Here is a 54781-nt window from a genome sequence, read left to right on the forward strand (position 1 = left end):
GACGAAGCCCGCGAACGCCACGTCTCACGCGGCAAGCTGTTGCCGCGCGAGCGGCTGGCGCAACTGCTCGACACCGGCTCGCCCTTCCTCGAGGTCGGGCAGTTCGCGGCATGGTCGATGTATGGCGAGGACATCGCGTCGGCCGGCATCATCACCGGCGTCGGCCGCGTCGAGGGCACGGAGGTGATGGTCGTCGTCAACGACGCCACGGTGAAGGGCGGCACTTACTATCCGCTGACGGTGAAGAAGCATCTCAGGGCGCAGGAGATCGCGCTGCAGAACAACTTGCCTTGCGTCTATCTGGTCGACAGCGGCGGCGCCAACCTGCCCAACCAGGACGAGGTGTTTCCCGACCGCGAGCATTTCGGCCGCATCTTTTATAACCAAGCCAATATGTCGGCCGCCGGCATCCCGCAGATCGCCTGCGTCATGGGTTCCTGCACGGCGGGCGGCGCCTATGTGCCGGCGATGTCGGACGAGACGATCATGGTGCGCAACCAGGCGACCATTTTTCTCGGCGGCCCGCCGCTGGTGAAGGCCGCCACCGGAGAAGATGTCAGCGCCGAGGAGCTCGGCGGCGCCGATGTCCACACCAGGCTCTCGGGGGTCGCCGACCACTATGCGATGGACGACGAGCACGCCTTGGCTATTTGCCGGCGCATCGTCAAGAATCTGAATCGGAACAAGGCTCTAAACCTCAATCTGCAGAAACCGGTGCCGCCGCTTCATGATCCGAGCGAACTTTACGGCATCGTGCCGACGGACCTGCGCCAGCCTTATGACGTGCGCGAGGTGATTGCCCGGCTGGTCGACGGCTCGGAGTTCGACGAGTTCAAGCAGAACTACGGCGCGACGTTGGTTACCGGCTTTGCCCATCTGCACGGCATGCCGGTCGGCATCCTCGGCAACAACGGCGTGCTGTTTTCCGAAAGCGCGCTGAAGGGGGCGCATTTCATCGAGCTCTGTTGCCAGCGCGGCATTCCGTTGGTCTTCCTGCAGAACATCACCGGCTTCATGGTCGGCCGAAAATACGAGGCCGGCGGCATCGCCAAGGACGGCGCCAAGCTGGTGATGGCGGTCGCCACCGCAAGGGTGCCGAAGCTCACGGTGATCATCGGCGGCTCGTTCGGCGCCGGCAATTACGGCATGTGCGGCCGCGCCTATTCGCCCCGCTTCCTGTGGATGTGGCCGAACGCGCGCATCTCGGTGATGGGTGGCGAGCAGGCGGCCACGGTGCTCGCCATGGTCAAGCGCGAGGGCATCGAGCGTAAGGGCGGTGAATGGAGCGCCGAGGAGGAGGCGAAATTCAGGAAGCCGATCCTGATGAAATACGAGCATGAGGGTCACCCGCTCTATTCCTCGGCCAGGCTCTGGGACGACGGCATCATCGATCCGGCCAGGACCCGCGACGTGCTGGCGCTCAGCCTTTCGGCGGCGCTCAATGCCGGAATAGAGGCGACGAAATTCGGCGTGTTCAGGATGTGACGATGAGTGCTCTCGGCGACAGGATCCGTGTCCACACCGGCGATATAACCAGGCTCGCGGTCGACGCCATCGTCAATGCCGCCAATTCCTCGCTGCTGGGCGGCGGCGGCGTCGACGGCGCCATCCATCGCGCGGCTGGGCCGGAGCTGCTCGCCGAGTGCCGCACGCTTCACGGCTGCAAGACCGGCGACGCCAAGCTGACCAAGGGCTATCGGCTGCCGGCGCGCTATGTCATCCACACGGTCGGTCCGGTCTGGCGAGGCGGCGGCCAGGGCGAAGCCGAGCTGCTCGCCTCCTGCTACCGGCGCTCGCTCGAACTCGCGCTCGGCCATGATTGTCGAACCATCGCTTTCCCGGCGATCTCGACCGGCATCTACGGCTATCCGAAAGACCAGGCGACGGAGATCGCTGTTGGTGCCGTAAGCGCCTTCCTGGGGCAAAATGCGCTGCCGGATACGGTTACTTTCTGCTGCTTCGACGAGCAGACGGCGGAGCTATATCGGCAGGCCGTTGCGGCCATTGGGGAGAGCTGATCTTGGAGCAAAAGGCTCAGTACAGGCAAATTCAGATGATCAGCTGGAGAGGCTGGCGGGACAGCGCCCCCCTCTGTCCTGCCGGACATCTCCCCCTCTTGGGGGGAGATCGGACGTCACGACGGCTTTCGCCAATCACTATCGTTGAAAAGAGAGCGGCTGCGCCAAAGCTGCCAATCTCCCCCCTAGTGGGGGAGATGTCCGGCAGGACAGAGGGGGGCGCGAAGGTATGCCGTCGTCGCCCGAGACACACCCCGGCTGCGGAGGCTCCATGTTCGGCAAGATCCTGATCGCCAATCGCGGCGAGATCGCCTGTCGCGTCATCCGAACCGCCCGCAGGCTCGGTGTGCGCACCGTCGCCGTCTATTCGGACGCGGATGCCCGCGCGCTCCATGTCGAGATGGCCGACGAGGCGGTGCATATCGGCCCCTCGCCCGTCGGCCAAAGCTATCTGCGCGGCGACAGGATCGTGGCGGCGGCGCTCGCCACCGGCGCCGAGGCCATCCATCCCGGCTACGGCTTCCTGTCGGAAAACCCCGATTTCGTCGATCAGGCGACGGCGGCAGGCCTTGTCTTCATCGGTCCTTCCGCCGCCTCGATCCGCGCCATGGGATTAAAGGACGCCGCCAAGCGGCTGATGGAAAAGGCCGGCGTGCCGGTGGTGCCGGGTTATCACGGCGAAGCGCAGGAAATCGTGCTGCTTGCGTCCAAGGCGCGCGAGATCGGCTACCCGGTGCTGATCAAGGCGCGCGCCGGCGGCGGCGGCAAGGGCATGCGGCGCGTCGACCATCCCGACGATTTCTCGGAGGCGCTTTCCAGCGCGCGTCGCGAGGCAAAGGCGGCTTTCGGCGACGATCGCGTGCTGGTGGAAAAATATGTCGACAAGCCGCGTCACATCGAAGTGCAGGTGTTCGGCGATAATTTCGGCAACGTCGTGCATCTTTTCGAACGCGACTGCTCGGCGCAACGCCGCCACCAGAAGGTGATCGAGGAGGCGCCCGCCCCCGGCATGACGCCGGCGCTGCGCAAGGCGATGACGGAGGCGGCCGTGAAGGCCGCCAAGGCAATCAATTATTCGGGCGCCGGCACGATCGAGTTCATCGTCGACGCCTCTCAGGGGCTCAAGGCCGACCGCTTCTGGTTCATGGAGATGAACACCCGACTGCAGGTCGAGCACCCCGTCACCGAGATGGTCACCGGCGTCGATCTCGTCGAATGGCAGCTTCGCGTCGCGTCCGGCGAAACGCTGCCGAAGATGCAGAATGAGATCGCTTTGTCCGGCCACGCTTTCGAGGCCCGCCTCTATGCCGAGGACGCAGCGAGAGGGTTCCTGCCGGCGACCGGCACGCTGCATCATCTCAAATTCCCCGACGCGGCGCCGGAAGGTGCCGCGATACGCATCGAGACCGGCGTGCGCGCCGGCGATGCGATCTCTCCCTTCTATGATCCGATGATCGCGAAGCTGGTAGCGCACGGCAAGGATCGGGCTTCGGCGCTCGGCACGCTGCGCGAGATGCTGGCGCGGACGGAAGTGGCCGGCTCGACCGTCAACACCGCCTTCCTGGCGGCGCTCGCTGCCGACGCCGATTTCGCTGCCGGCGATCTCGATACCGGGCTGATCGGCCGGCACCAGGCGGCGCTCACCGCCATTGCCCCGCCGAGCGACGAGACGATCGCTGCCGCGGCGCTGGCGGCGGCGGATACCGCCGTGCCCACTTCCGCCGCCGATCCCTGGTCCACGCTTTCCAGCTATGCCCATTTCCACCCGCTCTCGCGCCGCACCCGCTTGCGCTATGGCGAGGAGAACATCCTGGCGCGGGTTTCGGCACGCTCGGACGGCCGGTTCCAGGTGGCGCTGGAGGCACCGCACGACGCGGTGAACACGCATGATTTGAGGACCATGCCGCATGCGGCCCGCTGGCCAGGCCATGTCACCGTCTTCGAGGGCGCGGTCGGCTATACGTTCACGGTCCCCGATCCGCTCGCCAAGGCCGACGAGGCGGGAGCTGCCTCAGGCAGCCTGCGCGCGCCGATGCCGGGGCTGGTCAAGCTGGTGCGCGCCGCGGCCGGCGATGCCGTGATCAAGGGCCAGCCGCTTCTGATCCTCGAAGCGATGAAGATGGAGCACATGATCGCCGCCCCGCATGACGGCGTGATCGCCGAGATCGCGGCCGAGGGCGCGCAGGTCAGCGACGGCACGGTGCTGGTGCGGTTTGCGGAGAATGGGCAGGGCTGAAGCGGCTGTTCGATTGTCTCGTTAAAGAGACAAAAATAATTAGGTATGGCGGGACAACCTCCCCTGCACGTCAATGCCGCAGCACAAACGGAAATGGCCGGGCTCGTCCCGGCCATTCCCTTGATTCTTGCAGAACCGATTACGGCTTGATCGGCGCGTATTTGCCGTCGTGCCATTGGTTGATGTCGTAGCTGGCGTTCTTCAGATCGCCCTTCTCGTCGAAGATGACGTCGCCGACCACGGTGCTGATCGGCTTGCCGTCCTTGAGCGCCTCAGCGACCTTGGCCGGATCGTCGGTGCCGGCGCGCTTGACGCCTTCGGCCACAGCCTGGATCACCGCATAGGAGAACAGCGTGAAGCCTTCGGGCGTGAAGCCGCCGGCCTTGATCTTGGCGACCGCGTCCTTCGCTTCGGGCTTGGCCTGCGGGTCCGACGGGAAGACAAACATCGTGCCTTCACCGGCCGGGCCGGCAACCTGCCAGAATTCCGGCGAAGCGATCGAGTCCGGCATGATCAGCTGGAACTTGACGTTCTGCTCGGCCGCCTGACGCAGGATCAGACCCGCCTCGGGGTGATAGCCGCCGAAATAGACGACGTCGGCCTTCAGTTCCTTCAGCTTGGTGACGAGGGCCGAATAGTCCTTCTCACCGGCATTGATGCCTTCATAGTCGACTTCCTTGAGACCGCCGGCATTCATCGTCGCCTTCACGGCGTCGGCAACGCCCTGGCCGTAGGCGCTCTTGTCGTGCAGGACGACGACGTTCTTGCCGGCGTATTTCTTGGCGATCCAGGGGCCGATGAAGGCGCCCTGCGCGTCGTCACGCGTGTAGAGGCGCATGATGGTCGGCCAGCCGGCCTTGGCGGCGGCGTCGGTCAGCACCGGATTGGACGAGGCGGGGCTCATCATCAGCGTGCCGGCTTCGGCATAGACGGCCGAGGCCGGAATGCTGGAGCCCGAGCAGGCATGGCCATCGACGAACTTGACGCCGTTGGCGACGATGCGGTTGGCGACCGAGACCGCCTGCTTGGGATCGCACTGGTCGTCTTCGATGTCGAGCTTGATCTGGGAGCCGTTGACGCCGCCAGCCGCATTGATCGCGTCGGCGGCGGCCTGCGCGCCCTGCTTGAACTGGTCACCGATGGTGGCGAGCTGGCCGGTCATGGGGCCGACCACCGAAATGGTGATGTCGTCGGCGAAGGCAACCGGGGCGCTCATCATCAGGCCAAAAGCGGCCGCGCTCAAAATACCCAATTTTTTCATGACTATAAGAACTCCTCCACTTGCGCGTGCCGATCCGGCCGCGCTTCTTCCACAGAGCCGGGACAATTTCACCCTTCGCCGAAACTGTCGAGAGGACAGTGAGGCCGGATTTGGTTCATTCCGACGAGGATTTCTTGGGCCACGCGCCTGATTACCAGGCGTAATGCAAAAAGCCGCGCCGACCTTGTTTCGGTCGGTCACGGCTTTGCAGTCGAGCTCCCCAGACGCCCCCGCGCCTGAAACCCGCTCGCTTCCCTGTTTTTTGCGTGGCTTCGGTTGTCTCAACCCGCCATGTTCTCGTTCTTCTTGACCGGCCGTCTTTTCGCGGCCTTGTCCCGATGAGCTTCTGAGCGCTGCGCGCTGAGGATCAGTGCATCGTCATCCATTCGCGGGCTTCGCGCAGCGCCGTGGCGATCTCGACTTTCGACATGGTGGCCGACAGTTCCGAGCGCAGCTCGGCGGCGCGGGCCGAGCCCTTGATCGCGGCGATGTTGAACCATTTGTGGGCGGCAACGACATCGGTCTCGCAATCGCGCCCCGTCGCATACATCATGCCCAGTTCGAAAAGAATGTCGGCCTGGGCAGTTGCCCCCATGGCGCCGAAGCCGTCTTCAAGCATTTCAAAGCGTGCCATTTCAATCCCCTGTCTGGCTCCCGAGAGCTGCCTCCTTTTCCCTTGGTATCCCTCGGGGCGAGCCGCTCTTTCGATGCTTTCGAGGATGACGGCTGGCCTTGAATCCGTCGTTAAATGGCTTGCTTAATTTGAGGAAAACAAAGCTAAAACAAGAGGTAAACGCGGAAAACCGTTAAGCATGGGAATCCAGCGTTTCAGCCATTTTGCGTCAAATTCGATGAAAATTGCCGGCGGCAGAATCAAGACTTCGCTAACCACGGAAACCGAAGCGTTTTTCGGTCGCGTTTATTTTCAGTCGGCCGCGCGGCGAAAATCCTTGCAACCTTCCGTCGCGGCACCGCTTTCGTTTTGGCGGCGGCTGGATTAGCTTTACCTTTGCGTAAGGGGCAGGAAGGCGGACTGGAGCCCGCCGCAACCCTATAGGGAGGTGGACAAGATGTTTCGAAAGCTGACTCTGGCCCTGGCGGCCACCTTGATCATGGCGGGCGCCGCATGCGCTGACCCGATCGAAGGCAACTGGAAGACGCAGGCCGGCGACACCGCGGCGATCGGCGGGAGCGGTTCTTTCTCGATCACGCTCAAGACCGGCAAATACGCCGGCAAGACGATCGGCTCGCTGAAGGCGGCCGGCGACAACAAATATGCTGGCAGCATCACCGACCCGGCAAACGACAAGACCTATTCCGGCAAGGCGACGCTCTCGGGCACCGCGCTCAAGATGAGCGGCTGCGTGCTCGGCGGCCTGATCTGCAAGAGCCAGACCTGGCACAAGCTCTAAGCGCCAAACTCCAGACCATACGAGACGGCCAAGGGGCGTTTCACCGTTTTTGCGGAACGGTGAAACGCCCTATTTCCTTGTGTGACGCAATCCCGAACGGAAAACCGCTCACACTTTTCCTGGAATTGCTCTACGCGGCCCCGTTTTCTATTGCAGCGACAGCGCTCCGCCGCGCTGTGGCACCGGCACCGTGCAAGACCCTCGTCAATCAATTTGAACCGCAGATGAATACCGGTCTCAGAACCGGTTCAGAGGCCGTCAGGCATTTTCTCCCGCATTGAAGGAGAGAGAAATGCTTGCCCGTCGCTTCACCATCGTTTGCCTGCTGATGAGCCTGTTCGGCATGCTCTTCGCCATCCTGGTGGCGGAGGCCGGTCATTCGGCCCGCCCTTGGGAACGGCCGGTGCCCGCATTGTCGGCCTCGTGAACCAAATCGAGCGCTGAAACGACAGAGCTTAAAATCGACCAAGCTGAAAACCGGGACACCACCGAAATGAACCGCATCGCCGACAATGCAACGAAGATCCTCCGGCTGCTGCCGCGGGCGATGCTTATCCTGATACTGCTGGCAGCCCCGGTGCTGGCGGTGCCGATGATGCGGGCCGATACAAGCCATAGGATCGAGGCGCCGCCGCACAAGAACACCAGCGTAGGCTTCGTGTTGCTGATCAGCCTGCAGCGGGGGTAGGTGTGACGATATTCAGGTGAGGCTAGCCTGCGAAACGCGGCTTCCTGCGCTTCCGGTGCTCAAGTACGAAAAGTACGCTGCGCTCCGGTTCTCGGAATCCACCTTTCTCGACTCGGCCTGACCTGAATCAGGTCACACCTTGAATTGGAGCGATAACAAAAATCTCCAGCTGGGTTGCGGTTCCTGTCCGCTCACCCCTCCCAACCGCTCTTCCAAATCTCTATATTGAGCCATGGAAAAGCGAATCTACCCCCAAGCCATCGACTCGGTCGTCATGCCGGAGCCCTTCGGCAAGCAGGACTTCCACGATGCCAGAAAGGCCGTCGCGGCGCTGCAGACGCTCTACGACCGCAACACCAAATTCCTGCGCGATTCTTTCTCAGCCCTTGCCGCGGGCGGAGATGAAAGCAAGCGCTACCGGGCCTTCTATCCGCAGATCGGCGTCACCACGACCTCGTTCAGCCAGGTCGACTCGCGCCAGGCCTATGGCCATATGCCGACGCCCGGCCATTTCGCCACCACGATCACGCAGCCGCAACTGTTCGAGAACTATCTCATCGAGCAGCTCCGGCTCATCATGCGCAATCACGGCGTGACGGTGACGGTCTCGGAATCGACGACACCCATCCCGCTGCATTTCGCCTTCCTGGAAGGCACCTATGTCGACGGCGCCGCCGCCGAGCGCATCAAGCGACCGATCCGCGACCTGTTCGACGTGCCCGATCTCGACGGCACCGACGACCAGATCGCCAACGGCACCTTCGAGGTGGCGTTCGGCGAGCCGCGGCCGCTGGCGCCTTTCACCGCGCAGCGCATCGATTATTCGCTGCACCGCATGACGCACTACACGGCGACCAGTCCGCAGCACTTCCAGAACTTCGTGCTGTTCACCAATTACCAGTTCTACATCGACGAATTCGTGGCGCGCGCCCGCGAACTGATGGAGAGTGGTGGAGGCGGCTACAGTGAATTCGTCGAACCGGGCAATGTCGTGACCAAGGCGGGGGCCGGCTCGCCGAGCGAAGGAACGCCGCCGCACCGCCTGCCGCAGATGCCGGCCTACCACCTGAAGAAGCCGGGCCATGGCGGCATCACCATGGTCAATATCGGCGTCGGCCCGTCCAACGCCAAGACCATCACCGACCATATAGCGGTGCTGAGGCCGCATGCCTGGGTGATGCTTGGCCACTGCGCCGGGCTGCGCAACACACAGGCGTTGGGCGACTATGTGCTGGCGCATGCCTATGTCCGCGAGGACCATGTGCTCGACGACGACCTGCCGGTCTGGGTGCCGATCCCGCCGCTGGCCGAAATCCAGGTGGCGCTGCAGGAGGCGGTCGCCGAAGTGACCGGCCTGTCGGGCTACGACCTCAAGCGCATCATGCGCACCGGCACCGTCGCCACCATCGACAACCGCAACTGGGAGCTGCGCGACCAGCGTGGACCGGTGCAGCGCCTGTCGCAGTCCCGGGCCATCGCGCTCGACATGGAATCGGCCACCATCGCCGCCAACGGCTTCCGCTTCCGCGTGCCTTACGGGACGCTGCTGTGCGTTTCCGACAAGCCGCTGCATGGCGAGCTGAAGCTGCCCGGCATGGCGACCGAGTTCTACAAGCGACAGGTGGCGCAGCATCTCACCATCGGCATCAAGGCGATGGAGAAGCTGGCCGAAATGCCGATGGAGCGGCTGCATTCGCGCAAGCTCAGAAGCTTTTCCGAAACGGCATTCCAATAACCGCACGCCTGCCAGCGACCGGCGAGGCAATCGGTCGTCTTGCTTGGGCCGCAATTTGGCCGATAACCGGTCCGAACGGAAGACTGGGGCTTCGGAGAACATGACAACGGGCGGTGCGCGCTTGAGCATGATGGCTCAGCTGATAGTCCTGGCGATGATGGCATGCTCGGCTGCGCTCTTGGCCGGGTTCTTCGGCGCGCTGCATCCGGCCTTCGATTCCTTCTCGCATTTCCGCATGCATCTGAGCCTGCTGACGGCCTTGCTCGCGCTGGCCCTGCTGGCCGGTCCCTACCGGCTGCAGGCTGTCGCCGTGCTGGTCTTCGCCATCGCCTGCTTCGCTACGACGACGGGCGCGCTGCCCAGATTGTCGGCGCAGCAGGCGGTCGCAAAGCCGGCCGACCGGATCACCTACAGCCTGTTGCAGATGAACCTGCGCTTCAACAACCCGACACCGAAGAAGGTGCTGTCGCTGATCGGCAGGACCAACCCAGACGTCATCACGCTCGACGAAGTGTCCGGCATGTGGGCGAAGGAGCTCAGCTATATCGCCGGCGCCTACCCCTATCGTATCCTGTGCGACTACCCCAACGGCATTTTCGGCGTCGCGCTGCTCTCGCGCCGTCCCTTTGCCGCCGGCATCGCCCCGCGTTGCGAGCCGCGCGGCGCGATGGCCACCGCCATGATCGATTTCGGCGGCATTCCGGTCAATGTCGCCGCGATCCATCTCAGCTGGCCGTGGCCGAAGGAGCAATACTGGCAGATCGGCGAACTGGCGCAACCGCTGGCCGCGCTCGGCGAGACCGCCATCATGGCCGGCGACTGCAATGCCGTGCCGTGGAGCGCGGCGGTGCGGCGGGTGGCGCGAATGAGCGGTATGACTCTGATGCCTTCGGCCGGTCCGACCTGGATCCACCGCACGCTGCCTGACTTTCTGCGCCGCTATGCGGGCCTGCCGATCGACCAGGTGTTCAGCAAGGGCGGGGTGACGATCCTGTCATCGGCCCGGCTGGAGGACATCGGCTCCGACCATTTGCCGGTCCTGGTCGAATTCACGCTGCCGACCGACAGCAACGCGCCCGAGGACGAGCACAAATCGGCGCTGGCGGCGAACGACGCGCCGGCCAAGCCGCGCAGCTGACGTCCGCTTGGTAGGCGAACGGGCTGAAGTTTCAGTTCTTCCCCATCAATGCATTGACCAGTTTCTCGACATGGCCGCCGTCGCGGTGCTCGCGCGCGTCGAAGGCATTCTGCCTGGCCTCGTAGTCGGCATAGATCGTGTCGATGCGATGCCTGGCGTCCCAGCGAAGACCTGTGCAGAACCAGTTATCCGGCCGCTCGAGCCCGGCAAGCGCCGTCTCGGTTGCCCGCATCATCTGCTTGGCGATGCGGCCATGGGTATGCTCATGCTGGCGCACGCCGGCCATGAAACGGTCCCAGCGCTCGCGCAGGACCGGGCCGGACGGCGATGTGAGGCGCGGAAAGGTGTAGGTCAGGTCGATCATGCCGGTGGCCTGACGCAGCCGACAGATGCCGTTGTCCCGTTTCACGTCGAGGTTCCAATGCACGGTATAGCCGGTCTCGGCGATGGCGCGCGTGGCATGGCCGTGCCTCGGCCCGAGGCCATCCATCGCCTCGATCAGTTCAGCCCCGGTCCTGCCGGTGACGTCGTAGCTGCGCACATGCACGGTCAGCTTGGTGCCGGCGAAGGCAGGCGCGCAAGAAAGCATGCCGGCAGCAGCTAAAATCGCCAGGCTGATGCGCCGCATGTCCGCCTCCTCGTTTGAAGGCGAAGCAGACCATACTCGGCGCCCGGCTTCAACGGTCTCTGCCGATAAGGCGCGGCTACCCGACCTTCGCCGGGCCTGTTGGAGCGGCGGTCGAGACGGCCCGGTCGGAGCGGATCACATGCCCTGGTAAACCGGGCCTTCGCCGCCTTGTGGCGGCACCCAGTTGATGTTCCGGTTCGGATCCTTGATGTCGCAGGTCTTGCAGTGCACGCAGTTCTGCGCGTTGATGACGAAGCGCACATCCTTGGCCGAGGGGTCAGCTGCGGCGTTGCCGTCCTTGTCCACCCACTCATAGACGCCGGCCGGGCAATAGCGGGTCGAGGGACCGGCAAAGACATCGTGCTCGGAACGCTGCTGCACCGCCATGTCGCCGACGATCAGGTGCACCGGCTCGTTTTCCTCATGGTTGGTATTCGACAGGAACACCGAGGACAGCCGGTCGAAGGTCAGCACGCCATCCGGCTTCGGATAGGCGATCTTCTGATGCTGGGCGGCGGGTTCGAGCGTCGCATAGTCGGCCTTGCCATGCTTCAGCGTACCGAAAGGCGAGAAGCCGAACAGCGTGTTCAGCCACATGTCGAGACCGCCGATGCCGACGCCGACAATGGTGCCGAAGCGCGACCAGAGCGGCTTGACGTTGCGCACCTTCTTCAGGTCCTTGCCGATATCGGTGCCGCGCCAGGCTTCCTCGTAGGAAGCGAGCTCGTCATTGGCGCGGCCGCCGGCAATCGCCCCGGCCACATGCTCGGCCGCCAGCATGCCGGAGAGCACCGCATTGTGCGAGCCCTTGATGCGCGGCACGTTGACGAAGCCTGCCGCGCAACCCATCAGCACGCCGCCGGGGAAGGAAAGCTTCGGCACCGACTGCCAGCCGCCCTCGGTGATGGCGCGTGCGCCGTAGCCGATGCGCTTGGCCCCCTCGAAGGTGCCGGCGATCGCCGGATGGGTCTTGAAGCGCTGGAATTCCTCGAAGGGCGACAGATACGGGTTCTTGTAGTTCAGGTGGACGACGAAGCCGACCGCCACCTGGTTGTCCTCGAGATGGTAGAGGAAGGAGCCGCCGCCGGTCTTCATGTCGAGCGGCCAGCCGAAGGAATGCTGTACGAGACCAGGCTTGTGGTTCTCGGGCTTGACCTGCCACAGCTCCTTGAGGCCGATGCCATATTTGCCGGGCTCGCGGCCTTCGGAAAGCTTGTATTTGGCGATGAGCTGCTTGGCCAAAGAGCCCCGCGCACCTTCGCCGATCAGCACATATTTGCCCATCAGCGCCATGCCTGGCGCGTAGGCCGGGCCATGCGTGCCGTCCTTCTCGACGCCCATGTCGCCGGTGATGACGCCGGTGACGGCGCCGGCCTCGTTGTAGACGAGGCTTGCCGCGGCAAAACCCGGATAGATCTCGACGCCCAGCGCCTCGGCCTTGGTCGCGAGCCAGCGGCAGACATTGCCCAGCGAGACGATGTAATTGCCGTGGTTGTTCATCAGCGGCGGCATCAGGAAGTTCGGCAGGCGGAAGGAACCGGCGGGCCCGAGCACCAGGAAATGGTCGTCCGTCACCGGTGTTTTGAACGGATGGCCCTCCTCTTCGCGCCAGCCGGGCAGCAGCCGGTCGATGCCGATCGGGTCGACGACGGCGCCGGAGAGGATATGGGCGCCAACCTCGCCGCCCTTCTCCAGGACGACGACGGAAAGGTCCGGGTTGAGCTGCTTCAGACGGATCGCGGCGGCAAGGCCGGCGGGACCAGCGCCGACGATCACCACGTCGAATTCCATGCTCTCGCGTTCGATTTCGCTCATCGGCCCCTCACTGGCTCGCCATGTTCTCGCATTGTGCTGGCTCATGCGCTGCATAGCGCATCAATTCGCGACGCGAAACCGGCGCTGACGTGACAATGCCGATTTCGACAAAAAGTCGCGGTTTTCCCTACGAAAAGGCAGCAGCGGAGACCATGGCCAAGCATAGGCCAGCGCCACTTGGTTGACAGGCCAGGCGGCGACGGCATGTTTTTAATTGTTCGACGGCTTGGTTATCGGCGATACTTCGCGTCATGCGCAGTCCAGAGCCAGCCGGCTTTTCATCGAAGCGCTTACTCTTCACGCCAGGCATGGCCTGGCGCGCGGTTCTTCCGCTCCTCTTTTTGACCCTTCCGGCGGAAGCCGATCCGGTGAAGGTCTGGGCGACCGGCGCCTATTCCTTCTCCGACGAGCTGGGTGGCTTCCGCATCACGGGGGCGTCTGGCATCGGCACCAAGGAAGACCCGCTGGTCATCAGGGAGGAATTGAACACGGCGACGCCGGTAACGCTGACGATCCGTGCGACCAAGCCGATCGAGCCCTTCGGCAAGGCCGGCGCGGTCGCCAACGGCGTGATGTATATGCGCATCGACGTCCTCAACAACAGCGCGCTGCCCTGGGTGGAATTCCAGTTCGAGCTGCAGGAGATCCTCGACCAGCCGAGCGTGTTCGGCGACGGCCTGTCCTTCGACCAGCGCAACAAGACGCCCGACAACATCTGGTCGAGCAATTTCGCCGATTTCGACCGCCGGTTCGAACCCTATGACCGGCTGCTGTTCCGCAACGGCAAGATCGACCCGCTGAAGACGGCGACCTTCGATTTCCTGGTCACCGATTATACGCCGCGCTGGACGTTTTACATCGTGCAGGATCCCCGCATACCCACTGGGTGAAAGCATATCGATATTCAGGTGATGCCGGCCTGCAAATGGCGGTTTCCTGCGCTTCCGGTGCTCACGTACGAAAAGTACGCTCCGCTCCGGTTCTCGGAAACCACCATTTGCAGGCCGGCATCACCTGAATCTCGACATGCTCCAATACAGGCGAACGTGGCTTAACCTTGCAAATCGGCGCCGCGCGGACAATGGTGGCGCCATGACTGCCGCCTCCCCCAGCACACCTGCCGAGATCGCCGAACTGCTCGCCTTCTATGCCAGCGCCGGCGTCGACGACGCGCTTGAAGACGCGCCGGTCAACCGGTTTGCCGAAGCGGCGGCGAAGTCGGCCGAACGCAGGCCTGCCGAGCGGGCGCCGGCTGCGCCGCCTCGCGACCCAAGACCCGAGAGCCGCCCGGCATCCGGGCAGGTCCCGGAGCGGCCCCAGGCACTCGTGCCGGCAACGCCATCATCCGGCCTCGACGCGCGCAACATTCCGGACGCTCCAGCGCGCATACCGGCCGCCACCGTCCCCGACGAGGCGCAGGCGCTGCTTGCCCGGCAACTGGCCGCAAGCGCCTCGACGCTCGAGGAACTGCGCCAGCACATGGCTGCCTTCGACGGCTGCAATCTCAAATTCACGGCCAAGAACCTGGTCTTCGCCGACGGCAATCCGAACGCCGACCTGATGCTGGTCGGCGAAGCGCCGGGCAGAGACGAGGATCTTGAAGGCCTGCCCTTTGTCGGCCGCTCCGGCCGGCTGCTCGACCGCATGCTGGCCGCGATCGGCCTCGACCGCAACTCGGCCTATATCGCCAACGTCATTCCGTGGCGGCCGCCGGGCAACCGCACGCCGACGCCGCACGAGACCGAGATCTGCCGGCCCTTCATCGAAAGGCAGATCGAACTGGTCAATCCCAAGGTGCTGATCAATCTCGGCGGCCCATCGGCCAAGACGCTGCTTAACACGACCGAGGGGATTCTGCGGCTGCGCGGCAACTGGCGGGTGCACACGACCGCATCGGGCATAGCCATTCCAGCGATGCCCACGCTGCACCCGGCCTATCTGCTCAGGACGCCGGCGCACAAGAAGCTGGCATGGCGGGATTTTCTCGAGGTGAAGGCAAAGTTGAAGGGGCTGGCGTGAGCACTTTTTCCTTCTCCCCTTGTGGGAGAAGGTGCCCGAAGGGCGGATGAGGGGTGCTCCAGGGAATGCCAGCGTCTCACTCCGCTGGAACACCCCTCATCCGTCTCGGCGCTGCGCGCCGATCCACCTTCTCCCACAAGGGGAGAAGGCGGGGCTATGACCTCAAAGGTAATTGAACTGCGTCCCTCGCCGCCCTACTCCTCTCCCATGACCACATCCGAACCTTCCGCCGGCAGCCTGATCCGCGAATGGCGCATGCGGCGGCGCAAGAGCCAGCTCGACCTCGCCATGGAGGCCGATATCTCGCAGCGGCATCTCTCCTTCGTCGAAAGCGGCCGGGCCCAGCCGTCGCGCGACATGGTTCTGCATCTGGCCGAGCAGCTGTCGATTCCACTGCGCCAACGCAATCAACTGTTGCTTGCCGCCGGCTTCGCGCCGAGCTTCAGCGAAAAGCCGCTGACCGATGCGACGCTGGCGCCGGCGCTTGCCGCCGTCGAGACTGTGCTCAAGGGCCACGAGCCCTTTCCGGCACTGGCGGTGGACCGGCACTGGAACCTTATTTCCGCCAATGGCGCGATCGCCCCGTTCCTTGCTGATATTTCCGAGCCGTCCCTGCTTACGCCGCCGGTCAACGTGCTGAGGCTCAGCCTGCACCCGGACGGCGTGGCACCGCGCATCGTCAACCTGGCGGAGTGGCGCGCGCATCTGCTGGAGCGGTTCAAGCACCAGAACGACGCCACCGGCGACCCGGTGCTGATTGAGCTGGAGCGAGAGTTGCGCGCCTATCCCTCGGGCCTGAGAAGCAGCCGGCCCGCACCGGTCGAGCCGAGTGGCATCGTCCATCCGCTCAAGCTCGCGCATGGCCACGCCGTGCTGTCCTTCATCAGCACGATCACAGTCTTCGGCACGCCGCTCGACGTCACGCTGTCGGAGCTGGCGATCGAATCTTTCTTCCCTGCGGATGAGCAGACCCGGGCGGTGCTGGTGCGGCTGGCGAAAGAGCGGAGCTCTCAATAGCTCAAAATTAGAAAGGCCGAGGGACAGCACCCCCTCTGTCCTGCCGGACATCCTCCCCCGCAAGGGGGGAGATTGGCAGCTCCCGCGCCTCGCCCACCCCGCACCGGTGGTGGGTTGGCGAAAACAGCCGCGACAGCTGATCTCCCCCCTTGCGGGGAAGATGGCCGGCAGGCCAGGGTGTGAAGGAACTCGGCCTTTGAAGCTACTCTTTGAAACAGTTCACCCCTGCGGCGGCGTGACCGTCCTGGTGCGCGTGCGCTCCAGGCCGAGCTGCCGCTCGCGCCATATGATGAAAATGCCGGCGGCGACCACGATCACGCCGCCGATTAGCGTGTTGAGCGAGGTGACGTCGCCGAAGACGAAATAACCGACGACGACGCCGAGGATCATCGAGGTGTATTCGAACGGCGCCACGACCGAGGCTTCGGCGTGGCGGTAGGCCGCCGTCATCAGGATCTGGCCGAGCCCGCCGCAGAAGCCCGCGAAGACGAGGAGCGCGGCCTGCATCGGCGTCAGGGCCTGCCAGCCGAAGGGCAGCGTCAAGAGCGACAACACCGAAGCCGTCGAGGAGAACCACAGCACGATGGTCGCCGTCTTCTCCGTCTGCACGAGATTGCGCACCAGAAGCATGGCGACCGCCGAAATCGCGGCGGCGATCAGCGCGGCCATGACGCCCAGCAGCTCCTGGTCGTCGAGGCCTTCACCGGAATTGAGCAGCGTCAGCTCGGGCCAGGAGATGATCAGCACGCCGGCAAGACCGACCGCAACCGCGCTCCAGCGGTAGACGCGGATCGTCTCGCCCAGGAAGACAGAGGAGAACACCACGACCAGCAGCGGCTGGGCGTAGTTTAGCGTGATGGCCTCCGGCAGCGGCAGCCTGGTCAGCGCGAAGAAGCCGAGCCCCATGGCACCGACGCCGACGACGCCACGCGCGATATGGTTGAACGGCCGCCTGGTCGTGAACGCGGTGGCGAGTTCACCCTTGAAGGCCAGGAAAGCGACGATCGGGAAGATCGCGAAGAAGGAGCGGAAGAAGACGATCTGTCCGGCGGGCACGTCGCCGGCCGCCTTGATGCAGGTCTGCATGCCAACGAAGACCGTCACCGAGACGATCTTCAGCGTAATGCCGCGCAGCGTGTTGTGGCCGACGGCATGATCGACGGTCATCTTGCCTCATAAGGATGGTCGGGAAACGAAGCCGCGAAATAGGCCAAGAGCAATTCCAGGAAAAGGGTGTAACGGTTTTCCGTCCGGAATTGCGAAACACAACCTATGCCGCAGTTTTGTCGAGTGGCCGTTTCGTGTAAAGAGCGCGCACCCTCAAAATTCTTGGACCAGCCAGGCCGGCTGGCCGCCTCGACAGGAAAAGCTCAAGGAATGCGCACAGATACCGGCCATGTCTTCAAGCTCGAAGATTATCGCCCCTGCGACTATCTCATCCCGAGGACCAGCCTCGACTTTCGCCTGTCGCCGGACGCGACCCATGTGACCGCGCTGCTCACCATCGAGCGACGCGAGGGCGTCGCCGCCTCGGCGCCGCTGGTGCTCGACGGCGACGGGCTGACGCTGCTCGGCGTCGCCATCGATGGGCACGCGCTCGCGGCCGGCGACTATGAGGCAACGCCGGACCGGCTGACGATTCTGAAGCCGCCGGCGGCTCAGCGTTTCGAGCTCCGCCTGGAGACGGAGATCGCGCCTTCGCGCAACGAGGCGCTTATGGGCTTGTACCGCTCCAGCAACGTCTATTGCACGCAATGCGAGGCCGAAGGCTTTCGCCGCATCACCTATTTTCTCGACCGTCCCGATATCCTGTCGGTCTACACTGTGCGCATCGAAGCGCCGCATAACGAGGCGCCGCTTTTGCTTTCAAACGGCAATCCCGTCGAACGCGGCGCGCTCGCCGACGGACGCCATTATGCGGTCTGGCACGACCCCTTCCCCAAACCCTCCTACCTTTTTGCACTGGTGGCGGGCGCGCTTGGCAAGGTGGCTGGCAGCTTCACCACCATGTCCGGCCGCGAGGTCGAGCTCGGCATCTATGTCGAGCCCGGCAAGGAACGGCTTGCCGGCTACGCGATGGACGCGCTGAAACGCTCGATGAAATGGGACGAGGAAGCCTTCGGCCGCGAATACGACCTCGACGTCTTCAATATCGTCGCCGTATCCGACTTCAACATGGGCGCCATGGAGAACAAGGGCCTCAACGTCTTCAACGACAAATATGTGCTGGCCGACGAGGAGACTGCGACTGATGCCGACTTCGCCAATATCGAGGCGATCATCGCGCACGAATATTTCCACAATTGGACCGGCAACAGAATCACTTGCCGAGACTGGTTCCAGCTTTGCCTGAAGGAAGGGCTGACGGTTTACCGCGACCACGAATTCTCCGCCGACCAGCGCTCGCGGGCGGTGAAGCGCATCGCCGAGGTGCGCACGCTGCGCGCCCACCAGTTCCCGGAAGACCAGGGGCCGCTCGCGCATCCGGTCAGGCCGCGCCGCTACCGCGAGATCAACAACTTCTACACGGCGACCGTCTACGAGAAGGGCTCGGAAGTGGTGCGCATGATCCGCACCATCCTCGGCGCGGAGACCTTCCGTGCCGGCATGGACCTCTATTTCGAGCGGCATGACGGCGAGGCGGCGACCATCGAGGATTTCCTCAAAGTGTTCGAGGACGTCTCCGGCAGAGACCTTGCGCAATTCGCGCTCTGGTACCACCAAGCCGGCACCCCGAACCTGACGGTGAGTTCCACGCACAATGCGGCGGCGAAGGAGTTCACCCTGGAGATCGAGCAGTCGGTGCCGCCGACGCCGTCGGAAAGCCGCAAGCGGCTGATGCATATCCCCTTGGCCTTCGGCCTGGTCGGCGCCAATGGCAAGCCCGTCACCTGGACGGCCGTCGAGGGCGCAACGGTGGATGACGGTGTCATCCATATCCGCAAGCGCCGGCACACGGTGCGCTTCTCGGGTATTTCGCAACGGCCTTCGGTGTCGCTCAACCGCGGCTTCTCGGCGCCGATCACGCTTTCCGTGCAGCAGAAGGCCGACGACCAGTTCTTCCTTGCGGCGCATGACAGCGATGCCTTCTCGCGCTGGCAGGCGTTCAACACGCTGCTGACCGACGCGCTGATCGTCGCCTTCCGCCAGATCCTCGGCGGCAGGGAGCCGGCCTTCGCGGCACGGCTCGCCGAGCTTGCCGGCAGGATCGCCGGCGACGAGGCGCTGGAGCCGGCCTACCGGGCACTGGCGCTGTCGCTGCCCGGTGAAGCCGACATCGCCCGCGACATCGGCAAGGGCATCGATCCAGACGCCATCTTCGCCGCGCGCGAGGCGCTGGCGCGGGCGATTGCCGAGGCAAACGGCGAGACCTTCGCGGCGCTCCATGACCGGCTTGCCGACAACGGGCCTTTCAGTCCGGACGCGGCGAGCGCCGGACGCCGGGCCCTGCGCAACACCCTGCTCGACTATCTTTCGCTGCTGCCGGACGGCGCGGGCCTCGCCGCGCGACACTTCACCGCCGCCACCAATATGACCGACCGCGCCGCGGCGCTCGCCGTGCTGGCGCATCGCCATTCAGGCACGGCCGAGGCCGAAGAAGCGCTGGCCGCTTTCGAGGTCCGCTATCGCGGCGACGCGCTGGTGCTCGACAAATGGTTCCAGATCCAGGCTGGCGTGCCCGGAGCAAGGACCGTCGAGAAAGTGCGCGAGCTCACGCAGCATCCGGCTTTCTCGATCGCCAACCCGAACCGGGTGCGTTCTCTGATCGGCACCTTCTCCAGCGCCAACCAGACCGGCTTCCACCGCCCCGACGGCGAAGGTTACCGTTTCTTCGCCGAGACGGTGCTGGAAGTGGAGAAGCGCAACCCGCAAGTGGCGGCGCGGCTGGCCACGGCGCTACGCTCCTGGCGCTCGCTGGAGCCTGGACGCCAGGCCAAGGCCAGACAAGCGCTGCTCGACATGGCGAAGGTTGAGAACCTGTCGGCGGATCTGCGCGATATCGTCGAGCGGACGCTGGCGTGATTAGCAATCTCCCCCCTCGTGGGGGAGATGCCCGGCAGGGCAGAGGGGGCGCGAAGGATCGCAACGTCTGCTCTTTACCAATCAGTCCAAAAGCTACCTTATGTTGAGGCCATTGAACGGTTGGGAGGGCTGGCGGGACAGCGCCCCCCTCTGGCCTGCCGGCCATCTCCCCCACGAGGGGGGAGATCAGAGTTGCGACGAATTTCAATCAACTTTTAATCTTTTTCGCCCGCGCCTCTGGACAAGGCGAATCGGCTTTGATTCTTTAATGGCGATTCGGGGCGTGCGGCGTAGCCGGATCATCCAAGTATGCGGCAAATCGGGGAGTGCCATTTATGGCCAAGGCGGACGCGTGGGGCGCGCCCGGAGGGAAGGCTTTTGCGCGTCGCAAGGCAAGGAGCGACGGACTTGCCGGCAATGCGCGCCTGATCGCCGAACCCACCTATCAGCGGCTCCTGGCCGCCGAGCCGCTGCTGCGCCGGTCGATCCCGGCGCTGATCGTCGTTTTCCTCATCGTCATCGCGGCATTGCGCTTCCTGTCGCTGATGAACGAGCATGACGAGATCGAGCGCGACGCCAAGGCAGTGCTGGCGCTCGCCGCCGGCCAGATGGCGCAGGCGATCACCGCGGACCCCAGCGCGGCCGGCGTCAATGCCACAAGCCTCCTGGAGAACATCAGCCGCCAGGGCGCCATGAGCCGCGCCCATGTGCTCGCCGTCACCGACGCCAACTTCAAGGTCATCGCCGTTTCGCCGTTGTCGACGGGCTGGCAGGGCCGCACGCTCGACAGCCTCGTACTGGGCGGCCAGCCGCTGTTCATGTTCGGCGACCGCGCCGGCGTGATGGATGTCAGCACCGGCGGACAGGATTGGTTTGCCGCTGTCAGCCTCAGCGGCGACCGCAAACACGCGGCCGCAGTGCTGGTGCCGAAGGAAGCGGTGTTCGACAGCTGGCGCAAGTCTATGTCGCTCAACGTCACGCTGTTCGTGCTGACGGCGGGCGTGCTGATCGTCATCCTCTACGCCTATTTCGGCCAGGCGGCGCGCGCCCAGGCGGCGGACCGCATCTATCTCGAAGCGCATCAGCGCATCGACATGGCGCTGGTGCGCGGCCGCTGTGGGTTGTGGGACTGGGATATGGTGCGCGGCAAGATGTACTGGTCGCGCTCGATGTACGACATGCTGGGCTATGAGCCCTGCGACACGATGCTCTCCTTCGGCGAGGTCGACGAGATCGTCCACCCGGAAGACGGCGACCTGTTCGAGCTCGCCAACCGCATCATCGAACGCGAGATTGACCATATCGACCAGGTCTTTCGCATGCGCCACGCCGACGGACAATGGGTATGGATGCGAGCCCGCGCCCAGGTGATCGACCCGGAGGCGCCGGAGATCCAGCTGATCGGCATCGCCGTCGACGTCACCGAGCAGCGGCATCTGGCGCTGCGTTCGGAAGCGGCCGACATGCGGCTCAGGACAGCGATCGAGAACATCAACGAATCCTTCGTTCTGTGGGATGCCGCCGAACGGCTGATCATGTGCAATTCGAAGTTCCAGAAGGACAATGGGCTGTCGGATCGCGACGTGGTGCCGGGCGCGACGCGCGATATGCTGGAGCAGCGCATGCTGGCCTTCGCCTCGGAGCGCAGGTTGGCCAATGCCAACGGGCCGCATGGCGGCATCACACTCGAGCGCCAGCTCGCCGACGGCCGCTGGCTGCAGGTCAACGAGCTCAGGACCCGCGACGGCGGTGTCGTCTCGGTCGGCTCCGACATCACCCAGATAAAGCTGCATCAGGAAAAGCTGGTCGACAGCGAGCGCCGGCTGATGGCGACGATCCACGATCTCAGCCTCGCGCGGCGCGCCGAGGAGGAACGCGCCAGCGAACTGGTCGAGCTCAACCGCAAATACATGAAGGAAACCGAGCGCGCCGAGGCGGCCAATCGCGCCAAGTCGGAATTCCTCGCCAACATGTCGCATGAATTGCGCACGCCGCTCAACGCCATCATCGGCTTCTCCGAATTGATGCAGCAGGGCCTGTTCGGACCGCTCGGCTCGGAGCGCTATGAGGAATACGCGACCGACATCAACGGCAGCGGCAAATACCTGCTCGGCGTCATCAACGACATCCTCGATATGTCGAAGATCGAAGCGGGCCAGTTCTCGCTCGACCACGAGGAGATCGACCTCTGCCCGCTGATCAAGGAAACGGTGCGGGTGATCTCGCTGCAGGCAGCGGAGAAGTCGATCAATGTCGAGACGCGCATCGCCGATACGATGCGGCTCTATGCCGACCGCCGCGCGATCAAGCAGATCGCCATCAACCTGCTCTCCAACGCGGTGAAGTTCACCGGACAGGGCGGCAAGATCACGGTCAGGGCGCGCAACACGTCGGGCGCCCTGCTGCTCACCATCGAGGACAATGGCTGCGGCATTCCCAAGCAGGCGCTGAGCAAGCTCGGCCGGCCGTTCGAGCAGGTGCAGAACCAGTTTTCCAAGAACCACACCGGCTCAGGCCTCGGGCTCGCCATCTCGCGCTCGCTGGCCGAATTGCAGGGTGGCGCGCTGAAGATCCGTTCGACCGAGGGTGTCGGCACTATCGTGTCGGTACGCATTCCGCTGAAGAAGGCGCCGTCCGCGGTGAAGGCGGCGGCTTAGAGCGTTTCACCGTTTCATGAAAACGGCGAACCGCTCTAGCTCTTTGTTTTACGCAATTCCGAACGGAAAACCGCACACACTTTTCCTGGAATTGCTCTAGTTCAGAATGCGGAATTTCCAAAGGCTCCGGCGGACAGCGCCCCCTCCGTCCTGCTGGACATCTCACTTCCGGCTTGCCCCGGGCCGGTCAGGGCGGCAATCAGTCAAACCCAACGGAACTGTCGGGTCGCTAAACTGGACCGGTAAGGTTTAAATCATTTGCTGCTGCAGATGCCGGACTTGCATCGGCGCCTTTCGACGCCTGTCTATAGATCAAGCTGATGACCAGACCGATATATCCGACCTGCAGAATGATCATGGCCAGGATTGCCCATCCAAGCACCGCCCAGACAGAACCAGTTTCGTTGTAAGCCCAGATCGCCACGATGAATGACGTCGTGAACATGCCTACCAAAAATTTCGGAAGATCCATAATTGCCCAGCGCCCCAATGCATGGCGATTTAGGCGGCTTTCAAATCAGCCGTTAAGAACCCGCCGCTCCATTTGCGAAGCGGCGGGGCCCCCCATCGTCGGGGTGATGGTTGACCCCGGCATTGCTGACAGTGCAATTGCGGTGCCAGACCTATTGACCCATTACGGGACACCTCTGCCACTGGCGCAAGACCGGATCGCCGATTAATATTAACTGTGGCTAATGTGCCACCTGGGGAATCTCATGGCAACGATGCGGTTGATGGCGACGCTCCCGCACGAAGCAGACGGTCGAAATCTCTCCTGACCTTCTGCGACATCTCCTTGAGATGTGCTTCCAGCACAGCGAAATCCGGCAGGTCGGTGACCGCGAGCAGCAGATCCGAGAGTCCCGGCGGGACATCGTCGCGCTGGAACTCGCCGGTGAGGCAAAGCCTGATCATCTGGGTCAGCGCCAGATAGAGCCGATAGGCCTCGCCAAGCTCTTCACGCATATCGGCTGCGGCGAAGTCCGGAGAAAGCCGGGCCAGAATGTCGGCAGTCGCCGTGACCCGGCGGCCAGGTTCGATCGCGCCGGTAATGACCGCGACCTGCGCGATGAATTCCAGGTCGATGAGCCCGCCCGGGATCAGCTTGATGTCCCAGAGATCGCGCGGCGCCTTCTCCTTCTCGATCAGCGCACGCATGTCCGAGGCCTCGGCTTTGACCTTGGCCGCGTCGCGCGGCTGCGCCAGTACCGCCGCCACTTCCGTCTCGAGCTCGGCGCAGAGCTCGGCGTCGCCGCCGATGGCGCGGGCCCGTGCCAGCGCCATGTGCTCCCAGGTCCAGGCGTCCTGGCGCTGATATTTTTTGAACGCGTCGATATGGGTGGCGACCGGCCCCTTGTTGCCTGATGGACGCAGGCGCAGATCCAGCTCGTAGAGCACACCTTCGGCCGTCGGCGCCGAGACGGCCGCGATCAGGCGCTGCGTCATGCGGGTATAGTAATGCGAAGGCGCCAGCGGCTTCTCGCCGTCGGAGTCCTCGGCGTCGGTGTCGTGGTCATAGAGCAGGATGAGATCGACATCCGAACCCGCCGTGAGCTCGCGGCTGCCCAGCTTGCCCATGCCGAGCAGCGCCACCCTGCCGCCCGCGATGCTGCCGTGGCGCAGCGCGAATTCGGCAATCACGGCGTCGAGCGCCGCTTCGATGGTGAGATCGGCGAGATCCGAGAAGGCGCGCCCCGCCCGCGCCGGATCGATAGAGCCGGCAAGCAGGCGAACACCAATCAGGAATTTCTGCTCGGAAGCGAAGATGCGCAGCCGGTCGAGCACATCCTCATAGGCGCGGTCGCCTTCGATAAAGGCGGCAAGCCGGGCCGAGAGATAGGCGCGATCCGGCAGTTCGGTGAGCAATGCCGGATCGAGCAGTCCGTCGAAGACATGCGGACGACGCGTGATGATGGCCGCCAGCCGAGGCGCGGCGCCCATGATGGTCGCCATCAGCTTGAGCAGCGCCGGGTTCGACTGCAGCAGCGAGAAAAGCTGGATACCGGCCGGCAGGCCGGCGAGGAACTCGTCGAAGCGCATCAGCGCCTCGTCGGCGCGCCGCGTCTGGCCGAAGGCTTTGAGCAGTGCCGGCGTCAATTCGGTCAGCCGCTCGCGCGCCTCGGCCGACTGGGTGACGCGGTAGCGGCCGAAATGCCAGCCGCGGATGACACGGCAGATGTCACTAGGCCGCTGGAAGCCCAGGCGATCGAGCGTCTGCAGCGTGTCGGGATCGTCGACATCGCCGGTGAAGACCAGATTGCCGACGCCGGCCGAAAGCTCGGGAGCAGTTTCGAACAACGCCGCATAATGGCGCTCGACCTGCTGCAGCGAGGCGCGGAAGGCCTGGGTGAATTCCGCCTCGCCGGCAAAACCCAGCATCAGCGCGATGCGCTTCAGCTCCTCGTCTTCTTCCGGCAGGATATGCGTCTGCTCGTCCGCCACCATCTGGATGGCATGCTCGACGCGGCGCAGGAACCAGTATTGTCGCGTGAGCGCGTCGCGCGCGTCGGCGGTGATCCAGCCGCGCGCGGCGAGCGCTGCGAGCATCGGCACGGTTTCGCGGCCGCGCAGCTCCGGGAAGCGGCCGCCGGCGATGAGCTGCTGGGTCTGGACGAAGAACTCGATCTCGCGGATGCCGCCGCGGCCGAGCTTGACGTTATGGCCCTTCACCGCGATCTCGCCATGGCCCTTGTGGGCATGAATCTGGCGCTTGATCGAATGGACGTCGGCGATCGCCGCATAGTCCATGTATTTGCGCCAGACATAGGGCTGCAATTCCTTGAGGAAGGCCGCGCCCGCGGCAAGGTCGCCGGCAACCGGCCGCGCCTTGATCATGGCCGCCCGCTCCCAGTTCTGGCCGCGCGCCTCGTAATAGCGAAGTGCGGCCTCGACGGGGATCGCCAGCGGTGTCGAGCCGGGATCGGGGCGGAGCCTCAGATCGGTGCGGAAGACATAGCCGTGCTCGGTACGGTCCTGCAGGATGCGCACGAGCCGGCGGGTGAGGCGTGAGAACAGCTCGGTGGCGTCGAGCGGATCGATGACGGCCGGCGCCTCCGGATCGAAGAAGACGACGAGATCGATGTCGGAGGAAAAATTCAGCTCATGCGCGCCGAGCTTGCCCATGCCGAGCAGGATCCAGCCCGAATCCTTCGCCTGTTCGGCCCGATCCGGCAGCTTGAGCTTGCCTTGCCGTTGCGCGTCGAGCAGCAGGAAATCGACAGCGGCTTTTGTGCAGGCATCTGCGAGATCGCTGAGACGGCGCACCGTCACCGAGGTCTCCGCCTCGCCCGAAAGGTCGGCCAGCGCGATCAGGAAATGCGCTTCGGTCTTGCATTGTCGCAACGCCATCATCAGGCTCGACTCCGAGGCGTCATCCACCCTGGCCGCGCCGCCTATTGCTTCGCCGATGGCGCCGAGCCGCGCTTCGACCGTCCGGTCGAACAGCGTGTCGAGAACGGATGGCCGGCGGCGCGCCACATCGCGCAGGAAGGGCGAGAGGTCGAAGACGGCCGCCAGCAGCTCCTGCACTGGCCCCTCGCCCGCCAGGAACGCGGCGAGGCGCGAAAGCCCCTCTTCCTCGGCGGCATCGGCGATTTCCGACAATTCACGCCGGGCATGCTCCGCATCAAGGGGGCGGAGCGCCACTGTCGGGCTAAGCCGGAACTCGGATTCGATTTTCTTCTTCGCCATTTGTCCGCGCTGTCAATGCGTCTCCCGCAACGGGAAACTCATGACCACGGACAATCCGGGATTGGCGGGCAAAAGATCAAGCCTGCCGTTGTGGAAAGTCATGATTGCCTTGGCGAGGCTGAGGCCGAGGCCCGAGCCCGGTTGCGAGCGGCTCTTTTCCAGGCGCACGAAGCGCTCGGTGGCGCGGGCGCGATCGGCGTCGTCCGGGATGCCGTGGCCATTGTCGGTGACGGCAAGCTTGATCTCGTTGCCAGCGCGCTCCAGGACCACCCGTACTTTCGGCGCCTCGGCAGCGTCGGTCGAGTATTTGATGGCGTTGTCGACGATGTTGGACAACGCCTGGCCGATCAGCTCGCGATTGCCGTTGATCGTGAAGGCCTCGGACACGGTCGTTTCCAGGGCAACCCCCGCCTCCTCCGCCACCGGCTCGTAAAGCTCGACGACATCGCTCACCGTGGCGGCGAGATCGACGGGACCGGTCTGTTCCGAGGAGTAGCCGGCCTCCAGGCGCGAGATCATCAGGATGGCGTTGAACGTCTTGATGAGCTGGTCGGACTCCGCGATCGTGCCTTCAAGCGCCTGGCGGTACTCCTCCGTCTTGTGCCTGCCGGCGAGCGTCGCCTCGGCGCGGTTGCGCAGTCTGGTCAGCGGCGTCTTCAGATCATGGGCGATGTTGTCGGAGACCTGCTTCAGCCCCTCGTTCAACATGGCGATCCTGGCCAGCATCGAATTGAGGTTTTCGGACAGGCGGTCGAATTCGTCGCCGGCGCCGGTGACCGGCAGCCGTCCGGACAAATCGCCGCCCATGATGCGGCGGCTGGCGTCCGAGACGCTGTCGATGCGCTTTAGCGCGGCGCGCCCGACGAAGAACCAGATCAGGATGCCGCCCAAACCCATCATGCCAAGCGCCAGGGTCAACGCGCGGCTGATGACGGCGCGGAAGCGCTCGGGCTCGCCAAGATCGCGGCCGACCAGCATGATCATCTGGTTGGGCAGTCTCAGCACCAACGCGATGGCGTTGTGCCCCTTCTCACCTGTCGATTGTGGAGTGTTGCCCTCGTTGGCCGGAGGCGTGGTCTGGTCCGAACCGCCGCTGCGCAGCCGATCGAGCTCGCCTTCGCCGAAGCGCTGGTAGGAAAACGGGTCCGTCGTCCAGCCCTCGGTCTCGATGACCCCGGGCTCCAGGCTCTGCACATTGCCGGTCAAGATCTGGCCGTTGGCGTCGGCGATCAGATAGAGATTGGCGCCGGGCTGGCGCGAGCGGGCCTCGACGACGCGCACCAGCACCGGCAGGCCGCCGCGCTGATAGGCGCGGGCCAGGCCCAGCACCTCGTCGTTGATGGTCTCCTGCGTCTGCGCGGTCAGCATGCGCGCCGACAGCGACGTCATGTAGAGGACGAGCAGCACCGCGCAGAGCGCGAAAAGCAGAAGATAAAGCGCCGAAAGCCGGGCCGCCGTCGTCTTCATGATGGCCGGCAGGGACAATGCCATAACGGGTTCTAGCCGCCTTTCAGCATGTAGCCGGCGCCGCGGATCGTGTGCAGGATCGGCTTGTCGAAGCCTTTTTCGATCTTGCCGCGTAGGCGCGAGACGTGGACATCGATGACGTTGGTCTGCGGATCGAAATGATAGTCCCAGACATTTTCCAGAAGCATGGTGCGCGTCACCACCTGGCCGGCATGGCGCATCAGATATTCGAGCAGGCGGAACTCGCGCGGCTGCAGCGTGATCTCGCGGCCGGCGCGCTTGACCGAATGCGACAGCCGGTCGAGCTCGAGATCGCCAACGCGGTAGACCGTCTCGGACTCGCGCGCGCTGGCGCGGCGGTTCAGCACCTCGACGCGGGCGAGCAATTCGGAAAAGGCGTAGGGCTTGGTGAGGTAATCGTCGCCGCCGGCGCGCAATCCGGTGACCCGGTCGTCGACCTCGCCCAGCGCCGAAAGGATCAGCACCGGCGTGGTGTTGCCGCGCGAGCGAAGCGCGGCGATCACCGACAGGCCGTCACGGCGCGGCATCAGGCGGTCGACCACCATCACGTCATAGTCGCCGGCATCGGCGAGCGCGAAGCCGGTCTCGCCGTCGCCGGCGACATGGGCGGTGTGGCCCGCCTCGGCGAAGGCTTTCTGCAAGTAGTCCGCCGCCTCGCGATCGTCTTCCATGACGAGAATCTTCATGGAGCCGTTATACGCGATTTCATTGGAAGGTTGAGGGGCAGTCATATCGTCTTGCCTTCAAGTTAAAACGGCAGCGGGTGATGGGAAACCCGCTGCCGTCAGGAGCGAAACACGGTGACTGACTTACGTGCTCGGCCCCATGTTTCCCCACGGCGGCTCGGGGGTGTTGATACCGCCATGGGGAAGCTGAAAGTCGATGTCAGCCCTTGCCGACCGGCAGCGCCACGAAGCGATTCGAGTCGTCGCGGGTGATCTGCATCAGCACGGCCTTGCGGCCGGCCTTGGCGGCATCCGTCATCGCCTTGGACACGTCGTCGGTGGTGTTCACGTCGTTCGAATTGATCGAGGTGATGACGTCGCCGGGCTGGATGCCTCGGTCGGCCGCATCGCTGTCGGGATCGACGTCGGTGACCACGAGGCCCTTGCCTTTTTCCGCCTTGGTGACGGTCAGGCCGAGATCGGCAAGCGTGTCGGCCTTGGCCGCCGGCGCCGACTGCTTGTTGCTGTCGTCGTTCGAGGCCTGCTTGTCGCTTGCCGGCAGCGTGCCGAGATCGACCTTGACGGTCTCGTCCTTGCCGTTGCGCCAGACGGTGACATCGACCGGTTTGCCCGGCGCGAATGCACCGATCATCCGGGCGAGCTCCTTCGGCGAGGCGACATCCTTGCCGTCGACCTTGGTGATCACGTCGCCCGCGACGATACCCGCCTTCTTGCCCGGCCCGCCATCCTGGGCGCTCGAGACCAGCGCGCCCTTGTCCGACTTCAGGCCGAGCGACTCGGCGATATCGGAGGTGACCGGCTGGATCTCGACGCCGAGCCAGCCGCGCTGGACCGAGCCGCTCTTCATCAGGTCCTGGACCACCTGCTTGGCGGTCGAGGCCGGGATATCGAAGGCAATGCCGACGCTGCCGCCCGACGGCGAGAAGATGGCGGTGTTGATGCCGATCACCTGGCCGTTGAGGTTGAAGGTCGGACCGCCCGAATTGCCGCGGTTGACCGAAGCGTCGATCTGGATGAAGTCGTCATAAGGGCCGGCGCCGATGTCGCGGCCGCGGGCCGAGACGATTCCCGCGGTGACAGTGCCGCCCAGGCCGAACGGATTGCCGACGGCGACCACCCAGTCGCCGATGCGGACCTTGGAATCGTCGGCGAAGTCGACATAGGTGAACTTGTTGCCGCCGCCATCGACCTTGAGCACGGCGAGATCGGTGCGCGGATCGGTGCCGATCAGCTTGGCGTCGAGCTCCTTGCCGTCATTGGTGACGACGCTGAAATCCGAGCCTTCCGAGACGACGTGGTTGTTGGTGACGAGATAGCCATCCTCGGAGATGAAGAAGCCCGAGCCCTGAGCGATCGGACGAGGCTGGCCATTGCCATGGTCGCGGTGGTCGAAGCGGCGCATGCCGAACTGGCCACCCTGGTCACCGAAGCCACGGAATTCCTTGAAGAAGCGGCGCAGCTGCGGATTGTCCGGCAGGTTGTCGAAACCGTCCTGGTCGTCGGAACCATCGTCGGCCGTCGGCTGGATCTTGGCCTTGACCTTGACGCTGACGACCGCCGGCGAGACATGCTCAACGACATCGGCGAAGCTCGGCACCTGCGGGGCTTCGACGCGCACGGCATCGGCCAGCACGGGGGCGGTGCCGGTGGCAAGCGCGCCCACGCCGACCGCACCGATAACGGCCAGGGACGCTGCAGCCGCCATCAGGCGCTTGCGGGTGGAGGCAAATGAATTGGGGGCATTATTCATGGGGTTTCCTATCCTCTATCGACGTGGATGCACTCAGGCGAAGCATCCTCGGGCAAGAGGATTAGAGAGCCGCACATTACGGCGCCATTTCCGGTACATGAAAGTTTTGTAATGTTGGGAATTGGCGACGATGCATGCGATCACGAGGTTTCAAATGACCACAGGCCACAGCAACCGAACTCGAGTATCAGCCGATTGGGAAACCAAGATGATTGAAGACATCAAGCGCGGGATAGCCGACGCAAAGGCGGGCTGTATGGTGCCTCACGAAGCTGCGATGGCGGAAATTGACACGATGACCGAGGCCGTGGAGGCCGAGCGCACAGGCAGGGGATGAGGTATGCCGCGCGTTCGGAGGCTTGGCGTCAGCACCCGAGACTTCGTCATTCCAGCGTGAAGCAGGAGCGGAGCGACGCGCGCAGACCATAGAATGATGAGCCAAGGGCGGTTGCGGTCAATCGCCAAGCTCGGCGACGGCGCTACTTGCGCAGCATCTTATCCAGCGCCGCCTGTTCCTCGGCGCTCAGGGTGCTGTCCGGCACAGTTCGGCGCGAGCGGGCGCTGAGCACGATGAACAGTCCGCCGGCCAGAAGCAGAAACACCGGCGTGCCCCACAAAAGCGCGTTGCGCAGGCTGAAGCGCGGCTTCAAGAGCACGAACTCGCCATAGCGCGAGACGATATAGTCCATCACCTGCTGGTCGGTGTCGCCGGCGACGAGGCGCTGGCGCACGAGGATGCGCAGGTCGCGAGCAAGATCGGCGTCGGATTCGTCGATCGACTGGTTCTGGCAGACCATGCAGCGCAGGCCTTCGGACAGCGCCCGCGCCCTCACCTCCAATGCGGGATCCTGCAGCACCTCGTCAGGCTTCACCGCCTGGGCTGCGCCGGCGAAGAACAGCGCCAGCAGCAGGGCCAGCGAGGCGAGTGAAAATCTTGCGCTCATGTTGGGCTCGCCAGGACCGCGGCCGGCTTGCGCCGCTTCGCCGGCGCGCCGACGCGCAGGCGGCGGTCGAGCAGCGACATGGCCGCACCCGCCATCATCACCAGGCCGCCGCCCCAGATCAGCGTGACCAGCGGCTTCCACCAGAGGCGCACGACGACGGAGCCGTCATTGTTCTCGTCGCCGAGCGACAGATAAAGCTGGCTCAAGCCCAGCGTCCTGATGCCGGACTCCGTAGTCACCGTCTGGCGCACCGGATAGAAGCGTTTTGCGGAGGTAATCATGCCATCGGCGTTGCCGTCGGCACCCATCAGCAGGAAGCGGCCGCGATCCTCGGTGAAATTCGGACCTTTTCGCGGGGAGAGCCCTTCGAAGCGCAGCGTGTGGCCGGAGAGTTCCACCGTCTCGCCGGGATGCATGCTGAGGATTTTCTCCGTGCCGAAGCAGAGCGTGCCGACAATGCCGAGCAACGTCAGCCCGAGGCCGAGATGGGCAAGCGCCGTGCCAAAGACGGAGCGCGGCAGGCCGGCGAAGCGCCGCAGCATGATTGCCGGCGGCACGGCGCCGAAACCGGATTTGACGGCAAGATCGGTCAACGCGCCGACGACCAGCCAGACGGCAAGACCGACGCCAAGCACTGCGAAGACCGAGGCGCCGTCGATGAACAGGCCGGTGACCAGCATCGCGGCGATCGCCAAAGCGAAGGCCGCCATCAGCCGCTGCGAGGCGGCGATGACGTCGCCACGCTTCCAGGCGAGCAAGGGGCCGAACGGCACGATCGCCAATAGCGGCAGCATCAGCGGTCCGAAGGTCAGGTCGAAGAACGGCGCGCCGACCGAGATCTTGCCGCCGGTCAACGCCTCCAGCGCCAGCGGGTAAAGCGTGCCGACCAACACCGTTGCCGTGGCGGTGGTGAGAAAGAGATTGTTCAGCACCAGCGCGCCCTCGCGCGAGATCGGATGGAACAGGCCGCCCGCCGTCAGCCGCGAGGCGCGCAGCGCAAACAGCGCCAGCGAGCCGCCGATGAACAAGGTCAGGATGCACAGGATGAAGACGCCGCGCGCCGGGTCGGTGGCAAAGGCGTGCACCGAGGTGAGCACGCCGGAACGCACCAGGAAAGTGCCGAGCAGCGACAGCGAGAAGGTCAGGATGGCCAAGAGCAGCGTCCAGATCTTCAGCGCCGAACGCTTTTCCATGACGATGGCCGAATGGAGCAGAGCGGTGCCGGCGAGCCAGGGCATGAAGGAAGCGTTCTCGACCGGGTCCCAGAACCAGAAGCCACCCCAGCCGAGCTCGTAATAAGCCCAGTAGGAACCCATGGCGATGCCGCCGGTCAAAAACATCCAGGCGACCAGCGTCCAGGGCCGCACCCAGCGTGCCCAGGAGGCGTCGATGCGCCCCTCGATCAGCGCCGCGACCGAGAAAGAGAAGCAGATCGAGAAGCCGACATAGCCGAGATAAAGCATCGGCGGGTGGATCGCGAGGCCGAGGTCCTGCAGGATCGGATTGAGGTCGCGGCCCTCGATCGGCGCCGGATTGAGGCGGATGAACGGGTTGGACGTCGCCAGGATAAACAGGAAGAACGCGGCGCCAATCATGCCCTGCACGGCCAGCACATTGGCCTTGAGCGTTGACGGCAGATTGTTGCCGAAGACGGCGACCAGCGCGCCGAAGAAGGTCAGGATCAGCACCCAAAGCAGCATCGAGCCTTCGTGATTCCCCCAGGTGCCGGTGATCTTGTAGATCATCGGCTGCAGCGAATGGGAGTTCTCCCAAACGCTCGCCACCGAGAAGTCCGAGCCGGCATAGGCGCTTGCAAGGGCGGCGAAGGACAACGCGGTCAATGCGAAGCCGGTGACCGTGACCGGACCGCCAACCGCCATCAGGCGCTGGCTGCCGGTGCGGGCGCCGACGAGCGGCACCAGCATCTGCACCAGCGACAGCGCGAAGGCGAGGACAAGAGCGAAGTGTCCGGTCTCAACCATTGGTTACCTGTTCTCCCGCAGGTTCTGATCGCAAAACCGCATGGCACTTTTGCGGAACCTGCTCATCAGTTCGTGCTTTCCTGCCAAACACCCTTGGCCTTCAGGCCGTCGGCGACTTCCTTGGGCATGTAGCGCTCGTCGTGCTTGGCCAGCACGCTGTCGGCGACGAAGACGCCGTCCGGGCCGAAAGCGCCCTCGGTGATGACGCCCTGCTCCTCACGGAACAGATCGGGCAGGATGCCGGTATAGGTGACCTTGACCGATTTCTGCTTGTCGGTGACCGAGAAGGCGACGGTGGCGCCTTGCCCGCGCATGATGGTGCCCTTCTCGACGAGACCGCCGAGCCGGATCCGCTGTCCGGGCGGCACGCTTGCCGTGGCGAGATCGGCCGGCATGTAGAAATAGGACGCCTTCTGTCCCAGCGCATAGAAGGTGAGCCCGGCAGCGGCGCCGAGGAAAGCCAGCCCCGCCAGGATCACCGACATCCGCTTCTGCTTGCGCGTCATTGCCTTACTCCGTCGCCGTCAGGCCGAGCGAGGCGGCGAAGGCGGTGAATTTCTTGGCCTGTTCACTGTCGGCACCAAAGGCGGCGACAGCGCGGCCGAGCGCGTCGCGCGCCTGGTCGGCCTTGCCAAGCACGACATAGGAACGGATGAGCCGCATCCATCCTTCCTCGTCGCGGGGATTCTGCTTCAATTTGTCGTCGAGACCGGCGACCATGGTCTCGATCATCGCCTGCCGGTCCTGCGGCGACATCTGTTGCGCGGCTTCCACCTGCTGCGCGTCGGGGCCGTTGGCCGGCGCTGCATCGGCGACAGCCGGACCTCCCGCCTCGGCAAGCGCCTGCTGGACGGCGCTGCGCCAGGGCGAATCCGGCGCGAGCTGGCCGAGCATCTTTTGCCAGGCGGCAACGGCATCGGCCTTCTTGCCTTCCTGTGCCAGGCCCACCGCCAGGTAGAAATTCGCCTTGGCGTTGGCCGGATCGAGCTTCAGGGCCGCCTCGAAGGCTTTTTGAGCGTCGGCCGAAACAATGCCGCCGGCAGCGCTGGCGATCGCTTCGCCGAGACCCGACTGGCGCACGGCGCTGTCGCCATCGAGGCGGATGGCGTTGCGATAGGCGGTCACGGCGTCGGGAAAGCGCTGCAGTCGAAGATAGATCGGAGCCAGCACGTCCCAGCCCTTGCCGTCCGACGGATTGGCGGCGAGATGGGCTTCGGCGCGGGCGACCAGCTCGTCGACCGAGGCATCGGCCGGGTTCTTGGCTAGACGTTCGGCCAGCGGCTGCGAAGGTAGATCGGGAGAGCCGAGCATTCCGTAGAGCCCCCAGCTCAGCAGGGGAACCGCAAGCACGGCTATGCTGGCGACCCACTTGGCGCTGCGCGCAGGCTTGAGTATTGCCGCGTCCGGCTGCACGGCCGCGCCCAGACGCAGGATGCGGCGGCCGATCTCGGCACGCGCCTCGTCGGCCTCCCCGGGCTGGATCAGGCCGCGCGCCATGTCGCGGTCGAGCTCGGAAAGCTGGTCGCGATAGACTTCGAGATCGTGATCGCCAGCCGGCGACGCGCCTTTCATGCCGCCGGTAAGCGGCAACAGCACGGCCAGGCTGGCGCCCAGCGTGAGGATTGCGGCTATGACCCAGAACAGCATGGCCCTTCCAATAAAGGCAGAGCCCTGCCCTGCCAACACGGACGTACTGCGACGCTTTGACGGCAGACGCGCCGTCCGACCTTGATAGGGGTCAATCCGACCGAATAACGGGGCCGGCCGGGTTTCTTTCTAGGTCAGCGGCGTCCAGCTGCCGTCGGCATTGCGGCAGGCGGTGCCGCGCGCGGTGACACCCGCGCCGCTCGTATAGACGGTGTGGGTGTACTGGCGGCAATCCTGCGAGCCGACCCTGTAAGGCTGGGCGGCGACGACCTCGCCATAATGCGAGGAGTTGTCGCTCTTCCACGTCACCTTCTGGCCGCTGGTGTTGTATTCCAGCGCCTTGTATTCCGCTTCCAGGCCCTTGCGCTTTTCGGCATCGCTGAGGCCCGAACCGATCGACCCGCCGATAAGCCCGCCATTCATGGCCGAAACGATGCCGGTCGACACCTTGCCGCCGGTCGGCGGCGTGGAAACAGGCGTGACGGGAGAGGTCGGACCACCCTTACCCAGGGTCGTGCAGCCGGAAACGGCGAGCAGGGCGGAAACGAGCGCGACGCGAATCTTCATGCCGACAACCGGTTCTCTTCAGCGGGATGGAACTGGATGGACTGGGGGCGCGCCATCAGGACGTTTTCATCGCCATAGTGTTGATATTTGTCGGAAATTTGGCCGTCGGCCGCTGCTCGCAAATCGATAAGAAACATCATTGAAGGCTCCGCAATCCCACCACCGCCCTCAAGCCGCCCATGCCGGACCGTTCCAGCGCCAGCGAGCCTCCATACTCGTTGACGAGGTCGGCGACAATGGCCAGCCCGAGCCCTGTTCCCGGCTTCGTCTCGTCGAGTCTCTTGCCACGTTTCAAAACTTCCCGCGCGCTGTCCTCGGGAATGCCCGGGCCATCATCCTCTATAACGATTTCGAACATGTTGCTCATTCCCGGTGCTAGCGCGACCGAAACGGCAACGGCGCTCTTTGCCCATTTCATCGCATTGTCGAGCAGGTTGCCGAGCAGTTCCTCCAGGTCCTCGCGCTCGCCGGCAAAGACGATTTCCGCCGGCGGCAGCGACAGCGTCAGCCTCGTTTGCGGATTGAGTTTCCGCAACACGCGCACCATGCGCTCGACCAGCGGCGAAACCGGCGTGCGGAAAACGACGCTGTCGCGCTGCGCGGCGACGCGGGCGCGCTGCAGATAGTGGTCGACCTGTTTCTGCATGGAAGCGGCCTGCTCGGCGATCAACTGGCCCTTGGCGCCGCCGAGCGCGCGGCCCTCATTGATCAGCACGGCTAAGGGCGTCTTCAGCGAATGGGCAAGGTTGCCGACCTGGGTGCGCGAGCGCTCGACGATGCGCCGGTTGTTCTCGATCAGCGCATTGGTCTCGCTGGCCAGCGGCTCGATCTCGGCCGGGAAGCTGCCGTCGAGCCGCTGCGCGGTGCCCTCGCGCACCATGGCGAGCGCATTGCGGACCCGCCGCAAGGGTTGCAAGCCCAACAGGATGGCGATGGCATTGATGGCGATCATGCCGACGCCGAACAGCGAGAGATAGGTGAGCAGGCGACGCTGGAAGCTCGCAATCTCCTGCTCGAGCTCGCTGTGGTTGCCCATGACACGGAAACGCGCGGCGCGGTTCTTGGCGTCGAGTACGAACTCGCTCTCGAACACTTCGAGCCGCTCGCCCTTGATGCCCTCCATCGAGTAGCTGCGCTGGAAGTTCGCATTGAACGGGACCTCCGCGACGCTCGGCGACAGGAGCGAGGTGGTCATCGAGGAGGAATGGATTTCGCCATGCACGCCTTCGGAGGCAGGCTCCACCGACCAGTACCAGCCGGAATTCGGCTCGGAAAAGCGCAGGTCGCCGAGGTCGGGCGAGCCGGTCAGCGCGCCGTTGTCGGAAATGCCGACGGAGCCGATCAGGTTGAACAAATGCGCCGAAAGCAGGCTGTCGAAGCCGCGCTCGCTGGCCTGGCGGTAAAGCGTGGTGATGAGGGTGAAGATGACGACCAGAGTCAGGATCGCCCAGATAGTGGAAAAGGCGATGACGCGGAAGGTCAGCGAGCGCGGCCAGAGCCGCAGCTTCGAAAGCCGCGTTTCCATGGTTGGTTTCAGCGGTTCCGCGTCACGCCTCCGGCTCACGCATGCGATAGCCCATGCCACGCACGGTTTCGATCATGTCGATGCCCATCTTCTTGCGAAGCCGGCCGACAAACACTTCTATCGTGTTGGAATCGCGATCGAAATCCTGATCGTAGAGATGCTCGACCAGCTCGGTGCGCGACACCACCTCGCCCATATGGTGCATCAGATAGGCGAGCAGCCGGAACTCGTGCGAGGTGAGCTTGAGCGGCACGCCATTGACGTCGGCCTTGGACGCCTTGGTGTCCAGGCGCAACGGCCCGCAGGTGAGTTCCGACGAGGCATGGCCGGCCGCGCGGCGGATCAGCGCCCGCACCCGCGCCAGCACCTCCTCGATGTGGAAGGGTTTGGTCACATAATCGTCGGCGCCGGCGTCAATGCCGGCCACCTTGTCGCTCCAGCGGTCGCGCGCGGTCAGGATCAGCACCGGCATCTTGCGGCCGCCGCGGCGCCAGCGCTCGACGACGCTGATGCCGTCCATCTGCGGCAGGCCAATATCGAGGACGACGGCATCGTAAGGCTCAGTGTCGCCGAGGAAGTGCCCCTCCTCGCCGTCATAAGCGCGGTCGACCACATAGCCGGCGTCGACCAGCGCGTCGGCCAGTTGCCGGTTGAGATCCTTGTCATCCTCGACGACGAGCACGCGCATGGGGTTGAAGCCTGTTGTTGGGTAGACCTATAGGCCGATTCCACCAGCCTGGGAAACGACAGGGTCAGCCCATCGGAACGACGATTTCCGAGCGGCGGGGACGCTGGCCTTCCTTGCCGGGAACCAGGACGACGATGACGCAGACCTGCTGGCCGCCCCGCGTCGCCTGCGAGGCCTTGGCCAGCGTGCCGCCATTCTGCGCGGCGACCTGCTGGCCGATGGCGTAGCAATCGCTGGCGGCGAGCACCACCGGCCGATCGACCGACGGCTCGGTGACCGGCAGGGCAATCGCCTGCGACGCAAAGAGGCCGGCTGCGGCGAGCGCCAGCACTGCTTTGCGGAGATGAGGGCCAAACTTTTTCATGATCACGGTTCTAACGCATATGGGCTGAACGTGAAATGAACGGTGAACGATCGAAAATCCATGCCCGCCACACCCCCTATGGACGCCAACGCTCCCTCAAGCCCGGGTGCAAATTCATAGCCGGAAAATCAGTCGGTCCGCTACGCTTTTCGGCCTGCCGATTCCGCGCCCCGCGCTACCTAGTGTAGAAACGCCGGACGGCCATGGGAGGATGCGATGACGCGTGAGGATATTGCCGATCTCTACCGGGGCTACATCGTCTGCCTTAACGAGCAGGACTGGGGCAATCTCGGCCGGTTCGTCGGCGAGGAGGTGCAGTATAATGGCGAGACGATCGGGCTGTCGGGGTATCGGCGCATGCTGGAAGGCGATTTCGAGGCCATTCCCGACCTGCGTTTCAACGTCGAGCTTCTGATCTCGGAGCCGCCGCGCGTGGCGGCGCGCCTGCATTTCGACTGCCATCCCAAAGGCGTGCTGTTCGGCCTGCCGGTCCACGGCAGGCGGGTTTCTTTCGCCGAGAACGTGTTCTACGAATTCCACGACAGCCGCATAAGGGAGGTCTGGTCGGTCATCGACAAGGCCGCGATCCAGGCGCAGCTTTAGGGTGTGTTGATGTTCAGGTGAGGCTGGCCTGCAAATGCCGGCTTCCTGCGCTCCGGTGCTCACGTACTTTAAGTACGCTCCGCGCCGGTTCTCGGAAGCCATCATTTTCGACTCGGCCTGACCTGAATCTCAACACACCCTATGCACTTTCCTGGGTCAGCGCGCGGAAGCGCAGCAATCCATGATAGACTGCAAGATCCTCGTCATAGCGCGCCTCGGCGAATTCCAGGGACAGGCGCGTCTGGCCGCGCGGGCCAATGGACAGCGCCGCGCCATCGAGGCTCGCCTTGATGCTGTCCATGATGAGGCGTGTCTCGGCCTCGCCCTGGGCTTTCGACCAGACGTGCAAGGTGACCAGCTGGTCATTGTCGTTGTCGACGCCGGTCTCGAGGTCGAAGGCGCTGGTGCGGCCATATGTGACGTGCGGAAAGGCGGCCTTGTCGCTCGCCTGCTCGAGCAGGCCCGCGCCGCCAAGCAACGCCGACAGCGACTCATCGGTCTTCAGCCTCAGGAACAAGGCCTGCATCAAATCGCCAGGCGCCGTCATCTACAGTCCATCGCCAACATGTCTCCGCGCCGCAGCCAATTCCGGCAGCGTAGCCGCGCTCGCGATCCGATGCCAGATCGCAAATCGATTTGAGTATAGCCTGAAGGGCGAAGGTCTAGAATTTATTATGTTTTCGTCAAATCATGAGACCGGAGCCGCGCCGCCTTCTTCGGTGCGTCTGGCAATGAACTCGTCGAGCACTCCCGCGGCGGCGGCAGCGGTGGCTGGCGGCTGGAAGTCGGCGATAATCCGCTTCCAGATGTCGGTCGCGCGCTCCGTGGCTGTCTTGCCGCCGGCCTGCGTCCAGTTGCCGAAGTTCGACCAGTCGGCCACCAGCGGCTCGTAGAAGGCGCTGCGGTAGCGCGTCATGGTGTGGGCGGCCGAGAAGAAATGACCTCCGGGCTGCACTTCGGCAATCGCTTCGAAGCCAATTGCATCCTCGTCGCCCGGCGTCGTGGCGCAAAGCTCGGCGACCGTCTGCAGCGCCTCGACGTCGGTGATCAGCTTCTCCAGCGAGACGCTGAGACCGCCTTCTAGCCAGCCGGCGGCGTGGATGCAGACGGTGGCGCCGGCCAGCACCGAGCCCCACAGCGCGAACTGGGTCTCGTGCGCGGCCTGCGCATCGGAGACATTGGCGGCGCTGCCGCCGCCGGAGCGCCAAGGCAGGCCGATGTGGCGAGCCAGCTGCCCCGCCCCAAGCGTCGCCTTGATGTGCTCCGGCGTGCCGAAGGCCGGAGCACCGGACTTCATGTCGACATTGGACGAGAAGGAGCCATAGACCACCGGCGCGCCAGGCCGCGCGATCTGGGCCAGCGTCAATCCGGCGAGCGCCTCGGCATGCTGCAAGGTCAGCGCGCCGGCGACCGTGATCGGCGCCATAGCGCCCGCCAGGCAGAAAGGCGTGATGACCAGGACCTGACCGGCCTTGGCGAAGTCGACGATGCCTTGCGCCATCGGGATATCCAACTGGCGCGGCGAGTTGGTGTTGATGACGGTGTAGCAATGGGCACCGGCGCGGAACTCGTCCTGCGAGAGGCCGCGCGCCAGGCGAATCATCTCGAAGCCGTCCTCCACCTGCGGCGTGCCACGCGCGAAGACGAAGGGGAACTTGTCCGACAGCGTCAGCTGCGCCCGGTTGACGGCATAGTGGCGGAAGCGGTTGTCGAGTTCCTGCGGCTCGACGCAAGGCCCGAGCATATGCAGCACGTCGAAATGCTGAACCAGCTTGATGAATTCCTCGAAGGCGGTGAGCGTTCCCGGCCGGCGGCCGCGCTCGAGATCGGTGACATTAGGGGCTCCGGAGCCGGCAAGGAAGGTCATCGAGCCGAGCTCGAGCGTCAGGTCGCGGGAGCGGTCGCCGCCGAGTGCCGGAATCGTGCGCGGCGCCGAGGCGAGCGCGGCTTCGACCATGTCGCGACCGATCCTGACCATCTGGCTGTCTTCGTCGACCAATGCACCGGCCTTGCCGTAGATTGTCCGCGCCTCGGGCAGCAGCACCTTGATGCCTAGCTCCTCCAGCACGCGCAGCGCGGTAGCGTGGATGGCCGCGACCTGGTCGTCGGAAAAGATCGGCTGCGGCAGGAACGGGTTCTTCAGTGACCGGTAATTCGGATGGCGGCTCGACTCGCTGCCGGCCTCCCCGGTGCGTCCCCGGCGGCGCTCGCGCCTGAGATCGCGTGCGGCTTCCTCAATCATGGCGGTTCCTCCTCATTGCCGCATCGCCTTGCCTTCGGCGTCGTAGGGCGAGGCCGCGATGACGCGCGCCGGCCGTTCGACCCCGACAATGTGTACGGAAAGCTCGGTCCCCTCCCCGGCTAAACCGTCATCGAGCAACGCCAGGGCGACGCTCTTGGCGACCCTGTAGCAATGCACCCTGCCGGCGCTGAGATTCCTATCTGTTCGTTCAAGCCGACGATCGTCGGACACCCACGTCTCGCGACCTTATGAAACGAAGAATCGGATGCATTTTGGAACAATTAAAGATTGTTTCAGTTCAAGGTGCATCACAAAGCCGCGTCATTTCAAGGCAGCGAGTTGACGGCATCCAATGGCGACGGGCGAGGACAAAACCAGTGATCAAACCCTGCAATGCCTCACGACCGAACATTTCGTGTTGCAGACGGCGCGGTCGGCCACCATCCAGGAAGCTAATTCGCGGGCAGACCTTTTCCTGACCGCCGTTTCCAGCACGACCGTCGCGCTGGCATTCGTCGCTCAAGTAACGCGCATGGGGCAGCCATTCGTTTTTTTCAGTCTGATCCTGCTTCCCTGCCTGTATTTCATCGGCATCGTCACCTTCGTTCGGGCGGTCCAAGTCGCAATCGAGGACATGGTCCTCGCACGTGGCATGGCTCGCATCCGGCACTATTTCGTGGAGACGGCTCCAGGCGTGGAGAAATACTTGATCCACTCCCGTCACGACGACGACGAGGCATTGCTCGTCAGCAAAGCCCTTCGCTCCTCGCACTGGCAGTCATTCATGAGCACAGCGGGGATGGTGAGCGTCGTCGCCAGTGTCATCGCAGGTGTCTTCGCCGGCGTGCTGGCGAAAGCCGTCGCAGTCCTGGGTATCGTTCCGGCAACCGGAATTGGCATGTTGGTATTCGCCGTCAGCGTCTTCGCCCTTCGTCGATACCAAGAGGCTAGATGGAATGCTGTCGAACATATGCTGGACGTGCGGTTCCCAAGCACCACAGCTGCCTCCCGTGGCGCCGGCCGTTCAGATGAACGGGTCGAGAGCACCCCGGAGCATAATCGTGCAAGTCTATGAATTCGCGCGGCAAGAATGGGCCAACCTCGCGTGACAGACGCCTCGATGCGGCAAGGCGCGCGTCAGCCATCTTGCCGCCCATCAGCGATCCTTCATCGGCCAGGAACCGACCGCGTCGGATGTGGCGCATTTTATGCGAGCCATCGCGGCGCGGTGATATCGATCGGCCGTTGACGGCCAGCACACCTCCGATCAACAAAGCTCGTGCTGTGGCTTCGCTGCCCTTGTGAGCGGTGATAAAATGGTCAAATAGTTTGACAGGGTGCCACCCTGAAACTGCCCGCATGCTGTTTTCGGGCGAAAGCGCGTTGGGGCGGAAGTCGGAATGGCAAGTCCTTCGAAACCACGCAAGAGGAGAAGAGGCCGCATCGCTTCGGCGCTGCTCGGCGTCGACGCTTGGTTCGATAGCTCGCTCTACGAGATCGGCTTCAAGGCCCGCGAATTCTGGGAAGCGGCGACCATCTTTTCCCGCCGTTTCCGGGTGCATGGCTGGCGCCGCACGGTCATCGAGGTGCTGAGCGAAGGGTTCACCATGGGCGCCGGCGGCTTCGTGGTGCTGCTCGCGCTCGCCATGCCCGCTTTCGACATCACCACCGGCGACTGGCGCAGCCAGGGCGACTTCGCCGTGACCTTCCTGGATCGCTACGGCAACGAGATCGGCCAGCGCGGCATCATCCAGCGCGATTCAGTGCCGGTCGACGAGATGCCCGACATCGTCATCAAGGCGGTGCTGGCGACCGAGGACCGGCGTTTCTTCGACCATTACGGCATCGATGTCCTCGGCCTGTCGCGCGCGATCTTCGAGAATGTGCGCGCCAACTCCGTGGTCCAGGGCGGCTCCAGCATCACGCAGCAGCTCGCCAAGAACCTGTTTCTCTCCAACGAGCGCACATTGGAGCGCAAGATCAAGGAAGCCTTCCTGTCGCTATGGCTGGAAGCAAACCTGTCCAAGAAAGAGATCCTGCAGCTCTATCTCGACCGCGCCTATATGGGCGGCGGCACGTTCGGCATCGAGGCGGCGGCGGATTTCTATTTCGGCAAGAGCGTCAAGGATCTGAGCCTCGCCGAAGCGGCGATGCTGGCCGGCCTGTTCAAGGCGCCGACCAAATACGCCCCGCACATCAACCTGCCGGCGGCCCGTGCCCGCGCCAATGTGGTGCTGTCAAACCTGGTCGATGCCGGTTTCATGACCGAGGGCCAGGTGCTGCAGGCGCGTCTGCATCCGGCCGACGTCGTCGATCGCGGCGAGCAGAAGAGCCCGGATTATTTCCTCGATTGGGCCTTCGACGAGGTCAAGAAGATCGCCAAGCCTGGCCAGCACTCGCTGGTCGCCCACACCACTTTCGACGCCAACATCCAGAAGGCGGCCGAGGAGTCGGTCGAGTTCCATCTTCGCCAGTTCGGCAAGGAATACAATGTCACCGAAGGCGCGGTGGTGGTGATCGAGACCAACGGCGCGGTGCGCGCCATCGTCGGCGGACGGGATTATGGCACCAGCCAGTTCAACCGCGCCACCAAGGCTCTGCGCCAGACGGGTTCATCCTTCAAACCTTATGTCTACGCCACAGCGATGGAGCACGGGTTCACGCCGGACTCGGTGGTTTCCGGCGGCGCGATCAGCTGGGGCAGCTGGTCGCCGCACAATTACAGCGGCGGATCGGCCGGCAACGTGACGCTGCTCACGGCGATCGCCAAGTCGATCAACACGGTGCCGGTGCGGCTCGCCAAGGACTACCTCGGCATCGGGCCGATCAAGGCGATGGCCGAATCGATGGGCGTGGAATCGCCACTGGAAGCGCACAAGACCATGGTGCTCGGCACATCCGGCATGACGGTGATGGACCAGGCGACGGGCTACAGCGTCTTTGCGCAGAACGGTTTCGTCGGCTCGCGCCACGGCATCACCCAGCTCGTCACCCGCACCGGCGACGTGGTCTATGACTGGGCCAAGGACGCGCCGCCACCGCACCGCGTGCTGTCGGAAAAGGCGCTGAAATACATGAACACCATGCTGGCGGCGGTGCCGGTTATCGGCACCGCGAGACGCGCCCAGCTTCCGAACATCGTCGTTGCCGGCAAAACCGGGACGACGCAATCCTACCGCGACGCCTGGTTCGTTGGCTTCACCGGCAATTACACAGCCGCCGTCTGGCTCGGCAATGACGACTTCACGGCGACCAACAAGATGACAGGCGGCTCGCTGCCGGCGATGGTCTGGCAGCGGCTGATGGTCTACGCGCATCAGAACATCGATCTGAAGCCGATCCCCGGTCTCGATAATCCTTGGGTCGATCCGGAGGTCGCGGCCAAGGCCGAGGAAGCGGCCAAGAAGGAAGCCGACGCAGCGGCGGCGCAAGCCGAGGCCGAGCGCCCGCCGGTGCTTTCCAGCCGCACCAGCCAAACGTTACGGGACATGACCAAGGCGTTCCAGGCCGCGCCGGCGCTCGTTGCGCCCACCATGCCGGAGACGCTTTCGGCGCTTTAAGGCGGCGTGACGTGAAGCCGGCTTGCCACGGCACCCCGCGCCGCGATATCCCGGGCAACCTCCTCTGTTTGCGGCTCTCATGCTCAAGAACGCCATCCTGACGCTGCTTTCGCTTGCCATAGCCATCGGGCTTGGCGGCTACAGCGTCTGGTATGCGCTCAACGCGCAGGACGGCGTGGGCGCGATCCGCATCGGCCAATGGACCGCTTTCCCGGAAGTCGGGACACTGGCCGCCGACCCTTATTCCAAGGCGCGCGTTGCACGCGAGGGCGTGCTGGCGCTCGGCCAGGCCGAGGGACTTGCCTTCGTCGCTGAGCGCGACGATGCCGGCGAGCCGCTGAAACGCGAATGCACCTATACGATCGAAGGCGGTTATCCGACCGCCCGCTTCTGGACGCTCTATGCCGCCGACCAGTCGCTTGGCGTGATCGACACAGGCAAGCCGAGGCAGTCGGCGCTGCAATCCTACGAAGTGCTGCGCCAGCCCGACAATTCCGTCGTCATCTCCGTCGGCAGCCGCCCGGCGCCCGGAAACTGGCTGCTGACCGGCGGCTCCGGCAAGATGTATTTCGTGCTGACCTTTTACGACACGCCGATCGCCTCGAGCACCGGCCTCTCGGACGTGACACTGCCGCGCATCCTGAAGGCGGGCTGCAATGCGTAGACTGCTGCATGCCCTGATCCTCGGCCTGCTCGGCGCCGGCATCGTGCACATCGTTGTGCTGTTCCTGGTGCCGGAATTTTCCGAACGCGATGCCTGGTCGCGCCTGGCGATGGCATCCGATTTCTACAAGATGACGCGGCTAGACGCCGAGGCCGGCGGCGCGCCGGTGGTGAAGTCGGTGGATCCATTGTTTTATGCGGCCGCCTGCCGCTTCAACCTTGCCGACGGGCTGGTCAGGATCAGGGCGCCGGGCGACGTGCCGTTCTGGTCGGCCTCGGTCTACGACCGCAACGGCCACAACATCTATTCCTTCAACGACCACAACGCCAATGGCGAGAAGCTCGACGCGGTGGTGTTGACGCCGGCGCAGATGATCGACGTGCGGCGCGACCTTCCGGAGGATCTGCAGGGCGCGATCTTCGTCGAGGCGCCGATCGAGGAAGGCATTTTCGTCGTCCGCGCCTTTGTGCCGGACGGGAGCTGGAAGCCGATCGTGTCACGCTTCCTCGATCAGGGCGCCTGCGAATTGCAGGACTACTGAGAAAGGCGCCCGATCAGTGATGCGGCTTGGCAGGAGGCGGAGAGCCCGGCCTGTCGGAGCTGCTGTCGCCGGGCCGTGCCTCACCGGCCTGCGGATGCAACTCGTAACGGACGCCGGGGAAAATGATGACCGCCGCCGCCGTCGTGGTGTCGTGACTTGCTCGATTTACTGGTGCCGCTCGCGGCACAAAAGACAGGACCATGCCCATGGTTCGCGCATTCCTCTCGGTTTGACCGGAGCACAACGCAACGCCTCCAAAGTTGATTAAGGGGCTTAGAGGGTTAACGGAGCGCTAACGGATCGCGGCTAATTTGACGTTTGTTTTCCTGAAGGTGCGAAACCGGCCCGGCCGGATTGCGCGGTTCGGGATTGTGTCGAGTATCGGGCGTATCCTCCGTGTCATCTTCCGATTTCAGGCAAATCGCTATCCGGACCGAAGCGGGAAAGGCCGAAAGGCTGTTCCGCGCCGCCGTGTCGGCCTTCTGCTCGCTGACGCGTCCCTCGCGCCGAGAGATCGCCCAGCTCGAAGACCTGACGCTGCCGCTGTTCGACGAAGTCTCGGTCGAGTCGCGCCGCTACGTCGCTGCCGCCCTTTCCGAATGCGACTACGCGCCGACCGCGCTGGTCAGGCGGCTGGCTGAAGAGCCGGTCGAGATCGCAGCCCCCCTGCTCACCCGCTCCAACGCGCTGAGCGATATCGACCTCATCGCGCTGATCGGCCGGCACGGCCTACCGCATGCGCGCGCCATTGCGCGCCGCAAGGAGCTCAACCCGACGATCGCCGACCTGATCCGCGTGCTGGAAAGGCCGACGCTGGTCAAGGCACGGCCGCCCGAGACGGTCACCAGGCTTGCGCCGAAACCCGAGCCGGCGGCCAAGGCGGATACCGACCGTCCCGCGCCAGGCGAAGCCGCGGAGCACGCGCGGCGCCGCCTGCGGGCGATGATGCGCCCGACCGGCGACGCTGCGGACGTCAACACCTTCCTTGGCCAGCCGGCCTATGTGAAATTGCGCGAGACGGCGCTGACGGGGAACCTGGCATTCTTCCAGACCGCGCTGGCCGATGTGCTGGAGATCGACTTCGCGACGGCCCGCTCGGTGACCGGGCAATCGGGCTATGTCGCGCTGCTTGCGGCGCTGCGTGCCCTCGACCTCAGCGAAGACAGGGCCTTCCTGATCGCCGTCGCGGTCTATCCCGGCGAGTTCCCGCATCCGCAGGCGATCCGCCTGTTCCTCGACAGCTATCGGCTGCTGCACCGCGAGACGGCGCTGGACAAGGTACGTGCCTGGAAGGCCGAGACGCTTTCGCGGGCGATCCGCGGCAGTGCTTCCGATGCGGTTGACATCGAGAGCCGCGCAGCCTCGAACAGCGACGCGGCGAGTGCCAGCGTCAAGGCATCCTGATCGGTTTAAAGCGCCTCGCGCTGAAGGAACCCGGTGGCGACGCGCTTTAAGCGTTTGTTTTTTATCTTAAAATCAACGAGCCGATGTTCGTCGCGAGACCGGGCATTTCCGCGACACGACAAAGTAACAACGCCTCTTGACTTAGAGTGCGCTCTAACTCGTAGCTTTCTGGGCGTCGTGACGAAAGAATGGCATTGATGAAGATTGGCGAGCTGGCGAAGCGTTCGGGACTGTCTGCCTACACAATCCGTTACTATGAGCGGATCGGGCTGCTTCCCCATGCCGACAGGGACCAATCGGGCCAACGTGACTACGACGCATCAATCCTGACCTGGATAGAATTTCTCGACCGGCTCAAAACGACCGGGATGCCTATTCGGGAAATGCTGCGTTACGCGGCCTTGCGGGAGCGCGGCGCCGACACGGAAGCGGAGCGCGGCGCGCTGCTCAAGCAGCACCGTGAGCGTGTCCGTGCGCATGTGGCCAAACTGCAAGCCTGCCTTCTCGTCCTCGACACCAAGATCGCCGGATATGCCGGCCTGAAACAGAGGATGAAGGATTATGACGCATCAATCCCCGAGCATCGGCGAAAGCCGGCTGGAACGCGGCAAGCGGGCGCTCGCTGAAATCGACGGCGAAGCCGGCCACAAAGTCATTGCCGCCCTGGCTGACATTGCCCCCGACTTCGCGAACTACGTGTTCGAGTTCTCGTTTGGCGACATCTACAGCCGCCCCGGTCTCGATCTGCGCGCCCGTGAGATCGCGACTATCGCGGCGCTGACAGCGATGGGAACCGCGATCCCGCAACTGAAAGTCCACATCGAGGCGGGGCTCAATGTCGGGCTGACCAAGGACGAAATCGTCGAAACCATCATCCAGATGGCGGTCTATGCCGGCTTTCCCGCGGCGCTCAACGGGCTGTTTGCGGCCAAAGAAGTTTTCGCCGACCGGTTTCCCGTCCAAAACGGGGAAGCGGCGTGATGAACCTTCTGCGCTTCCTTGGCCCGCGGCCGGCGATCTTGCTGTCATGGTGATTCCCGTAGACGGTAAAACGCCCTAGTCGGCCTTCACCGAAAGAAGCTCTTCGACGGGAACGGTCCCGCCCTCGATCTCGACCACCCAGATGTCGGGATCGAATTTTTTCTCCCGCTCCAGCCGCGCATCGAAGGCCGAGCTGTCGTCGCTCGTGCCGAGCACGGCGAAAAAGCGCTCATCGGGCTTGGCCGAATCGTAGCTGGTCTGCGGCGCCGGCCCGTAGAAGGTCACCTCCCCCAGACGCCCGCGCGACAACACGAAGACGGCGCCAGCCTCGGTCGCGCCGCGCTTGATGACGGCGGCGAAGCCGCCGGCGCCGAACACGCGGCGCACAAGGGCCGAGACCCAGAGATCGGTGGTCACGCGCATGAGAAGGTTCCGGATGACATTCAAGTGGTCTAGCGAGATTCACCCAAGCCTGCGAGTGCTTGGATGTCGAAGATGGCTTGCCTAACAAATCTTGTTAGACTTTGTGAGGCGCGCTATAAAGGAGCAATGAAAAGTCAAGCAATGCGCACCCTCACCATATCGCTCACGCCGAAGCAGGCCGCCCGTCTGCAGGACGCGGTCGAGAGCGGCGACTACGCCTCGAACAGCGAAATCGTCAGGGAGGCCCTCAGGTTGTGGGAGCGCCGCGAGGAGCTTCGCGTGCTCGAACTCGCTCAGCTCAAGCAGGCTTATGACGAAGGGATGGCTAGCGGCGAAGGCAAGGACATCGATCGCAGCGCCTTTCTTCGCGCCCTGAAGGCCGAGCGCTCGGAACGTGGCTAGCTATCGACTTACACCTCGCGCAGAACAAGACCTGAAGAATATTTGGCGCCATATTGCGGCCGACAACGAACAGGCAGCGGACAGACTTCTAGGACGCATCTTCGATAAGCTGGAGCTCGCTTGCAATCATTCCAATATGGGGGTCGCCCGGCCAGAGTTGAGCACCACCGCGCGTATCCTCGTAGAGGGCCGATATGTCGTTATCTACGAGCCCATGGACTACGGCATCCTGGCAGTAGCTGTTGTTCACGGGATGCGGGACCCCGAGCATTGGCTCGAATAACAATTTTGCGATGCTGCCGCTCAGTTCGTCAGGCCGATCTCGCGCATCTTGACATAGACGGCCTCGTCCGGTTCGCCGGTCTCGGGCAGTCCGAACAAGGCCTGGAATTCCTTGATCGCGGCCTTTGTGCGGGCGCCGACCTTGCCGTCGAGCTGCATGTCGCCATTGCCGAACGCCTTGAGGCCGGCCTGGATCTTGACGATGCGGGCGTCGGGCGGCTGCGTGGTGCCATCGGCCGGAGCGGAGACCTGGATCACCTGCGGTTTGGCAGACGCGGCGACTGCGCCATCGGCCGGCCGCGGCGCCGGATGGGGAATGGCCGCCGTCGTCTGGCGGGCGCCAAGCTGATCGAGCAGCGCCGTGTCGATCCCGCCCGACCCCGGCAGCCCAACCTTCAGCTGATAGGTCTGGATGGCCTTGCGCGTGGCCGGTCCGGTGAGGCCGTCGACCGCGCCGTCGTAGAAGTTGAGGTCCTTCAGGATGCCCTGCACCTGCTGGACGACCGGATCCGGCTTGACTGTCGGCTGCGCCGGCGCCTGGCGCACGATGTTGATGGTGGTCTCCGGCTCGTCGGAGACCGTATGCGGGAAGTTCTCGATGCTTCGGGTGGCGAAGAACGCGCCGGTATGCGGAAAGGGCTGATACCACAGCGCATTGGCCGAGACGTAGAACAGCGTCACCAGAAAAGCGGTCGAGCCGCCGACCAGAACCGGATTGCTGGCGATCAGTTGACCGACGGCAACCGCGCCCTCGGCGAGAACGCCGCGCTCGGGCTCGACCACCTTAGGCCGTTTTGCGGAGCGAGCCATTCCTCTCCCCATTTGCGTCCCCCTTCGGCTTGGCCGCCGGCATGGCCAGCACGCCGGATGGCGCACCGGATCGCCGCTTCGGCCCGTTCACCGGCAGGCCGATCGTCACCGTGGTGCCCTCACCCGGCGCGCTCTCGATCGACATCGTACCCTCGTGCAGCGCCACCAGGCCCTTGACCAGCGACAGGCCGAGTCCGGTTCCCTCGAAACGACGCGTGTAGTCGTTCTGGATCTGCATGAACGGCTTGCCGAGATTGGCCATGTCCTCCTCGGCGATGCCGATACCGGAATCGCTCACCCAGAAATGCAGGTGCGAGCCGACGCGCTTGGCGCCGATCACCACGCTGCCGCCATCGGGCGTGAACTTCACCGCGTTCGAGGCGAGATTAATCAGAATCTGCTGGACCGCCCGGCGGTCGGCATTGATCTCGCCCGCATCCGGGGCAATCTGCGTGGCAAGAACTATGCTCTTGGCGTCGGCCAGCGGTCGCATCATCGAGCGGCACATGTCGACGGCCTCGACAAAGCGGAACGGCTCCAGCTCGGTCGCATAGGCGCCCGCCTCGATGCGCGAAACATCGAGGATCGAGGTGACGACGGACAGGAGATGCTGGCCGGACTCCCTGACCAGGCCGACATATTCCTTCTGACGCGGATCCTTGAAGGGCCCGAACATCTCATGCAGGAGCATGTCGGAAAAGCCGAGGATCGCATTGAGCGGCGTGCGCAGCTCGTGGCTGACCACGGCCAGGAAGCGGCCCTTGGCCACTTCGGCAGCCGCAGCGGCTTCCCTCGCCTGCGCAAGCTCCTCGCGAAGTGCTGCGACATCGTCATTTTCGCGCAGAACCAGGGTGAAGACGTCGCGGTCGACCGCGCCGCGCAGCAGCTCGAGGCTGAACGGTCGGAAATTGTCGACCGCGCCAGAACCCTCGCGCGGCAAGCGGATGCGCAGATCAAGCCGACGCTTCGGCGCGCCCTCGCGCATGTCGGCCAGAGCGGTGAGATAAGCGACGCGGTCGGAAAGATGGATGCGGTCGAACAGGCCGGTGCCGAGCAGAAGCTCGGGCGCCAATTTCAGGATCGAACGTGCTTTGGCGGACGCGTCGGCCACTTCGCCCTGGCGCCCGAGGCGGAGCACGACGGCGTCCATGACGTCCTCGAGACGATCGCCGGCAGGCTCCGCCGACCCTAAGCCGGCCGGGCTGGCTAAGGCGGCGGCCCGCGGCAACAGCGTCAGCGCCCAGGCGAGCGGCAGCAGCCAATGCCAGGTGGCGATCTCGCCGAACGGCAGCAACTGCCCGGCAAAGGGCTGCAGCACGATAGCGGCAAGCGCCGCCAGCGCGCCCGTCAGCGCGGCGCGCCGCGACCCTGAGACCCACCAGCTTTCAACCGGCAATGCGACAGCAAGGAGTGCCGCCGGCGAGGCCAATCCGCCCGCCGCAGCGATAGCGCCGGCTAGGGCAAGCCCACCCAACACGACCGCCATGCGGCCGGCAAGCGCCATATGGCCGGTGGCCGCCACCAGAAGCGCCGCGAACCAGCACAGGCCGAAAGCGGCAAAGATTGCGGCTATCGTGACGGCAGCGCCGAGACTTGAAGTGACCAGCGTGACCGCGGCGCCCGCGGCAAGGAAGGGCGCGGCGAGCATGACGCCGATGAAGCGGCGCTGGCGCAGGCGTTCCGCCTCACCCGTCACGGTCGGGTGAACCATGCGTTCGCAGCCGGCGGAAACCGCGCCAGGCAATTGAACGTATCTGGCTGAAATAGAACTCAACGCACGCGTACCCGGTCGTGAAAAACGCCTGCCTGGCAGGTGACTCATCAATTGGCTTGAAACTCGCATCCAGCGTTTAAGGAATGGATAAGGCTGGCGAAGCCGGCGACCGCGCCAAGGGAAATATTGTGATGCCAGCCCGGCAAAGCATGCCGAGTTAGCGCCATGGTAAACGGCGGGTTAGCCGCAAGGCCTGTGCCAAAACGGGCCGGAACTTGAACCGACTAAGTTCTGCCTGGAGTAAAATCGTTTAATAACAATGTGATACATGGTTATCATAAAGTTAACGAAGTCGATGAGATTCGACACAAGCCCATATCAAAACCGATCCCTTCGAATTTGCCTAAAATTTGAGGAAAATTCGCGGCTTCAATGCAAGCCGTCCTTTGCGTGACCATGCCACTATCGTGCCCATAAAAGAGGTCATGCCGATGGATGCGTGATCCGTCACGGATGGATGCATCATTCCATCCCGGATGAGAGGCAAGTAAGATGGGCTTTCTGATCAGGATGGCTTTCTGGTTTTCGCTGGTGCTGCTGGCGCTGCCGCTCGGCGTCGGCCCGGGCGAAAACGGCCAGCAGAGCGTCGGACCGATCCAGGCGCTGTTTGCGGCGCGCGAGGCGGTCGGCGACATTGCAGGGCTCTGCGAGCGCAAGCCCGATGTCTGCGAGACCGGCAAATCGGCCATGTACACCATCACCGTTCGCGCCAAGGAAACGGCCAAGATCGCCGCGGCCATGATCGACGACAAGCAGTCCGGGCAGTCCGGGCAGTCCGGGCAGGCAGGCACGCCCGAAACGAAGGTCGCGGATGGCTCCGTCACGACCACCGGCAGCGTCGCCGAGGACATCGTGTTGCCGACCAAGGTCAACATTCCGGTGATGTTGACGGCCAAGAACTGAGTTCTTTCCGGCCGTTCGCTCGGCACTTTAATTTTAGCGCAATTCCTGGCGCAAAACCGCCTACGCACGTTCCCCAGAATTGCTCTAACGCCGCGGGCCCCGTCCGACCTCTCGACGCCCGCGGCGTCTTTCTTTTTCCGTGACGCGGCCGTGTCGGGCCACTATATGCGGGCAATGGCCACCTCGATTCAGACCATCCGCGACGACTTTTCCCTGCTCGACGAGTGGGAGGACCGTTATCGCTATGTAATCGAGCTCGGCGAGAGCCTGCCGCCTTTCCCTGAGGAGGAGCGCACGGCTGCGAACAAGGTGCCTGGCTGTGTGAGCCAGGTGTGGCTCACCACCAAGCAGGGAGCGGGCGCCGATCCGGTGATCGGCTTCCAGGGCGATTCGGACGCCCATATCGTGCGCGGCCTCGTCGCCATCATGCTGGCGCTGTTTTCTGGCCGGCGGGCAAGCGAAATCCAGAACACGGACGCCGAAGCGACCCTGAAGGAGCTCGGCCTTGACGAGCATCTGTCGCCGCAGCGCGCCAACGGCCTGCGTTCGATGGTCAAGCGCATCAAGCGCGATGCGGAAGCGGCGCTGAAGCAGACGGCCTGATCCGGCCGATATCGCTCCCGTCAGGAAAGCAAAACGGCGCCGTAAGGGCGCCGTCGAACTGCTTGACGAGCTGGGACCTATCAACGGCCCTTGCGCTTGCGGCCCAGACCCATCTTCTTGGCGAGCTGCGAGCGGGCGGCAGCGTAATTGGGGGCGACCATCGGATAGTTGGCGTCCAGGCCCCACTTCTCACGATACTCTTCCGGCGTGAGATTGTAGTGGGTCATCAGATGCCGCTTCAGCGACTTGAACTTCTTGCCGTCCTCGAGACAGACGATGTAGTCGTCATGGACCGAGCGCTTCGGATTGACGGCCGGCTTCTGCTTCTCAGCCGACGGCTGCTCCGACGAGCCCCCGACGCGGCCCAACGCGGCATGGACGTCGGCGATAAGGTTCGGCAGTTCCCCAACCGGCACCGGATTGTTGCTGACATAGGCGGCGACGACATCGGCGGTCAGCTCGATCAGCGCGTCACCGTTTTTCGAAGGTGTTTCGACGATTTCCATAGTGCTAAGGCCCCAACGAGAGTTGTTTCTAAAACTGCGCCCTTTTTTATGGATCGGGCATCGCGCGGATTTCGTTCAGGAAAGGCTCTGAGATTCGCGTCGGTTATCTTAATGACGCCGCATTGAAAGTAAGTCAATTCGCATATTGACTTATATTGGTCGATATTCATCAACTATTGCCGATTCAGCTTCAAAAATTCGTGCGCCGTGTAACTTCGCGAGATTTTTCTGGTCAGACCAGCATGGCATGACGTTGCGTCATCCGCATGTTAGACATCCGATCGCCACTCGACACCACGTTCAATGCTTGGCTAATGCTTGGGTGCCCTTTCGCCTGCACAACGAATCCTGCGGCACAGCGAAGCGCAAGGATACCGCCTTGGCGGCTGGACCGACAAGGCGACGCGACAGATCCATCAGTAAGGCGCGATATGTTTCCCGTAGACCCAGCCGGTGACGAAATGACCATTCTGCGCCGGATCGTGCCAGATCTCGCACCAGCGATAGCGGATCGCCTGGCGCTGCTTCCATTGTGGCTGTCGGCCGATATCGAGCAGGTTTACACCGCCGGTGCAGCGGCCGGTCATCTGCAGCACGGTGCCGTTCGGATAGGCGGCCTGTTTCTGCGATGTATTGGACGGATATTTTCGAGCATTGAGCGTATCACCGAACGGCACGCCCGCCACTTGCCAGGCGGCAAAGACGGTTGCATGAGACTGGCTGGAAAAAGCCAGACCTGCCGCTACGACGGCAACTGACATTGCAGTAGAAACACAGGATTTCATCTTTCCCCCTTCGACTTAGCTTCTGTACCACCTTGAACCGCGCCCGTTGAACCGCCGCTGAGCGGCGTGTTCATTCGTCATTCAAGCAAATTCCGCAGCGAGACGTAATGACCAGAGCTTCCGCCTTGACTTCCGCCTTCCCGGCCGCCAGCCCGCCGACCCCTGAGAAACACCCGGTTTCGGACACGCATCACGGCATCACCCGCAGCGACGACTATGCCTGGATGCGGGCCGACAACTGGCAGGCCGTGTTCCGCGACCCTTCCCTGCTCGACGGCCGCATCCGCGCCCATCTCAATGCCGAGAACGCCTATCAGGCC

55 protein-coding genes (2 of these 55 cut by a window edge) are annotated in these 54781 nt (G+C 64.0%); 28 read left to right on the plus strand and 27 right to left on the minus strand.

The genetic code is table 11. The features are described 5' to 3' along the window. The 3 genes from LB552_RS14765 to LB552_RS14775 all read left to right on the plus strand — a co-directional run. Positions 1 to 1485: the 3' portion of a carboxyl transferase domain-containing protein gene (locus LB552_RS14765; RefSeq protein WP_224607585.1), read on the plus strand. It extends 123 nt beyond the left edge of the window; only the last 1485 of its 1608 coding nucleotides appear in the window; the start codon falls outside the window, past its left edge; the stop codon is at positions 1483 to 1485. 2 nt (positions 1486 to 1487) lie between these two features. Further along, positions 1488 to 2018 (plus strand): O-acetyl-ADP-ribose deacetylase, encoded by a 531-nt coding sequence (locus tag LB552_RS14770; RefSeq protein WP_224607588.1) that lies wholly within the window; start codon positions 1488 to 1490, stop codon positions 2016 to 2018. Between the two features lie 271 nt (positions 2019 to 2289). Then, the gene (locus tag LB552_RS14775; RefSeq protein WP_224607591.1) at positions 2290 to 4254 is read left to right on the plus strand and encodes an acetyl/propionyl/methylcrotonyl-CoA carboxylase subunit alpha; all 1965 of its coding nucleotides are present in this window, start codon (positions 2290 to 2292) and stop codon (positions 4252 to 4254) included. 139 nt (positions 4255 to 4393) lie between these two features. On the opposite strand, the gene LB552_RS14780 is transcribed toward LB552_RS14775, so the two are convergent. Both LB552_RS14780 and LB552_RS14785 read right to left on the minus strand, forming a co-directional pair. After that, positions 4394 to 5515, minus strand: a complete 1122-nt coding sequence (locus tag LB552_RS14780) for an ABC transporter substrate-binding protein (RefSeq protein WP_095766910.1) — start codon at positions 5513 to 5515, stop codon at positions 4394 to 4396. A gap of 367 nt (positions 5516 to 5882) precedes the next feature. Beyond that, positions 5883 to 6149, minus strand: coding sequence for a sel1 repeat family protein (locus LB552_RS14785; RefSeq protein ID WP_027164869.1), 267 nt, complete (start codon positions 6147 to 6149; stop codon positions 5883 to 5885). A 178-nt stretch (positions 6150 to 6327) separates the two neighbouring features. Between LB552_RS14785 and LB552_RS14790 the strand changes: the two genes are divergently transcribed. From LB552_RS14790 to LB552_RS14810, 6 genes are all read left to right on the plus strand, one after another. After that, positions 6328 to 6516 (plus strand): hypothetical protein, encoded by a 189-nt coding sequence (locus tag LB552_RS14790; protein WP_224607594.1) that lies wholly within the window; start codon positions 6328 to 6330, stop codon positions 6514 to 6516. A gap of 69 nt (positions 6517 to 6585) precedes the next feature. Beyond that, a complete protein-coding gene (locus LB552_RS14795; RefSeq protein WP_095766909.1) occupies positions 6586 to 6927 on the plus strand; it encodes a DUF2147 domain-containing protein in 342 nt (113 codons plus the stop codon). A 292-nt stretch (positions 6928 to 7219) separates the two neighbouring features. Next, on the plus strand, positions 7220 to 7354 hold the full coding sequence (locus tag LB552_RS29635) for a hypothetical protein (RefSeq protein WP_263481629.1): 135 nt from the start codon (positions 7220 to 7222) through the stop codon (positions 7352 to 7354). Between the two features lie 66 nt (positions 7355 to 7420). Continuing rightward, positions 7421 to 7615 carry a hypothetical protein gene (locus LB552_RS14800; protein WP_224607597.1) on the plus strand — a complete coding sequence of 65 codons (195 nt, stop codon included), beginning with the start codon at positions 7421 to 7423 and terminating at the stop codon, positions 7613 to 7615. Between the two features lie 274 nt (positions 7616 to 7889). Beyond that, a complete protein-coding gene (locus LB552_RS14805; RefSeq protein WP_224607706.1) occupies positions 7890 to 9350 on the plus strand; it encodes an AMP nucleosidase in 1461 nt (486 codons plus the stop codon). Positions 9351 to 9477: 127 nt separating this feature from the next. After that, a complete protein-coding gene (locus tag LB552_RS14810) occupies positions 9478 to 10488 on the plus strand; it encodes an endonuclease/exonuclease/phosphatase family protein (protein ID WP_224607600.1) in 1011 nt (336 codons plus the stop codon). A gap of 31 nt (positions 10489 to 10519) precedes the next feature. Here LB552_RS14810 and LB552_RS14815 read toward each other — a convergent pair whose 3' ends face one another. Both LB552_RS14815 and LB552_RS14820 read right to left on the minus strand, forming a co-directional pair. Then, on the minus strand, positions 10520 to 11116 hold the full coding sequence (locus tag LB552_RS14815) for a DUF922 domain-containing protein (RefSeq protein WP_224607603.1): 597 nt from the start codon (positions 11114 to 11116) through the stop codon (positions 10520 to 10522). Positions 11117 to 11251: 135 nt separating this feature from the next. Next, complete coding sequence (locus LB552_RS14820; RefSeq protein WP_224607606.1) at positions 11252 to 12931, minus strand: electron transfer flavoprotein-ubiquinone oxidoreductase; 1680 nt, start codon at positions 12929 to 12931, stop codon at positions 11252 to 11254. A gap of 251 nt (positions 12932 to 13182) precedes the next feature. Between LB552_RS14820 and LB552_RS14825 the strand changes: the two genes are divergently transcribed. From LB552_RS14825 to LB552_RS14835, 3 genes are all read left to right on the plus strand, one after another. Beyond that, the gene (locus tag LB552_RS14825; protein ID WP_140842566.1) at positions 13183 to 13821 is read left to right on the plus strand and encodes a hypothetical protein; all 639 of its coding nucleotides are present in this window, start codon (positions 13183 to 13185) and stop codon (positions 13819 to 13821) included. A 202-nt stretch (positions 13822 to 14023) separates the two neighbouring features. Further along, on the plus strand, positions 14024 to 14950 hold the full coding sequence (locus LB552_RS14830) for a uracil-DNA glycosylase family protein (protein ID WP_224607609.1): 927 nt from the start codon (positions 14024 to 14026) through the stop codon (positions 14948 to 14950). 207 nt (positions 14951 to 15157) lie between these two features. Further along, positions 15158 to 15967, plus strand: a complete 810-nt coding sequence (locus tag LB552_RS14835) for a helix-turn-helix domain-containing protein (protein ID WP_224607612.1) — start codon at positions 15158 to 15160, stop codon at positions 15965 to 15967. 219 nt (positions 15968 to 16186) lie between these two features. Here the strand turns inward: LB552_RS14835 and LB552_RS14840 are convergent, their stop codons facing one another. Continuing rightward, positions 16187 to 17134, minus strand: a complete 948-nt coding sequence (locus tag LB552_RS14840) for a DMT family transporter (protein WP_224607615.1) — start codon at positions 17132 to 17134, stop codon at positions 16187 to 16189. A 210-nt stretch (positions 17135 to 17344) separates the two neighbouring features. Between LB552_RS14840 and pepN the strand changes: the two genes are divergently transcribed. Next, the gene (gene pepN / locus LB552_RS14845; protein WP_224607618.1) at positions 17345 to 19990 is read left to right on the plus strand and encodes an aminopeptidase N; all 2646 of its coding nucleotides are present in this window, start codon (positions 17345 to 17347) and stop codon (positions 19988 to 19990) included. 335 nt (positions 19991 to 20325) lie between these two features. Further along, the gene (locus LB552_RS14850) at positions 20326 to 22647 is read left to right on the plus strand and encodes a PAS domain-containing sensor histidine kinase (RefSeq protein ID WP_224544160.1); all 2322 of its coding nucleotides are present in this window, start codon (positions 20326 to 20328) and stop codon (positions 22645 to 22647) included. Positions 22648 to 22876: 229 nt separating this feature from the next. Here the strand turns inward: LB552_RS14850 and LB552_RS14855 are convergent, their stop codons facing one another. The 5 genes from LB552_RS14855 to LB552_RS14875 all read right to left on the minus strand — a co-directional run bounded on the left by LB552_RS14855 (position 22877) and on the right by LB552_RS14875 (position 30261). After that, positions 22877 to 23119: a hypothetical protein gene (locus tag LB552_RS14855; protein WP_224607620.1), complete on the minus strand. Its 243-nt coding sequence runs from the start codon at positions 23117 to 23119 to the stop codon at positions 22877 to 22879. A 242-nt stretch (positions 23120 to 23361) separates the two neighbouring features. Continuing rightward, positions 23362 to 26337: a bifunctional [glutamine synthetase] adenylyltransferase/[glutamine synthetase]-adenylyl-L-tyrosine phosphorylase gene (locus LB552_RS14860; protein ID WP_224607623.1), complete on the minus strand. Its 2976-nt coding sequence runs from the start codon at positions 26335 to 26337 to the stop codon at positions 23362 to 23364. Positions 26338 to 26349: 12 nt separating this feature from the next. Beyond that, a complete protein-coding gene (locus LB552_RS14865; RefSeq protein ID WP_224529848.1) occupies positions 26350 to 27828 on the minus strand; it encodes a sensor histidine kinase in 1479 nt (492 codons plus the stop codon). An 8-nt stretch (positions 27829 to 27836) separates the two neighbouring features. Further along, positions 27837 to 28511, minus strand: coding sequence for a response regulator transcription factor (locus LB552_RS14870; RefSeq protein WP_040991372.1), 675 nt, complete (start codon positions 28509 to 28511; stop codon positions 27837 to 27839). Positions 28512 to 28710: 199 nt separating this feature from the next. Beyond that, positions 28711 to 30261, minus strand: coding sequence for a Do family serine endopeptidase (locus LB552_RS14875; RefSeq protein WP_224607626.1), 1551 nt, complete (start codon positions 30259 to 30261; stop codon positions 28711 to 28713). 208 nt (positions 30262 to 30469) lie between these two features. On the opposite strand from LB552_RS14875, the gene LB552_RS29640 reads away from it, so the two are divergent. Beyond that, positions 30470 to 30598, plus strand: coding sequence for a hypothetical protein (locus LB552_RS29640; protein ID WP_263481630.1), 129 nt, complete (start codon positions 30470 to 30472; stop codon positions 30596 to 30598). Between the two features lie 142 nt (positions 30599 to 30740). Here LB552_RS29640 and LB552_RS14880 read toward each other — a convergent pair whose 3' ends face one another. The 9 genes from LB552_RS14880 to LB552_RS14920 all read right to left on the minus strand — a co-directional run bounded on the left by LB552_RS14880 (position 30741) and on the right by LB552_RS14920 (position 37978). Beyond that, entirely contained in the window at positions 30741 to 31205 is a 465-nt protein-coding gene (locus LB552_RS14880; protein WP_224607629.1) for a cytochrome c-type biogenesis protein, read from the minus strand. Continuing rightward, positions 31202 to 33187 carry a heme lyase CcmF/NrfE family subunit gene (locus LB552_RS14885; protein WP_224607632.1) on the minus strand — a complete coding sequence of 662 codons (1986 nt, stop codon included), beginning with the start codon at positions 33185 to 33187 and terminating at the stop codon, positions 31202 to 31204. The genes LB552_RS14880 and LB552_RS14885 overlap by 4 nt, the downstream gene beginning before the upstream one ends. Positions 33188 to 33252: 65 nt before the next feature. Continuing rightward, the gene (ccmE, locus tag LB552_RS14890) at positions 33253 to 33693 is read right to left on the minus strand and encodes a cytochrome c maturation protein CcmE (protein WP_140845772.1); all 441 of its coding nucleotides are present in this window, start codon (positions 33691 to 33693) and stop codon (positions 33253 to 33255) included. Between the two features lie 4 nt (positions 33694 to 33697). After that, complete coding sequence (gene ccmI / locus LB552_RS14895; RefSeq protein ID WP_224607635.1) at positions 33698 to 34834, minus strand: c-type cytochrome biogenesis protein CcmI; 1137 nt, start codon at positions 34832 to 34834, stop codon at positions 33698 to 33700. Positions 34835 to 34963: 129 nt separating this feature from the next. Beyond that, entirely contained in the window at positions 34964 to 35401 is a 438-nt protein-coding gene (locus LB552_RS14900; RefSeq protein ID WP_140845770.1) for a hypothetical protein, read from the minus strand. After that, the gene (locus tag LB552_RS14905; protein WP_224607638.1) at positions 35398 to 35541 is read right to left on the minus strand and encodes a hypothetical protein; all 144 of its coding nucleotides are present in this window, start codon (positions 35539 to 35541) and stop codon (positions 35398 to 35400) included. Before LB552_RS14905 ends, LB552_RS14900 begins: the two co-directional genes overlap by 4 nt. Beyond that, positions 35538 to 36926 (minus strand): ATP-binding protein, encoded by a 1389-nt coding sequence (locus tag LB552_RS14910; RefSeq protein WP_224544168.1) that lies wholly within the window; start codon positions 36924 to 36926, stop codon positions 35538 to 35540. The genes LB552_RS14905 and LB552_RS14910 overlap by 4 nt, the downstream gene beginning before the upstream one ends. Before the next feature lie 22 nt (positions 36927 to 36948). Next, positions 36949 to 37614 carry a response regulator transcription factor gene (locus LB552_RS14915; RefSeq protein WP_041002188.1) on the minus strand — a complete coding sequence of 222 codons (666 nt, stop codon included), beginning with the start codon at positions 37612 to 37614 and terminating at the stop codon, positions 36949 to 36951. Positions 37615 to 37678: 64 nt separating this feature from the next. After that, entirely contained in the window at positions 37679 to 37978 is a 300-nt protein-coding gene (locus tag LB552_RS14920) for a hypothetical protein (RefSeq protein ID WP_095766886.1), read from the minus strand. 216 nt (positions 37979 to 38194) lie between these two features. Between LB552_RS14920 and LB552_RS14925 the strand changes: the two genes are divergently transcribed. After that, positions 38195 to 38581, plus strand: coding sequence for an ester cyclase (locus tag LB552_RS14925; protein WP_140845766.1), 387 nt, complete (start codon positions 38195 to 38197; stop codon positions 38579 to 38581). Between the two features lie 139 nt (positions 38582 to 38720). Here the strand turns inward: LB552_RS14925 and LB552_RS14930 are convergent, their stop codons facing one another. The 3 genes from LB552_RS14930 to LB552_RS14940 all read right to left on the minus strand — a co-directional run bounded on the left by LB552_RS14930 (position 38721) and on the right by LB552_RS14940 (position 41054). After that, positions 38721 to 39128 (minus strand): DUF3168 domain-containing protein, encoded by a 408-nt coding sequence (locus LB552_RS14930; RefSeq protein ID WP_224544169.1) that lies wholly within the window; start codon positions 39126 to 39128, stop codon positions 38721 to 38723. A gap of 141 nt (positions 39129 to 39269) precedes the next feature. Beyond that, positions 39270 to 40823, minus strand: a complete 1554-nt coding sequence (locus LB552_RS14935; protein WP_224607641.1) for a trimethylamine methyltransferase family protein — start codon at positions 40821 to 40823, stop codon at positions 39270 to 39272. Between the two features lie 12 nt (positions 40824 to 40835). Next, positions 40836 to 41054: a glycine cleavage T C-terminal barrel domain-containing protein gene (locus tag LB552_RS14940; protein ID WP_224607644.1), complete on the minus strand. Its 219-nt coding sequence runs from the start codon at positions 41052 to 41054 to the stop codon at positions 40836 to 40838. 121 nt (positions 41055 to 41175) lie between these two features. On the opposite strand from LB552_RS14940, the gene LB552_RS14945 reads away from it, so the two are divergent. From LB552_RS14945 to LB552_RS14975, 7 genes are all read left to right on the plus strand, one after another. Beyond that, complete coding sequence (locus LB552_RS14945) at positions 41176 to 41898, plus strand: hypothetical protein (RefSeq protein ID WP_224607647.1); 723 nt, start codon at positions 41176 to 41178, stop codon at positions 41896 to 41898. A 325-nt stretch (positions 41899 to 42223) separates the two neighbouring features. Beyond that, the gene (locus LB552_RS14950) at positions 42224 to 44383 is read left to right on the plus strand and encodes a transglycosylase domain-containing protein (RefSeq protein WP_224607650.1); all 2160 of its coding nucleotides are present in this window, start codon (positions 42224 to 42226) and stop codon (positions 44381 to 44383) included. A gap of 79 nt (positions 44384 to 44462) precedes the next feature. Beyond that, complete coding sequence (locus LB552_RS14955) at positions 44463 to 45047, plus strand: DUF1214 domain-containing protein (RefSeq protein WP_224545666.1); 585 nt, start codon at positions 44463 to 44465, stop codon at positions 45045 to 45047. Continuing rightward, positions 45040 to 45588: a DUF1254 domain-containing protein gene (locus LB552_RS14960; RefSeq protein WP_140845761.1), complete on the plus strand. Its 549-nt coding sequence runs from the start codon at positions 45040 to 45042 to the stop codon at positions 45586 to 45588. The genes LB552_RS14955 and LB552_RS14960 overlap by 8 nt, the downstream gene beginning before the upstream one ends. 396 nt (positions 45589 to 45984) lie before the next feature. Beyond that, positions 45985 to 46992: a DUF2336 domain-containing protein gene (locus LB552_RS14965; RefSeq protein ID WP_224607653.1), complete on the plus strand. Its 1008-nt coding sequence runs from the start codon at positions 45985 to 45987 to the stop codon at positions 46990 to 46992. A 197-nt stretch (positions 46993 to 47189) separates the two neighbouring features. Continuing rightward, the gene (locus tag LB552_RS14970; protein ID WP_224607656.1) at positions 47190 to 47618 is read left to right on the plus strand and encodes a MerR family transcriptional regulator; all 429 of its coding nucleotides are present in this window, start codon (positions 47190 to 47192) and stop codon (positions 47616 to 47618) included. Continuing rightward, entirely contained in the window at positions 47554 to 47973 is a 420-nt protein-coding gene (locus LB552_RS14975) for a carboxymuconolactone decarboxylase family protein (RefSeq protein ID WP_224607659.1), read from the plus strand. The genes LB552_RS14970 and LB552_RS14975 overlap by 65 nt, the downstream gene beginning before the upstream one ends. A gap of 75 nt (positions 47974 to 48048) precedes the next feature. Here LB552_RS14975 and LB552_RS14980 read toward each other — a convergent pair whose 3' ends face one another. Next, positions 48049 to 48396 (minus strand): DUF1491 family protein, encoded by a 348-nt coding sequence (locus LB552_RS14980; protein WP_224607662.1) that lies wholly within the window; start codon positions 48394 to 48396, stop codon positions 48049 to 48051. Between the two features lie 126 nt (positions 48397 to 48522). Here LB552_RS14980 and LB552_RS14985 point away from each other — a divergent pair, with 126 nt between their 5' ends. Beyond that, positions 48523 to 48798 (plus strand): type II toxin-antitoxin system ParD family antitoxin, encoded by a 276-nt coding sequence (locus LB552_RS14985; protein WP_140845757.1) that lies wholly within the window; start codon positions 48523 to 48525, stop codon positions 48796 to 48798. Beyond that, positions 48791 to 49081: a type II toxin-antitoxin system RelE/ParE family toxin gene (locus LB552_RS14990; protein ID WP_224607665.1), complete on the plus strand. Its 291-nt coding sequence runs from the start codon at positions 48791 to 48793 to the stop codon at positions 49079 to 49081. Before LB552_RS14985 ends, LB552_RS14990 begins: the two co-directional genes overlap by 8 nt. 20 nt (positions 49082 to 49101) lie before the next feature. Here the strand turns inward: LB552_RS14990 and LB552_RS14995 are convergent, their stop codons facing one another. Both LB552_RS14995 and LB552_RS15000 read right to left on the minus strand, forming a co-directional pair. Then, positions 49102 to 49890 carry a peptidoglycan-binding protein gene (locus LB552_RS14995; RefSeq protein ID WP_224607668.1) on the minus strand — a complete coding sequence of 263 codons (789 nt, stop codon included), beginning with the start codon at positions 49888 to 49890 and terminating at the stop codon, positions 49102 to 49104. Next, positions 49865 to 51601, minus strand: coding sequence for a PAS domain-containing sensor histidine kinase (locus tag LB552_RS15000; protein WP_224607671.1), 1737 nt, complete (start codon positions 51599 to 51601; stop codon positions 49865 to 49867). The genes LB552_RS14995 and LB552_RS15000 overlap by 26 nt, the downstream gene beginning before the upstream one ends. 555 nt (positions 51602 to 52156) lie before the next feature. Here LB552_RS15000 and LB552_RS15005 point away from each other — a divergent pair. Continuing rightward, positions 52157 to 52567 carry a DUF5330 domain-containing protein gene (locus tag LB552_RS15005; protein ID WP_140845754.1) on the plus strand — a complete coding sequence of 137 codons (411 nt, stop codon included), beginning with the start codon at positions 52157 to 52159 and terminating at the stop codon, positions 52565 to 52567. Between the two features lie 174 nt (positions 52568 to 52741). Beyond that, positions 52742 to 53170 (plus strand): SufE family protein, encoded by a 429-nt coding sequence (locus LB552_RS15010; protein WP_095767172.1) that lies wholly within the window; start codon positions 52742 to 52744, stop codon positions 53168 to 53170. 80 nt (positions 53171 to 53250) lie between these two features. Here the strand turns inward: LB552_RS15010 and LB552_RS15015 are convergent, their stop codons facing one another. Both LB552_RS15015 and LB552_RS15020 read right to left on the minus strand, forming a co-directional pair. Further along, on the minus strand, positions 53251 to 53676 hold the full coding sequence (locus tag LB552_RS15015; RefSeq protein ID WP_040991330.1) for a MucR family transcriptional regulator: 426 nt from the start codon (positions 53674 to 53676) through the stop codon (positions 53251 to 53253). Between the two features lie 416 nt (positions 53677 to 54092). Then, on the minus strand, positions 54093 to 54461 hold the full coding sequence (locus tag LB552_RS15020) for a hypothetical protein (protein WP_095766871.1): 369 nt from the start codon (positions 54459 to 54461) through the stop codon (positions 54093 to 54095). Positions 54462 to 54568: 107 nt separating this feature from the next. On the opposite strand from LB552_RS15020, the gene LB552_RS15025 reads away from it, so the two are divergent. Next, positions 54569 to 54781, plus strand: partial view of a S9 family peptidase gene (locus LB552_RS15025; protein WP_224607674.1) — the start only. The gene runs 1899 nt beyond the window's last position; 213 of the gene's 2112 nt are visible here — the first part of the coding sequence; it begins with the start codon at positions 54569 to 54571; the stop codon falls past the right edge of the window.

It is taken from the genome of Mesorhizobium sp. CA7, from assembly GCF_020165015.1.
Classification (GTDB): Bacteria; Pseudomonadota; Alphaproteobacteria; order Rhizobiales; family Rhizobiaceae; genus Mesorhizobium.

What these genes read in the sequence shown, in the direction of transcription:
- LB552_RS14770 (WP_224607588.1), top strand. Translation starts at nt 1,488, where the DNA reads ATGAGTGCTCTCGGCGACAGGATCCGTGTCCACACCGGCGATATAACC.
- LB552_RS14775 (WP_224607591.1), top strand. Translation starts at nt 2,290, where the DNA reads ATGTTCGGCAAGATCCTGATCGCCAATCGCGGCGAGATCGCCTGTCGC.
- LB552_RS14780 (WP_095766910.1), bottom strand. Translation starts at nt 5,515, where the DNA reads ATGAAAAAATTGGGTATTTTGAGCGCGGCCGCTTTTGGCCTGATGATG.
- LB552_RS14785 (WP_027164869.1), bottom strand. Translation starts at nt 6,149, where the DNA reads ATGGCACGCTTTGAAATGCTTGAAGACGGCTTCGGCGCCATGGGGGCA.
- LB552_RS14790 (WP_224607594.1), top strand. Translation starts at nt 6,328, where the DNA reads ATGGGAATCCAGCGTTTCAGCCATTTTGCGTCAAATTCGATGAAAATT.
- LB552_RS14795 (WP_095766909.1), top strand. Translation starts at nt 6,586, where the DNA reads ATGTTTCGAAAGCTGACTCTGGCCCTGGCGGCCACCTTGATCATGGCG.
- LB552_RS29635 (WP_263481629.1), top strand. Translation starts at nt 7,220, where the DNA reads ATGCTTGCCCGTCGCTTCACCATCGTTTGCCTGCTGATGAGCCTGTTC.
- LB552_RS14800 (WP_224607597.1), top strand. Translation starts at nt 7,421, where the DNA reads ATGAACCGCATCGCCGACAATGCAACGAAGATCCTCCGGCTGCTGCCG.
- LB552_RS14805 (WP_224607706.1), top strand. Translation starts at nt 7,890, where the DNA reads ATGCCGGAGCCCTTCGGCAAGCAGGACTTCCACGATGCCAGAAAGGCC.
- LB552_RS14810 (WP_224607600.1), top strand. Translation starts at nt 9,478, where the DNA reads ATGATGGCTCAGCTGATAGTCCTGGCGATGATGGCATGCTCGGCTGCG.
- LB552_RS14815 (WP_224607603.1), bottom strand. Translation starts at nt 11,116, where the DNA reads ATGCGGCGCATCAGCCTGGCGATTTTAGCTGCTGCCGGCATGCTTTCT.
- LB552_RS14820 (WP_224607606.1), bottom strand. Translation starts at nt 12,931, where the DNA reads ATGAGCGAAATCGAACGCGAGAGCATGGAATTCGACGTGGTGATCGTC.
- LB552_RS14825 (WP_140842566.1), top strand. Translation starts at nt 13,183, where the DNA reads ATGCGCAGTCCAGAGCCAGCCGGCTTTTCATCGAAGCGCTTACTCTTC.
- LB552_RS14830 (WP_224607609.1), top strand. Translation starts at nt 14,024, where the DNA reads ATGACTGCCGCCTCCCCCAGCACACCTGCCGAGATCGCCGAACTGCTC.
- LB552_RS14835 (WP_224607612.1), top strand. Translation starts at nt 15,158, where the DNA reads ATGACCACATCCGAACCTTCCGCCGGCAGCCTGATCCGCGAATGGCGC.
- LB552_RS14840 (WP_224607615.1), bottom strand. Translation starts at nt 17,134, where the DNA reads ATGACCGTCGATCATGCCGTCGGCCACAACACGCTGCGCGGCATTACG.
- pepN (WP_224607618.1), top strand. Translation starts at nt 17,345, where the DNA reads ATGCGCACAGATACCGGCCATGTCTTCAAGCTCGAAGATTATCGCCCC.
- LB552_RS14850 (WP_224544160.1), top strand. Translation starts at nt 20,326, where the DNA reads ATGGCCAAGGCGGACGCGTGGGGCGCGCCCGGAGGGAAGGCTTTTGCG.
- LB552_RS14855 (WP_224607620.1), bottom strand. Translation starts at nt 23,119, where the DNA reads ATGGATCTTCCGAAATTTTTGGTAGGCATGTTCACGACGTCATTCATC.
- LB552_RS14860 (WP_224607623.1), bottom strand. Translation starts at nt 26,337, where the DNA reads ATGGCGAAGAAGAAAATCGAATCCGAGTTCCGGCTTAGCCCGACAGTG.
- LB552_RS14865 (WP_224529848.1), bottom strand. Translation starts at nt 27,828, where the DNA reads ATGGCATTGTCCCTGCCGGCCATCATGAAGACGACGGCGGCCCGGCTT.
- LB552_RS14870 (WP_040991372.1), bottom strand. Translation starts at nt 28,511, where the DNA reads ATGAAGATTCTCGTCATGGAAGACGATCGCGAGGCGGCGGACTACTTG.
- LB552_RS14875 (WP_224607626.1), bottom strand. Translation starts at nt 30,261, where the DNA reads ATGAATAATGCCCCCAATTCATTTGCCTCCACCCGCAAGCGCCTGATG.
- LB552_RS29640 (WP_263481630.1), top strand. Translation starts at nt 30,470, where the DNA reads ATGATTGAAGACATCAAGCGCGGGATAGCCGACGCAAAGGCGGGCTGT.
- LB552_RS14880 (WP_224607629.1), bottom strand. Translation starts at nt 31,205, where the DNA reads ATGAGCGCAAGATTTTCACTCGCCTCGCTGGCCCTGCTGCTGGCGCTG.
- LB552_RS14885 (WP_224607632.1), bottom strand. Translation starts at nt 33,187, where the DNA reads ATGGTTGAGACCGGACACTTCGCTCTTGTCCTCGCCTTCGCGCTGTCG.
- ccmE (WP_140845772.1), bottom strand. Translation starts at nt 33,693, where the DNA reads ATGACGCGCAAGCAGAAGCGGATGTCGGTGATCCTGGCGGGGCTGGCT.
- ccmI (WP_224607635.1), bottom strand. Translation starts at nt 34,834, where the DNA reads ATGCTGTTCTGGGTCATAGCCGCAATCCTCACGCTGGGCGCCAGCCTG.
- LB552_RS14900 (WP_140845770.1), bottom strand. Translation starts at nt 35,401, where the DNA reads ATGAAGATTCGCGTCGCGCTCGTTTCCGCCCTGCTCGCCGTTTCCGGC.
- LB552_RS14905 (WP_224607638.1), bottom strand. Translation starts at nt 35,541, where the DNA reads ATGATGTTTCTTATCGATTTGCGAGCAGCGGCCGACGGCCAAATTTCC.
- LB552_RS14910 (WP_224544168.1), bottom strand. Translation starts at nt 36,926, where the DNA reads ATGGAAACGCGGCTTTCGAAGCTGCGGCTCTGGCCGCGCTCGCTGACC.
- LB552_RS14915 (WP_041002188.1), bottom strand. Translation starts at nt 37,614, where the DNA reads ATGCGCGTGCTCGTCGTCGAGGATGACAAGGATCTCAACCGGCAACTG.
- LB552_RS14920 (WP_095766886.1), bottom strand. Translation starts at nt 37,978, where the DNA reads ATGAAAAAGTTTGGCCCTCATCTCCGCAAAGCAGTGCTGGCGCTCGCC.
- LB552_RS14925 (WP_140845766.1), top strand. Translation starts at nt 38,195, where the DNA reads ATGACGCGTGAGGATATTGCCGATCTCTACCGGGGCTACATCGTCTGC.
- LB552_RS14930 (WP_224544169.1), bottom strand. Translation starts at nt 39,128, where the DNA reads ATGACGGCGCCTGGCGATTTGATGCAGGCCTTGTTCCTGAGGCTGAAG.
- LB552_RS14935 (WP_224607641.1), bottom strand. Translation starts at nt 40,823, where the DNA reads ATGATTGAGGAAGCCGCACGCGATCTCAGGCGCGAGCGCCGCCGGGGA.
- LB552_RS14945 (WP_224607647.1), top strand. Translation starts at nt 41,176, where the DNA reads ATGGCGACGGGCGAGGACAAAACCAGTGATCAAACCCTGCAATGCCTC.
- LB552_RS14950 (WP_224607650.1), top strand. Translation starts at nt 42,224, where the DNA reads ATGGCAAGTCCTTCGAAACCACGCAAGAGGAGAAGAGGCCGCATCGCT.
- LB552_RS14955 (WP_224545666.1), top strand. Translation starts at nt 44,463, where the DNA reads ATGCTCAAGAACGCCATCCTGACGCTGCTTTCGCTTGCCATAGCCATC.
- LB552_RS14960 (WP_140845761.1), top strand. Translation starts at nt 45,040, where the DNA reads ATGCGTAGACTGCTGCATGCCCTGATCCTCGGCCTGCTCGGCGCCGGC.
- LB552_RS14970 (WP_224607656.1), top strand. Translation starts at nt 47,190, where the DNA reads ATGAAGATTGGCGAGCTGGCGAAGCGTTCGGGACTGTCTGCCTACACA.
- LB552_RS14975 (WP_224607659.1), top strand. Translation starts at nt 47,554, where the DNA reads ATGACGCATCAATCCCCGAGCATCGGCGAAAGCCGGCTGGAACGCGGC.
- LB552_RS14980 (WP_224607662.1), bottom strand. Translation starts at nt 48,396, where the DNA reads ATGCGCGTGACCACCGATCTCTGGGTCTCGGCCCTTGTGCGCCGCGTG.
- LB552_RS14985 (WP_140845757.1), top strand. Translation starts at nt 48,523, where the DNA reads ATGAAAAGTCAAGCAATGCGCACCCTCACCATATCGCTCACGCCGAAG.
- LB552_RS14995 (WP_224607668.1), bottom strand. Translation starts at nt 49,890, where the DNA reads ATGGCTCGCTCCGCAAAACGGCCTAAGGTGGTCGAGCCCGAGCGCGGC.
- LB552_RS15000 (WP_224607671.1), bottom strand. Translation starts at nt 51,601, where the DNA reads ATGGTTCACCCGACCGTGACGGGTGAGGCGGAACGCCTGCGCCAGCGC.
- LB552_RS15005 (WP_140845754.1), top strand. Translation starts at nt 52,157, where the DNA reads ATGGGCTTTCTGATCAGGATGGCTTTCTGGTTTTCGCTGGTGCTGCTG.
- LB552_RS15010 (WP_095767172.1), top strand. Translation starts at nt 52,742, where the DNA reads ATGGCCACCTCGATTCAGACCATCCGCGACGACTTTTCCCTGCTCGAC.
- LB552_RS15015 (WP_040991330.1), bottom strand. Translation starts at nt 53,676, where the DNA reads ATGGAAATCGTCGAAACACCTTCGAAAAACGGTGACGCGCTGATCGAG.
- LB552_RS15020 (WP_095766871.1), bottom strand. Translation starts at nt 54,461, where the DNA reads ATGAAATCCTGTGTTTCTACTGCAATGTCAGTTGCCGTCGTAGCGGCA.